General features: G+C 63.7%; 59 protein-coding genes and 1 pseudogene (1 of these 60 only partly in view). 30 read left to right on the top strand and 30 right to left on the bottom strand.

Annotation, left to right across the window (positions count from 1 at the left end; translation table 11 throughout):
* The first annotated feature begins 637 nt into the window (after positions 1 to 637).
* Both AC4PTB_RS19280 and AC4PTB_RS19275 read left to right on the top strand, forming a co-directional pair.
* Positions 638 to 1,840 carry an AAA family ATPase gene (locus AC4PTB_RS19280; protein ID WP_492192828.1) on the top strand — a complete coding sequence of 401 codons (1,203 nt, stop codon included), beginning with the start codon at positions 638 to 640 and terminating at the stop codon, positions 1,838 to 1,840.
* A complete protein-coding gene (locus tag AC4PTB_RS19275) occupies positions 1,837 to 2,832 on the top strand; it encodes a ParB/RepB/Spo0J family partition protein (RefSeq protein WP_492192827.1) in 996 nt (331 codons plus the stop codon). The genes AC4PTB_RS19280 and AC4PTB_RS19275 overlap by 4 nt, the downstream gene beginning before the upstream one ends.
* An 88-nt stretch (positions 2,833 to 2,920) precedes the next feature.
* On the opposite strand, the gene AC4PTB_RS19270 is transcribed toward AC4PTB_RS19275, so the two are convergent.
* From AC4PTB_RS19270 to AC4PTB_RS19260, 3 genes are all read right to left on the bottom strand, one after another.
* Positions 2,921 to 3,754, bottom strand: coding sequence for a hypothetical protein (locus tag AC4PTB_RS19270; protein WP_492192826.1), 834 nt, complete (start codon positions 3,752 to 3,754; stop codon positions 2,921 to 2,923).
* A 217-nt stretch (positions 3,755 to 3,971) separates the two neighbouring features.
* Positions 3,972 to 4,628 (bottom strand): hypothetical protein, encoded by a 657-nt coding sequence (locus AC4PTB_RS19265; protein ID WP_492192825.1) that lies wholly within the window; start codon positions 4,626 to 4,628, stop codon positions 3,972 to 3,974.
* Positions 4,629 to 4,678: 50 nt separating this feature from the next.
* Positions 4,679 to 4,969 (bottom strand): hypothetical protein, encoded by a 291-nt coding sequence (locus AC4PTB_RS19260; protein WP_492192824.1) that lies wholly within the window; start codon positions 4,967 to 4,969, stop codon positions 4,679 to 4,681.
* Between the two features lie 193 nt (positions 4,970 to 5,162).
* On the opposite strand from AC4PTB_RS19260, the gene AC4PTB_RS19255 reads away from it, so the two are divergent.
* From AC4PTB_RS19255 to AC4PTB_RS19190, 14 genes are all read left to right on the top strand, one after another.
* Positions 5,163 to 5,513 carry a hypothetical protein gene (locus AC4PTB_RS19255; protein WP_492192823.1) on the top strand — a complete coding sequence of 117 codons (351 nt, stop codon included), beginning with the start codon at positions 5,163 to 5,165 and terminating at the stop codon, positions 5,511 to 5,513.
* On the top strand, positions 5,455 to 6,165 hold the full coding sequence (locus tag AC4PTB_RS19250; protein ID WP_492192822.1) for a lytic transglycosylase domain-containing protein: 711 nt from the start codon (positions 5,455 to 5,457) through the stop codon (positions 6,163 to 6,165). The genes AC4PTB_RS19255 and AC4PTB_RS19250 overlap by 59 nt, the downstream gene beginning before the upstream one ends.
* A gap of 2 nt (positions 6,166 to 6,167) precedes the next feature.
* Positions 6,168 to 6,482 carry a TrbC/VirB2 family protein gene (locus tag AC4PTB_RS19245; RefSeq protein WP_492192821.1) on the top strand — a complete coding sequence of 105 codons (315 nt, stop codon included), beginning with the start codon at positions 6,168 to 6,170 and terminating at the stop codon, positions 6,480 to 6,482.
* Between the two features lie 86 nt (positions 6,483 to 6,568).
* Positions 6,569 to 6,844: a VirB3 family type IV secretion system protein gene (locus AC4PTB_RS19240; protein WP_492192820.1), complete on the top strand. Its 276-nt coding sequence runs from the start codon at positions 6,569 to 6,571 to the stop codon at positions 6,842 to 6,844.
* Positions 6,834 to 9,221, top strand: coding sequence for a VirB4 family type IV secretion/conjugal transfer ATPase (locus AC4PTB_RS19235; RefSeq protein WP_492192819.1), 2,388 nt, complete (start codon positions 6,834 to 6,836; stop codon positions 9,219 to 9,221). The genes AC4PTB_RS19240 and AC4PTB_RS19235 overlap by 11 nt, the downstream gene beginning before the upstream one ends.
* Entirely contained in the window at positions 9,218 to 9,454 is a 237-nt protein-coding gene (locus AC4PTB_RS19230) for a hypothetical protein (protein ID WP_492192818.1), read from the top strand. Before AC4PTB_RS19235 ends, AC4PTB_RS19230 begins: the two co-directional genes overlap by 4 nt.
* A 101-nt stretch (positions 9,455 to 9,555) precedes the next feature.
* Entirely contained in the window at positions 9,556 to 10,593 is a 1,038-nt protein-coding gene (locus AC4PTB_RS19225) for a lytic transglycosylase domain-containing protein (RefSeq protein ID WP_492192817.1), read from the top strand.
* A 4-nt stretch (positions 10,594 to 10,597) separates the two neighbouring features.
* Positions 10,598 to 11,377, top strand: a complete 780-nt coding sequence (locus AC4PTB_RS19220; protein WP_492192816.1) for a type IV secretion system protein — start codon at positions 10,598 to 10,600, stop codon at positions 11,375 to 11,377.
* Between the two features lie 26 nt (positions 11,378 to 11,403).
* Positions 11,404 to 11,880, top strand: coding sequence for a hypothetical protein (locus AC4PTB_RS19215; RefSeq protein WP_492192815.1), 477 nt, complete (start codon positions 11,404 to 11,406; stop codon positions 11,878 to 11,880).
* A 3-nt stretch (positions 11,881 to 11,883) separates the two neighbouring features.
* Positions 11,884 to 12,903, top strand: a complete 1,020-nt coding sequence (locus AC4PTB_RS19210; RefSeq protein WP_492192814.1) for a TrbL/VirB6 family protein — start codon at positions 11,884 to 11,886, stop codon at positions 12,901 to 12,903.
* Between the two features lie 35 nt (positions 12,904 to 12,938).
* On the top strand, positions 12,939 to 13,610 hold the full coding sequence (locus AC4PTB_RS19205; protein ID WP_492192813.1) for a VirB8 family type IV secretion system protein: 672 nt from the start codon (positions 12,939 to 12,941) through the stop codon (positions 13,608 to 13,610).
* Positions 13,607 to 14,356, top strand: a complete 750-nt coding sequence (locus AC4PTB_RS19200; protein ID WP_492192812.1) for a TrbG/VirB9 family P-type conjugative transfer protein — start codon at positions 13,607 to 13,609, stop codon at positions 14,354 to 14,356. The genes AC4PTB_RS19205 and AC4PTB_RS19200 overlap by 4 nt, the downstream gene beginning before the upstream one ends.
* A gap of 1 nt (position 14,357) precedes the next feature.
* Complete coding sequence (locus AC4PTB_RS19195) at positions 14,358 to 15,695, top strand: TrbI/VirB10 family protein (protein ID WP_492192811.1); 1,338 nt, start codon at positions 14,358 to 14,360, stop codon at positions 15,693 to 15,695.
* A gap of 13 nt (positions 15,696 to 15,708) precedes the next feature.
* Entirely contained in the window at positions 15,709 to 16,698 is a 990-nt protein-coding gene (locus tag AC4PTB_RS19190; RefSeq protein ID WP_492192810.1) for an ATPase, T2SS/T4P/T4SS family, read from the top strand.
* A gap of 21 nt (positions 16,699 to 16,719) precedes the next feature.
* On the opposite strand, the gene AC4PTB_RS19185 is transcribed toward AC4PTB_RS19190, so the two are convergent.
* Positions 16,720 to 17,370, bottom strand: coding sequence for an ArsR/SmtB family transcription factor (locus AC4PTB_RS19185; RefSeq protein WP_492192809.1), 651 nt, complete (start codon positions 17,368 to 17,370; stop codon positions 16,720 to 16,722).
* An 89-nt stretch (positions 17,371 to 17,459) separates the two neighbouring features.
* On the opposite strand from AC4PTB_RS19185, the gene AC4PTB_RS19180 reads away from it, so the two are divergent.
* The 3 genes and pseudogenes from AC4PTB_RS19180 to AC4PTB_RS19170 all read left to right on the top strand — a co-directional run bounded on the left by AC4PTB_RS19180 (position 17,460) and on the right by AC4PTB_RS19170 (position 19,825).
* Positions 17,460 to 18,188 (top strand): MBL fold metallo-hydrolase, encoded by a 729-nt coding sequence (locus AC4PTB_RS19180; protein WP_492192808.1) that lies wholly within the window; start codon positions 17,460 to 17,462, stop codon positions 18,186 to 18,188.
* Entirely contained in the window at positions 18,185 to 19,489 is a 1,305-nt protein-coding gene (locus AC4PTB_RS19175) for an MFS transporter (RefSeq protein WP_492192807.1), read from the top strand. Before AC4PTB_RS19180 ends, AC4PTB_RS19175 begins: the two co-directional genes overlap by 4 nt.
* Positions 19,486 to 19,825: pseudogene (locus AC4PTB_RS19170) on the top strand (DsrE/DsrF/TusD sulfur relay family protein). The gene AC4PTB_RS19175 and the pseudogene AC4PTB_RS19170 overlap by 4 nt, the downstream one beginning before the upstream one ends.
* A gap of 10 nt (positions 19,826 to 19,835) precedes the next feature.
* Here AC4PTB_RS19170 and AC4PTB_RS19165 read toward each other — a convergent pair.
* Positions 19,836 to 20,363: a Crp/Fnr family transcriptional regulator gene (locus AC4PTB_RS19165; protein WP_492192806.1), complete on the bottom strand. Its 528-nt coding sequence runs from the start codon at positions 20,361 to 20,363 to the stop codon at positions 19,836 to 19,838.
* Positions 20,364 to 20,426: 63 nt separating this feature from the next.
* Between AC4PTB_RS19165 and AC4PTB_RS19160 the strand changes: the two genes are divergently transcribed.
* Positions 20,427 to 21,002: a hypothetical protein gene (locus tag AC4PTB_RS19160; protein ID WP_492192805.1), complete on the top strand. Its 576-nt coding sequence runs from the start codon at positions 20,427 to 20,429 to the stop codon at positions 21,000 to 21,002.
* Between the two features lie 335 nt (positions 21,003 to 21,337).
* On the opposite strand, the gene AC4PTB_RS19155 is transcribed toward AC4PTB_RS19160, so the two are convergent.
* The 3 genes from AC4PTB_RS19155 to AC4PTB_RS19145 form a co-directional block, all read right to left on the bottom strand.
* Positions 21,338 to 22,147, bottom strand: coding sequence for a hypothetical protein (locus tag AC4PTB_RS19155; RefSeq protein ID WP_492192804.1), 810 nt, complete (start codon positions 22,145 to 22,147; stop codon positions 21,338 to 21,340).
* A 14-nt stretch (positions 22,148 to 22,161) separates the two neighbouring features.
* Positions 22,162 to 22,851 carry a HupE/UreJ family protein gene (locus tag AC4PTB_RS19150; protein WP_492192873.1) on the bottom strand — a complete coding sequence of 230 codons (690 nt, stop codon included), beginning with the start codon at positions 22,849 to 22,851 and terminating at the stop codon, positions 22,162 to 22,164.
* An 88-nt stretch (positions 22,852 to 22,939) separates the two neighbouring features.
* Positions 22,940 to 23,251, bottom strand: coding sequence for a hypothetical protein (locus AC4PTB_RS19145; RefSeq protein WP_492192803.1), 312 nt, complete (start codon positions 23,249 to 23,251; stop codon positions 22,940 to 22,942).
* A gap of 110 nt (positions 23,252 to 23,361) precedes the next feature.
* On the opposite strand from AC4PTB_RS19145, the gene AC4PTB_RS19140 reads away from it, so the two are divergent.
* Genes AC4PTB_RS19140 through AC4PTB_RS19130 form a run of 3 tightly spaced genes read left to right on the top strand, consistent with a single transcriptional unit; the run spans position 23,362 to position 25,361 of the window.
* On the top strand, positions 23,362 to 23,619 hold the full coding sequence (locus tag AC4PTB_RS19140; protein WP_492192802.1) for a metal-sensing transcriptional repressor: 258 nt from the start codon (positions 23,362 to 23,364) through the stop codon (positions 23,617 to 23,619).
* Between the two features lies 1 nt (position 23,620).
* On the top strand, positions 23,621 to 24,928 hold the full coding sequence (locus AC4PTB_RS19135) for an MFS transporter (RefSeq protein ID WP_492192801.1): 1,308 nt from the start codon (positions 23,621 to 23,623) through the stop codon (positions 24,926 to 24,928).
* A gap of 7 nt (positions 24,929 to 24,935) precedes the next feature.
* Entirely contained in the window at positions 24,936 to 25,361 is a 426-nt protein-coding gene (locus tag AC4PTB_RS19130; protein ID WP_492192800.1) for a YqaA family protein, read from the top strand.
* A 52-nt stretch (positions 25,362 to 25,413) separates the two neighbouring features.
* On the opposite strand, the gene AC4PTB_RS19125 is transcribed toward AC4PTB_RS19130, so the two are convergent.
* The 10 genes from AC4PTB_RS19125 to AC4PTB_RS19080 form a co-directional block, all read right to left on the bottom strand.
* The gene (locus tag AC4PTB_RS19125; protein ID WP_492192799.1) at positions 25,414 to 25,890 is read right to left on the bottom strand and encodes a DUF411 domain-containing protein; all 477 of its coding nucleotides are present in this window, start codon (positions 25,888 to 25,890) and stop codon (positions 25,414 to 25,416) included.
* Entirely contained in the window at positions 25,887 to 27,062 is a 1,176-nt protein-coding gene (locus AC4PTB_RS19120) for a M23 family metallopeptidase (RefSeq protein WP_492192798.1), read from the bottom strand. The genes AC4PTB_RS19125 and AC4PTB_RS19120 overlap by 4 nt, the downstream gene beginning before the upstream one ends.
* A gap of 9 nt (positions 27,063 to 27,071) precedes the next feature.
* Positions 27,072 to 27,662: an SCO family protein gene (locus tag AC4PTB_RS19115; RefSeq protein WP_492192797.1), complete on the bottom strand. Its 591-nt coding sequence runs from the start codon at positions 27,660 to 27,662 to the stop codon at positions 27,072 to 27,074.
* Entirely contained in the window at positions 27,644 to 28,117 is a 474-nt protein-coding gene (locus AC4PTB_RS19110) for a copper chaperone PCu(A)C (protein ID WP_492192796.1), read from the bottom strand. The genes AC4PTB_RS19115 and AC4PTB_RS19110 overlap by 19 nt, the downstream gene beginning before the upstream one ends.
* Positions 28,117 to 28,665, bottom strand: coding sequence for an SCO family protein (locus tag AC4PTB_RS19105; RefSeq protein WP_492192795.1), 549 nt, complete (start codon positions 28,663 to 28,665; stop codon positions 28,117 to 28,119). Before AC4PTB_RS19105 ends, AC4PTB_RS19110 begins: the two co-directional genes overlap by 1 nt.
* A gap of 262 nt (positions 28,666 to 28,927) precedes the next feature.
* Entirely contained in the window at positions 28,928 to 29,599 is a 672-nt protein-coding gene (locus tag AC4PTB_RS19100; RefSeq protein ID WP_492192794.1) for a DsbA family protein, read from the bottom strand.
* Positions 29,596 to 30,027 carry a disulfide bond formation protein B gene (locus AC4PTB_RS19095; RefSeq protein WP_492192793.1) on the bottom strand — a complete coding sequence of 144 codons (432 nt, stop codon included), beginning with the start codon at positions 30,025 to 30,027 and terminating at the stop codon, positions 29,596 to 29,598. The genes AC4PTB_RS19100 and AC4PTB_RS19095 overlap by 4 nt, the downstream gene beginning before the upstream one ends.
* Complete coding sequence (gene lspA / locus AC4PTB_RS19090) at positions 30,020 to 30,496, bottom strand: signal peptidase II (RefSeq protein WP_492192792.1); 477 nt, start codon at positions 30,494 to 30,496, stop codon at positions 30,020 to 30,022. Before lspA ends, AC4PTB_RS19095 begins: the two co-directional genes overlap by 8 nt.
* Positions 30,493 to 31,116 carry a methyltransferase family protein gene (locus AC4PTB_RS19085; protein WP_492192791.1) on the bottom strand — a complete coding sequence of 208 codons (624 nt, stop codon included), beginning with the start codon at positions 31,114 to 31,116 and terminating at the stop codon, positions 30,493 to 30,495. Before AC4PTB_RS19085 ends, lspA begins: the two co-directional genes overlap by 4 nt.
* A gap of 2 nt (positions 31,117 to 31,118) precedes the next feature.
* Positions 31,119 to 33,428: a heavy metal translocating P-type ATPase gene (locus AC4PTB_RS19080; protein ID WP_492192790.1), complete on the bottom strand. Its 2,310-nt coding sequence runs from the start codon at positions 33,426 to 33,428 to the stop codon at positions 31,119 to 31,121.
* Positions 33,429 to 33,524: 96 nt separating this feature from the next.
* Between AC4PTB_RS19080 and AC4PTB_RS19075 the strand changes: the two genes are divergently transcribed.
* The 3 genes from AC4PTB_RS19075 to AC4PTB_RS19065 all read left to right on the top strand — a co-directional run bounded on the left by AC4PTB_RS19075 (position 33,525) and on the right by AC4PTB_RS19065 (position 36,085).
* The gene (locus AC4PTB_RS19075) at positions 33,525 to 33,959 is read left to right on the top strand and encodes a MerR family transcriptional regulator (RefSeq protein WP_492192789.1); all 435 of its coding nucleotides are present in this window, start codon (positions 33,525 to 33,527) and stop codon (positions 33,957 to 33,959) included.
* A 270-nt stretch (positions 33,960 to 34,229) separates the two neighbouring features.
* Entirely contained in the window at positions 34,230 to 34,562 is a 333-nt protein-coding gene (locus tag AC4PTB_RS19070; protein WP_492192788.1) for a hypothetical protein, read from the top strand.
* A gap of 50 nt (positions 34,563 to 34,612) precedes the next feature.
* The gene (locus AC4PTB_RS19065; RefSeq protein ID WP_492192787.1) at positions 34,613 to 36,085 is read left to right on the top strand and encodes a multicopper oxidase family protein; all 1,473 of its coding nucleotides are present in this window, start codon (positions 34,613 to 34,615) and stop codon (positions 36,083 to 36,085) included.
* Positions 36,086 to 36,374: 289 nt separating this feature from the next.
* On the opposite strand, the gene AC4PTB_RS19060 is transcribed toward AC4PTB_RS19065, so the two are convergent.
* The 7 genes from AC4PTB_RS19060 to AC4PTB_RS19030 all read right to left on the bottom strand — a co-directional run bounded on the left by AC4PTB_RS19060 (position 36,375) and on the right by AC4PTB_RS19030 (position 41,961).
* Positions 36,375 to 36,611 (bottom strand): hypothetical protein, encoded by a 237-nt coding sequence (locus tag AC4PTB_RS19060; protein ID WP_492192786.1) that lies wholly within the window; start codon positions 36,609 to 36,611, stop codon positions 36,375 to 36,377.
* 103 nt (positions 36,612 to 36,714) lie between these two features.
* Complete coding sequence (locus tag AC4PTB_RS19055) at positions 36,715 to 37,347, bottom strand: hypothetical protein (RefSeq protein WP_492192785.1); 633 nt, start codon at positions 37,345 to 37,347, stop codon at positions 36,715 to 36,717.
* A gap of 18 nt (positions 37,348 to 37,365) precedes the next feature.
* Entirely contained in the window at positions 37,366 to 38,373 is a 1,008-nt protein-coding gene (locus tag AC4PTB_RS19050) for an ABC transporter permease (RefSeq protein ID WP_492192784.1), read from the bottom strand.
* Positions 38,366 to 39,310 (bottom strand): ABC transporter permease, encoded by a 945-nt coding sequence (locus AC4PTB_RS19045; RefSeq protein WP_492192783.1) that lies wholly within the window; start codon positions 39,308 to 39,310, stop codon positions 38,366 to 38,368. The genes AC4PTB_RS19050 and AC4PTB_RS19045 overlap by 8 nt, the downstream gene beginning before the upstream one ends.
* A complete protein-coding gene (locus AC4PTB_RS19040; protein ID WP_492192782.1) occupies positions 39,310 to 40,047 on the bottom strand; it encodes an ABC transporter ATP-binding protein in 738 nt (245 codons plus the stop codon). The genes AC4PTB_RS19045 and AC4PTB_RS19040 overlap by 1 nt, the downstream gene beginning before the upstream one ends.
* Before the next feature lie 199 nt (positions 40,048 to 40,246).
* Positions 40,247 to 40,651: a hypothetical protein gene (locus tag AC4PTB_RS19035; RefSeq protein ID WP_492192781.1), complete on the bottom strand. Its 405-nt coding sequence runs from the start codon at positions 40,649 to 40,651 to the stop codon at positions 40,247 to 40,249.
* Positions 40,652 to 40,773: 122 nt separating this feature from the next.
* Positions 40,774 to 41,961 carry an MFS transporter gene (locus tag AC4PTB_RS19030; protein ID WP_492192780.1) on the bottom strand — a complete coding sequence of 396 codons (1,188 nt, stop codon included), beginning with the start codon at positions 41,959 to 41,961 and terminating at the stop codon, positions 40,774 to 40,776.
* A gap of 174 nt (positions 41,962 to 42,135) precedes the next feature.
* Here AC4PTB_RS19030 and AC4PTB_RS19025 point away from each other — a divergent pair, with 174 nt between their 5' ends.
* Both AC4PTB_RS19025 and AC4PTB_RS19020 read left to right on the top strand, forming a co-directional pair.
* The gene (locus AC4PTB_RS19025; protein WP_492192779.1) at positions 42,136 to 42,744 is read left to right on the top strand and encodes a cytochrome b/b6 domain-containing protein; all 609 of its coding nucleotides are present in this window, start codon (positions 42,136 to 42,138) and stop codon (positions 42,742 to 42,744) included.
* 9 nt (positions 42,745 to 42,753) lie between these two features.
* Entirely contained in the window at positions 42,754 to 43,374 is a 621-nt protein-coding gene (locus AC4PTB_RS19020) for an undecaprenyl-diphosphatase (protein WP_492192778.1), read from the top strand.
* An 8-nt stretch (positions 43,375 to 43,382) separates the two neighbouring features.
* On the opposite strand, the gene AC4PTB_RS19015 is transcribed toward AC4PTB_RS19020, so the two are convergent.
* Genes AC4PTB_RS19015 through AC4PTB_RS19005 form a run of 3 tightly spaced genes read right to left on the bottom strand, consistent with a single transcriptional unit; the run spans position 43,383 to position 47,393 of the window.
* Positions 43,383 to 45,371 (bottom strand): bifunctional DedA family/phosphatase PAP2 family protein, encoded by a 1,989-nt coding sequence (locus AC4PTB_RS19015; RefSeq protein ID WP_492192777.1) that lies wholly within the window; start codon positions 45,369 to 45,371, stop codon positions 43,383 to 43,385.
* Complete coding sequence (locus AC4PTB_RS19010; RefSeq protein ID WP_492192776.1) at positions 45,368 to 46,729, bottom strand: sensor histidine kinase; 1,362 nt, start codon at positions 46,727 to 46,729, stop codon at positions 45,368 to 45,370. The genes AC4PTB_RS19015 and AC4PTB_RS19010 overlap by 4 nt, the downstream gene beginning before the upstream one ends.
* Complete coding sequence (locus AC4PTB_RS19005) at positions 46,716 to 47,393, bottom strand: winged helix-turn-helix domain-containing protein (protein WP_492192775.1); 678 nt, start codon at positions 47,391 to 47,393, stop codon at positions 46,716 to 46,718. Before AC4PTB_RS19005 ends, AC4PTB_RS19010 begins: the two co-directional genes overlap by 14 nt.
* Before the next feature lie 171 nt (positions 47,394 to 47,564).
* On the opposite strand from AC4PTB_RS19005, the gene AC4PTB_RS19000 reads away from it, so the two are divergent.
* Both AC4PTB_RS19000 and AC4PTB_RS18995 read left to right on the top strand, forming a co-directional pair.
* Complete coding sequence (locus tag AC4PTB_RS19000) at positions 47,565 to 48,269, top strand: hypothetical protein (protein WP_492192774.1); 705 nt, start codon at positions 47,565 to 47,567, stop codon at positions 48,267 to 48,269.
* Positions 48,266 to 49,072 (top strand): COG4705 family protein, encoded by an 807-nt coding sequence (locus tag AC4PTB_RS18995; RefSeq protein WP_492192773.1) that lies wholly within the window; start codon positions 48,266 to 48,268, stop codon positions 49,070 to 49,072. Before AC4PTB_RS19000 ends, AC4PTB_RS18995 begins: the two co-directional genes overlap by 4 nt.
* 205 nt (positions 49,073 to 49,277) lie before the next feature.
* On the opposite strand, the gene AC4PTB_RS18990 is transcribed toward AC4PTB_RS18995, so the two are convergent.
* Together AC4PTB_RS18990 and AC4PTB_RS18985 are read right to left on the bottom strand one after the other, a co-directional pair.
* Positions 49,278 to 51,137: a type IV secretory system conjugative DNA transfer family protein gene (locus tag AC4PTB_RS18990; RefSeq protein WP_492192772.1), complete on the bottom strand. Its 1,860-nt coding sequence runs from the start codon at positions 51,135 to 51,137 to the stop codon at positions 49,278 to 49,280.
* An 11-nt stretch (positions 51,138 to 51,148) separates the two neighbouring features.
* Positions 51,149 to 52,528, bottom strand: the 3' portion of a protein-coding gene (locus AC4PTB_RS18985; RefSeq protein ID WP_492192771.1) for a relaxase/mobilization nuclease domain-containing protein. It continues 498 nt past the right edge of the window; the window shows 1,380 of its 1,878 coding nt (coding positions 499-1,878); its start codon lies off the right edge, out of view — the gene reads right to left on this strand; its stop codon occupies positions 51,149 to 51,151.

Raw genomic sequence — 52,528 nt, 5'->3', positions numbered from 1 at the left:
GGAGCCCGTACTTCCGTTACCTTACTTTTGTAACGCTATGCGCGTAAGCGATCAAGGTCTTTGGGTCGGGCAGATCGCTTTGGTGGGACAAGGCACCCAAATTGTAAGAGTTAGGTGCGGAGCTGATTCGAGACCGATTCGCAGGCGACTGATAACAAAGGGAAAATTTCAGGTGTTCGAAGATCTGCGATAGCTCACCCAAAATGTAAGTCTAAGTCCTGCACCAAAACGTAAGGCTAGCCGCCCCGATTCGTAAGTCCTTACATCCCAAAAGGTAAGCGCTGCCGCCCAAGACGTAAGTCTATCGAGCGCTTTTCCTATATCTTTCCATTACTTAATCAGCATGAACACTAGAACCAAAGAGAATCTGAACCAAGAGGGGTTCCTTGTGGATTATTTTTTTTGGGGGGCGTACCTCGACCGTAGCACCCAGCTTTCGATGACGTACATATTGGGACGGTTCAGTGCGCAAACTCACACCCAACTTCCGGTTCTCAGGCCTCATCGAGGAAAAGAGCGATAGTTGATGGTCCACAGGCACATTTCCGAAGTTTCCAGCACCTAAGCTCCATTTCCGAACTTTACGCCACCGCGAACTTCCCGCATGATTCGTCAGAGAAAACACAGAGAGCAGCTGATGGACGATACCGTGCTTCCCCCGGTCACGCTGAATGAACTTACCCAACTGACGCGCCGAGCGGCCACAGTGATAGAAAGGCTGCGAGAGCGTGTCTTCGCGCCGAATGCGGAGAAGCGCTTGGACATCCGGTTCAATGTTCGCACGGCGGCGGAAATGGTCGGGCGAACCGAAAAGGCTATCCGGGATGCCGAGGCTGACGGGCGGTTGCCAGAACCGGACAAAGATGACGGCACAGGTCGGCGTACTGGATATACTTTGGCCCAAGTCAACAAGATGCGCGAAGTGTTCGGCACGTTGCCGCATCGCGCCCAGGACGATCCGCCTCTTGTGCTCGCCGTCCAGAACTTCAAAGGGGGCGTCGGCAAGTCCACGATTGTCAGCCACTTGGCTCAATACTTTGCTCTGAAGGGCTACCGTGTCTGCGTCATCGACTGCGACAGCCAGGCCTCGACGACGGCGATCTTCGGGATGAACCCCGATGTGGACGTCGATGAGGAAGAGGATACTCTTTATCCCTTCATGCAACACGGCGGCCCGAAATCGCTGCACTATGCCCTGCGCGCGACTTACTGGCCGGGCATCGCGCTGATCCCTGCCAATCTCGGGCTCTACGACGCAGAATATGAGTTTGCTGCCCGCATGGCCCGCGAACCCACGTTCATTCTAGACCGGCTGCGCGACGGCATCGCCAGCATCTCGGATCAGTTTGACGTCATCTTGCTGGACCCGCCGCCGGCGCTTGGGATGATTTCGCTCTCCGTTCTGCGGGCGGCCAGCGCGCTTCTGATCCCTGCACCACCTTCCAACATCGACTTCGCTTCCACCGCCCATTTTCTGAAAATGATGGAAGCCACGTTGACTGAGTTGGCCCGGTTCGGGGGTGAGCGGTCCTATAGCTTCGTGAAGATACTGGCGTCCAAGATGAACGACCAGAAATCGGCACATCTTGCTATCAAGCGCATGATGGACGCCGTTTTCCCTCAGGACATGCTTCAGTCCGTGCTGAAGGACAGCGCTGAAATCGACAACGCGACGGCGAACCTTTCGACAGTCTACGAGTTGACCGGCCCGGCAACGCGGACCGAAACCCACAAGCGCTGCCGGGCCTATCTCGACGCGGTTGGCCGAGAGATCGAAATCCTGGCCCGCAAGACTTGGCCCAGCCACCATCGCGCACTTCGCAAGGAGGGTATCCTGTGAGCAAACGGCATGACGCAATCTTTGAAGACGTCTTGAAGGACCTAGGCAAGGAGGCTGCCCCGTCTGACGAGGATCGCGGTGCAACCCGCTTCCTTCGCAGATCCAATGCCTTGGCTGATGTCGGCGAGCGTGAGGAAAAGGTGCTGCGGTGGGTCGATCCAGCTCAGTGCGCCATGTGGTCACGCCATAACCGTGCATATGAACTCTTGAACGAAGACAACTGCCGGGACTTGATCGACTCTATCCGGTCCCAAGGGCAACAGGAATTTCCGGCGATCGTACGGCGCCTTCATGGGGCAGGGGCCGAGTATGAGGTCATCTGTGGTGCCCGGCGGCACTTCGCAATCTCCTGGCTTCGGGCGAATAACTATCCGCAGTTCCGCTACCTGGTCGAGGTGCGCGATCTGACCGACGAGGAGGCCTTTCGGCTTGCTGACGTCGAAAACCGTGACAGAGAGGACATCTCCGACTTCGAACGAGCCCGTGACTACGCCGCCGCGCTCGAACAGTATTATGGTGGACGCCAGAAGGGGATGGCCGAGCGGCTAGAGGTTTCGGAAGGATGGTTGTCGCGCTATCTCACACTTGCTCGCCTCCCGGAGGCTGTCGTCGCTGCGTATCCCTCGATCCGTGACATCAAAGAGTTGCATGCCCGGATTCTGAAGCCTCTTCTCGCAGACCCGAAGCTTGCGCCGTCAATCCTTTCTGTTGCGGTCGAGCTCGCCGAAAAGCAAGCTGCCGCCCGGAACGGTCGCGGTGCTGCGATTGATGCCACACAGGTTCTTGCGAAGCTGAAGGCAGCGGCTGCAGGCCCCAAGCGGGTGAAGCCAGCAGGGCAGGTATTTAAGGGGCCTGCAGAGACGGCGGGCATTACGCTCAAGAAGCACGGTGCAAAGCTTACTCTGGAGTTTTCAGCGAAGCTCTCTGAGGCGGCCCTTCGTTCGGCATTCGAGGAATTCATGGCTCATCGGAAGGAGGGAACCGCAGGCTGAGTTGCCAATTGGCAATTCCAAGAAAAAAACATATGAAACAGAGTGTTGCAGTAGATCATGCACTTCCATTTCCACTGGAAATGCAGGGTCAGCATCCGGCAATTTCTCTGGCTCTCGCGGCTTCGCCATGTACCGCCAAGGCCGCAGCAAAGCGGTTCACCCCAAGCCTCGACTGCATGGCGCGGACCCGCTCGTCATAGGCTTCCCGCCCTATGATCCGCTGCAGATCCAGCTCGTGGAACCGCCAGTTCTTCACTGGCGCATGCCGGATCAGCGCCGCCACCTCGGCGTTCGCTGCGTCCAGTACGGGCTCAGCTTGAGACGGCTTCACCACGGTTCCGGCCGTCCGCCATTTCCGCATGAAGCCTAGCAGAAATCCGGCTGGGACCTCTTCCTTGCCCTTGGCCCGGTTGAAGGTCCGGAAGGCGTCCCAGATGACCTGGGTGTCGACATTCCAGCAGGGCAGGGCGGTTTTTGCCGCCTTGATCATCGCGGCCCACGGCGTGCGGTGGACGTTGGACATGCCCCCGAGTTCGATCTTCCCGGCGAACATCATTTTGTTCTTAGACTCTCTAGATAGTGATGTGTCATCTATGGCTGACACGACATCTGTCTCCGGGGCGGAGTTATCCACAGCGCCAAAGCGGAAGAGCCAGGGCGCGAAGCGGCCGTTCGGCTTCCAGCGGACGAGGGCCAAGGCCGACGCCGCGAGTTCCCCGAGCAGAAGACTGAGGTGCTGGCGGGACACGCCCATCCTCTCTGCCAGATGCCCCAAAGTGAAGGCTGCCGTCCCGCGATCGAGGCCGTTGTAGCCGTCCTTCCAGGCGATGCCGTCGAGGATCAGGGTGGCAAGCTTGTGGGCCGAGACGGAGAGGGGTGTCTCGGTGATGCGGCGCAGAATGGCGCCGGTGGTGAGTTCCATGAATGGTGTCCTTCGTTCGAGGACGCCATGCCGTAGGCATGCAAAAAATCGTTTCGGCAAAAGCATTTGCCGGTTGAACACGAGTGACGGTCGCGCTAGATTCCCACTACCACGAGGGAATTAGTGCGGCGTCGGGCCTTTGGTCTGGCGTCGTTTCCTTTTCTGGGGTTGCGGTTTTCCGTGAAGGGTAAGGGTCAGGACTGGGGCGGTTGCCGCCTCAGTAGCGAACCTCTTCGAAGCCGTAGGTGCCCTCGTAATCCTGCCAATCCACGAAGACGCTGCGGAACGAGTAAGAGGTGCTACAGCTGCCGGGCGGGGCGAAGGCCGAGGCGTCCGGCATCGTGCTGACCGGCGCCCGGTTCCAGGCGTACTGCCCTTGGGAACCATAGGTCCCCAGCAGGAGGTATTCCGTCCGGTTGCAGTCGCCGTCGGAGTTGCGGTGCTGCGAATAACTGATCTGGTAGACGTGGATCGAGCGGACAAAGTCATAGGCTGGATCGGAGATGTCGATGTCGGCTTGATCCACGACAGGTAGTGGCATGATCGGTAGGGCAGGGGCCTCCGAGATCAGCGGCCCTGTGGCATCCCGGAACGCGATGTCGAGGAGGCGCTCGACCGGGGCTTGTTGCCGGGCCACCGCATGCATCGGACAGTTCCAGATCTGCAACGGCGGTTCGACCGGCCAGGGCGTGATGCGGGCGATGAACACGGCACGGGCCTGGGCGCATTCGACGGAAGCAGGCCAGCCACCGGCAAGGCAAAGCAGGATGGCGCAATCGACCGGATAGGCCGCAGCGGGCGTGGCGATCGACAGGGCTGCAGTCGTAGCTGCGACCGAGGCGGCAAGTGGCAGGCAGGCAAGTGAGAAGCGCAAGGTAGTCTCCTTTCCGGGAAGCGCAGGGGGGCAATTGTGGGGGGGAGGGCTTAGTCTGAAGGGCCGAGCCCCATGGTCTGGTAGTCCGCGATGGCGCGGTTGATCTCTTCGGTCACGGAGGACCGCGCGGCCTCGAGGCAGCGCAGGTAGGCCTGTGCCTCATCGAAGTAGTCCGAATACTCCGCCCCGATCTCCTGCTGGTATTCTTTGCGCAGTGCCGCATCCTGCACCGGAGAGGGTGGCTCCGGCGGCAGACAATCGAGCGCTGTCTCGGCCCGGGCCAGCACGGCCGGGATCAGGAGGACCGGCACGAGGAGGGCGAAGGGCAGGAGGCCGATCATCGAGGGTTTGGGCAGGAGCGAGGACATATCACCGACATGGATTCAAAACATGTTGTGCTTTTACATTTCACCGCTATTGACGCAAATGGATTCTACCGCTAGGTGAGCGCATATGTTGTGCTCGGGCAGGTTTCTCATCGGCGCAACATGCACTATGATCTTCAGGCAATGACGCTTTGGAGGGTGCCAACCCATGAGGAACTTGACCCCGGTGATCTTACAGGCCGGACTGAAGGAGGCCCTGACCGAAGGCGGCATCGTCGAAGCCCACTGCGTGGAAGACGCCAAGAAAGTGCTCAATGTCTGGCAAGGCTCCTGGCGCATCCATCTGCGCATGGGAGAGACGACAGCGGTACTGGTGATCTCGCGCGGGTTAGAGCCCAGAGAGTTCAAGACCGTGACCGGTCTGATCTCTTTTGGGGTCGAGTTGGGCATGTCCACGATCCCCGTTCCTTTGAAGAAGGGCGAGAAGGCGATCTGGATCGATGGCAAGGGCACTGAAGTGGGGACAGAACCCAAAGCAGATCAGGAGGCTGACGCTTAGCGTTGTCCTCTGGGGCCTCGTGCCCCTCGCGGGACAGGCCCAGGTCATCGACCTCGGTGCGGGCTCCAGCGATCTGCGTGTCCAGTCAGGCGTTCTGGATTTTGGAAAAGACATCCCCGCGCGGGACACCCCGCGCAGGGATAGGGCAGGGGGGTCAGAGAGCCCCGCTGCTGAAGCTGATTTGGTGCTGGCGTCCTATGGCACCACGCGGCGCAGCCCGAAGGGCAGTGCGGCGATTGAAGACCTGGTGCTTCAGGTCGGGACGGATTTCTCCAGCGATCCGGGGCTGAAAGCAGCGGACCTGTCCGTGACTGAATGGCTGGCGCTCTTCCGCGCCAACATCGCAGTGGAATCCGGCTTCAACCCCGAGGCTTTGTCCCCCGTCGGCGCCATCGGTCTTGGGCAGCTTATGCCCGACACAGCCGCGACCCTCGGCGTCGATCCTTATGACATGGAGGAGAACCTGCGCGGCTCGGCCCGCTATCTCCTCGACCAACTCGCGGCCTTCGGCTCAGCCGATCTGGCCCTTGCCGCCTACAACGCCGGACCCGAAGCGGTCCGCGAGTACGGTGGCATCCCACCCTATGCCGAGACCGAGGGCCATGTGTCCAAGGTGCTGGCCCTGACCAACTCAACCCTGATTTCGGAGTAAACATGATCCGTGTTCTGTCGGCAGTGAATCTGCCACGGCTATCGTTGCGCCATATCCTGATGGCATTGCCCTTCGCGGTCGTGCTGGCCCAGCCTGCCTTGGCGCAGGATCTCGATCCGCTGCAGAACATGCTGCAGACCGTGGTCGACGCGCTGACCGGGCCAATTGGAAGGCTGATCGCCATCCTCGCCGTGGTGGCTGCGGGCTATATGATGTTCACCGGGCGTCTGAATTGGCCGCTCTTCCTCGCTATCTTCTTCGGCGTCGTGCTGGTCTTCTCGGCCGCCACGATCATCGACGGCTTCGCAACGCCCTAACAGGCCGCGCGTCACCGGACGGGCGGGGCATTCCTCCTTCCCCTGCCTCGCCCTCCGGCCCAATCCCGTCAAACCGGACCTTTCTCATGCATGATGCGCCCTTGTTTCTCGGCCTCACCCGGCCGCCGAAGATCTTCGGCCTGCCGATCGGCTATTTCGTGAGCCTGATGCTCGCCTCGGTCATCCCCTTCGTGGGCGCGAATGACTGGCGGTTCCTGATGATCGGGGTGCTGGGCTATCCGGTCCTCTGGTTCGTTGCCGACCGCAATCCGAACCTCTTCGAAGTGATCTCGGTGGTCTTCTCCCGCACGCCGCGCACCAAAGGCAAAGCAGCCTTTGGCGGAGATCGCCATGTCAGCTGATCTCAAATCGCTGTTCCCAGCCACCCCGGCCCTGAAATCCGTCCTTCGCCCCGAAGATCTTGGCGCCGAATCCCTGGCCCGGCATCTGCCCTGGCTCTCCGCGCCGCGTGACGACCTGATCCTGAGCCGCCAAGGCGATCTGATCGCCTCGGCCCTGGTCGATGGGATGGACAGTTTCACGGTGGACGAGGGCGACCTTGCCCTCGTCCCGGCTTCGCTCGCGCGTCTCATAGGGCAATTGGGGGAGGGCTTTGGCTATCACGTCTCCAAACTGACCCTGCCTGCTGCATTGCAACTCAAGGGTTTCGATGCCGATCTCGACGCCCGGGGCGGCGAGGGCTTTGCCTTTGCCGTAGACCGCCGCTGGCAGGCGCATCTGGCAAACCGCGGCTTGAAGCGCCGGGTGCTGATGATCTCGCTGATCCTGCGTCCGACCGCGCTGAAACGCCTGCCGCTGATGGGCGCGCTCTTTAAGGCAGCCTTTTCCGACGACATGGCCGCACGGGCCGAGCGCCTCAACGAGGCCATGGGGCTCTTGGCGGGTGTGGCTCAAGGCATGGGCTTTCGCCGCCTGACGGTCAGTTCCGGCGAATGGCTGGGCTACCTCGGCGGGCTGATCGGCCAGCCGGTCGTCAAAACCCTTCCCATGACCGGCCAGTTCCTGGCTGACAGCCTGACCACGAGCCAATTCACCTTCCGGGGCAAGCACGTCGAGATCGAAAACGCCGGCGAGCATCGCTACGGTACGATCTTCGGCATCAAAAGCTATCCGGCCCGCACCTGGGCGCGGATGCTCGATGCCCTCGAACTGCCTTTCGACATCACGATCACCAACAGCTTCACCCCGGCGCGGAACAACGAGATCGAGGAGCGCATCAAGCGCACGGCGCGGCAGATGCGGGCCTCGGAAGATGCCGCAGAAACTCTGCGGCAGGAGCTCTACGAGGCGGCCGACAATGTTGCCTCCGGGCGGCAGGTCTTCGGCAAACACCATTTGACGGTGATGGTCACCGCCGAGACCCCGGATGAGCTGGAAGAGGCGGCCTCCGAGGTCTGGCGCGCCGGGCAGGATTGCGGCGCGGTGCTGGTCCGCGAGAGTTTCGCGGCTCGGGCTGCCTGGTTCGCCCAAGCGCCGGGCAACTGGTCCTATCGCCCGCGCACCGCGCTGATCTCCGCCAACAACTTCGCCCATCTCGCGGCGCTGCACCGGGTGGCCGAGGGCCGTCCGAAGGCGCAGTCGCCCTGGGGCGAGACGATCACTGGCCTGCCGACGGTGACCTCGAGCCTTTACCGCTTCAATTTCCACGACAAGGGCACGCGCGGCGAAGAGCCAAGCGCCGGTCACACCCTCGTTCTGGGTCGCACCGGTTCCGGCAAGACCCTCGGCACGGCGTTTCTCATGGCGCAGGCCCGGCGCGTGCATGCCCGCATCCTCGTCATCGACAAGGATCGCGGTCTGGAAATGGCCGTCCGCGCGCTTGGCGGCAGTTATTCCGCAATCCGCATTGGCGAGAAGACCGGGCTCAACCCGTTCCAGACCGAAACCGATGAGCGCGGGGCTGCATGGCTGACCGATTGGCTGGGCGACATCCTGGCCGGGCAGTGGGGGTTCGAGACGGCGCAGACCGTCAGCCTCAATACCGCCGTGCGCCAGATCGTGGGCGCCGATGCGCGCCTGCGGAACTTCGACGGGCTCGCCACCCTGGTCGCTTCGACCGACGACGAGGGCGATCTCGTCGCCCGGGTCCGGGAATGGGGGCAGGGGGGCCGCTACGGCTGGCTCTTCGGGCCGGGCGCGGTGTCCGAGATCAGCCTCGCCGAGGATGTGGTCGGTATCGACATGTCCGAGATCCTCGATCTCGGCACCGAGCGCTCGGCACTCTTGGCCTATCTCTTCCGTCGCATCGAACGGGTGATCGAGGATCGCCGCCCGACCCTCATCGTGATCGATGAGGCCTGGAAGATGCTGGACGATCCGATCTTCGAGAAGCGCCTGCACGACTGGCTCGTCACGATGCGGAAGAAGAACGCCGCCGTGATGATGCTGACCCAGACGCCGACGCATCTGACGCAGTCGAAAGTCGGCCAGATCATCGCGGAAAGCGTGGTGACCCAGCTTCTCTACCCCAACCCGCGCGCCAACCCCGAGGATTACCGCATCCTGCGGCTGAACGAGAAAGAAGCCGAGTTCCTCTGCACGCCGACCGGGGGTCTGAGGCTCGCGCTTCTGCGCTCGGCCGGGGATTCCGTCTTCGTCAACATGGACCTCGCCGCCCTTGGCCCGCTCCTTGCCGTCCTGGGCGGCGGACGATCCGGCGAGGACCGCGCCCCCTTCGGCTGGCGCCAAATGCCCGACTTCTGGAAGGATATGAAATGACCCCCTGCACCAATCTGGGCTGTAAGCTGCGTGGCAGTTTCCGCCCACTGGCACTCGTTCTCGGTCTGGCCGCTCTCTCCGCCTGCGACGGTGTGGAAACCGGCGCCGTCTCGCCCTGCCACGGCCAATTCCGCGCCGAGGGCAAGTATTTTGCCGCCCGCACGCAGTCGGATGGCTCGCGCGTTGTCGTCAGCACGATGAGCGCGCCTGACTCCGTGGCCTGCGGGAACTGACCCCGGACATGCCGCGCCCTACCTCCCTTCTTCCCGGTCTTCTGATCACCGCAGCACTCGCGGACCTCGCAGGTCTCGCCGGCGCCGGCTTCGCACAGGGCGTGCCGATCATTGACGGGTCGCGCCTGTCGAACCTGATCTCGCGGCTCGCGGAACAGGCCGCAGATGCCGTGAAGCAGGGAGAGAAGCTCGACACACACAAGTCGCTGAACGAGATCGAGGCGGAGCAGCTCGCGGCCTATCAAGAGTTTCTGGCCGATACGACGGGCCGAACCGATGTCAGTGGATTCGAGGCGGGCGGGGTGGATTTCCCCTCTGTCGATGAGACCTATCCCGTCACCGAGACTTCGCCGGAAGCGCAGCGCCTCTTCGGCGATGGCGCAACGGTCGAGGCGATGATCATCGCCACCGCCCATCGCTATGACGGCCATCCCGGCATCGCAGCAGCAGGGCTCAACCCCACGACATGGCGCATCCTGTTCCAGTCGCTGGTGAAGCAGGAAAGCGGCTTCAACAATGCGGCCGTCAGCCCGGTCGGGGCACTTGGCTTTACCCAGCTGATGCCGGGGACTGCCGCCGATCTCGGCGTGGACCCTAGCGATCCCGAGCAGAACCTCGACGGTGGCGCGCGCTATCTTGCGACCCAGCTCCAGAGCTTTGGACGGGTCGATCTGGCCCTTGCCGCCTACAATGCCGGGCCGGGCAATGTCCGCAAATACGGTGGCATCCCGCCCTTCGAGGAAACCCAGAATTACGTCCGCCGGATCGCAGGCTTCTACGACGCCTATCTCTCGGTGATCACCGGCGCCGATGTCACCGGCACGCTTTACGGGGTTGAAGGCGCGAGCGCCGAATGGGGCAATATGTCCTCGGCCTTCGTTGGCTATTCGTCGGAAGGCGCGGCCCAGATCGAGGCCGCAATGGCGCGGATCGCGGGGCTTCTCTCCGAGGCCAAGCCCGCGACCTCGAAAGAGGCGGTCGACCAGAACACCTACATGCTGGCCGAGCGCGCCCGGCTCCTGGCGCTGACGCTGCGCCTGCGGGCCGGGGCCGTGAAGGTCGAAGCCGCCAAGGGGCTCTCGGACGCGTCTCAGGCCCTGCAATATTCGGATTTCTGGAGGTATTCTCATGAGAATTGATCGGATGGCTGCTGCCGCCCTGCTGGCGTTTGGCCTCACTGGCACCGCCTTCGGCCAAGGCGTGCCGGTGATAGATGGCACCAACCTCGCCAAGAACATCGAGCAACTGCAGGCCGCCCTGCAGGATGCCGAAAACCAGATCGCCCAGATCGAGGAACTGAAGAAACAGGTCCAGAACGGCCTCGATCAGATCACCAATCTGCAAGGCATCCTGGGTTCGATCTCGGGTCTGAACGAGATTGCGAGCCTCTACAATTCGGCGCAGGACCTGCGGTCGCGGGCGGCGAAGATCACCGACCTCTCCGGCTTCACCAAGGCGCTGGAGATCGGCGACTTCGACAGCCTGATGGACGATCTCCTCGACGGCCAGGTCACCATGGGCGACAAGATGGCCGCCGAGTACATGCAGGACACGCTTGAGAATGCCGGGCTGACCTCGGAAACGCTGGCAGGTCTTTCGTCCTCGACCAATCCCCAGGACAAGGGCATTGCGGCCACGGCTGCGGCGAGCGCCACGGCCATGGGCATGGCGCAACTGTCTTATGAAGAGGCTGCGCAAAGCCTGGAGCGGATCGACGGCCTCGTGGCCGAGATCGGCAAGCAGGAAGAGTTGAAGGACAGTGTCGATCTCAACACCCGCATGGCGGCCGAGACCAATTACATGCTGGGCCAGATGTGGCGGCTGAACGCCGCTTCGGGCCTTGCCGCAGGACAGTCCGGGGTGAACTGGGCTGCAGAACAGGCCAAGGAGAAGAGCTTCTTCGACTATTCGGGGGCCAACTGATGCGCAGCGCTCGACTTCTCGCGGCGATGGCCGTCGTCCTTCTTTCCGTCCCGGGACTTACACGGGCCGAGGATCTGACCAGGGTCAGCGATCTCGATCTTCTGGCGAAGACCCGGGAAGCGGTGGGGGCGCAGGACGCTGATGGCGCACTTGAGCTTCTGACCGAGATGGAGCGGCGCGGAGTCGGGATCTTTGCGGGGCAGGGGGGTGCGAAGTGCGAGGAGGTCATCGAACTGCCAGGCGGAATTACCGACTGGCGGTTCAAGGGTGCAGCACGTCAGGCCTATATCACCGCAGCCAAGGAGCGCCGACTTGCCGAGAAGTCCTGCGCCTGCCTGTTCGACGGCTATGGCTTCGATGTCTTCACCACAGAGCATTTGAGCAAGGCGCCCGCCGATCTGGTCGACGCTGACCGTGCCGCTTTGGAAGCGTTCCTGACGGACCACCAGCGTGACACAGAGACCGCCTATCGCGCCCTCGAACGCTCCTGCCAGGCCAACTGATCCATGGCCATCATTGCCGAAATCCTCACCCAGGTGGACGCCGCCGCCGCATCGGTCGGTGCGACGGCCTTCGGCGCGGTAGCCGCCGAAGTGATCCCGGTCTTCCGTGTCGGCTCGGTCCTTGTGGTGGCGCTCATCGGCATCAACCTCATGGCGCAGGCGGTGCCGATGACCTTGCGCAACGGTCTCGGCCTGATGGTCCGGATTTCGGTCGCCTCGGCCTTCCTTTCGTCCTGGACGAACTTCAACGCGGTCTATGGCGTGATCACCAATGCCCCGAGCGAGATTGGTGCGGTGGTGATGAATGCCTTTGGTGCGGGCGGTGGCAGCCTCTATGACGGGCTCGACAGCCTCTACCTCAAGGCCCTCGATGTGGGTCAGGCGAGCAGCCAGAACGGCAGCTACATCACCGGGGCTCTGGCGGGCCTCCTGATGTTCCTCATCGCGGCGCTGATGGCCACGATCTCCATCATCGTGATCGCCGCCGCCAAGATCATGATCGGCGTCCTGGTGATCTTTGCCCCCGTCGCCATCACCTGCACGCTCTTCAAGGTGACCGCGCCGATCTTCGACCGCTGGGTCAACCTCGCACTCGGCTTTGCGCTCTATCCGATGCTGACCTCGGGCATGGCCGCCTTCACCATCGCCATCGCCCGCGACCTCACGCCCACCTCGCTGACCAATGTCGAGACCATCGGCGATGTCCTGAGCTTCGTCGTCGTCATGATGCTCGGCACCGGTCTCATGGCCATGGTCCCCACCATCGCGCAATCCCTCGCCCAGACCGCGACCGGGCTAGGCGGGGTGGCCAGTTCCACTTTCCGCACTGGCGGTAGCATGGCGGGCTACGGTCGTTCCGGCGCGGCCGGGATGATCGGCGCCGTCCGGGGTGCTGCCGACATGGATGCGGGCGGACGCCGCCCGTCCAATGCCCGTCTCACCGGCCATGCCGCAGGCCAGATCGGCCGCTCCGCAGTGCAAGTCGCGATGCGGCTGGCGAGTCGAACCTCCGACAAGAGCTGAGCCGACAAGAAATGCCCAATTTGAAAGGAACGCCGATGCCCGATCTGATGCATCAGCATGGATTTGATGTCGACCTCGTGCTGGAGCCACGGCTTTCGGCGCGGCGGGCCTGGATGGTGGCCGGTGGGGCAGGGACCCTATCGCTGCTTCTTGCCACCGCTCTCGCACTGGTCCTGCCCCTGAAAGAAACGCAGGTCTTCACGGTACTGGTCGACCGCCAGACAGGCGATGCCGAAAAGCTGGTGAAGGTGACCCCGACCGGCATCGAGGATCAGGAGGCGCTGAAGCAGAGCCTCCTCGTCGCCTATGTTTCCGACCGCGAGGGCTACTTCCTGCCCGGCATTCAGGCGCGGCTTGAGAGCGTGCAGCGCCGCTCGAGCGGCGCTGCCGAGGAAAGCCTGCGGCTTCTCTGGTCGAAGGGCGGAGACAACAAGGCCTATCCGCCGGACGTCTATGGGCCTGGGGCCGAAGTATCGGTGACCGTCCGGCGGATCACGTTCCTCTCCGCCAATGTGGCCCAGGTCCGCTTCCTCAAATCCCTGCGCCAGGCGAAGCAGGAGCCGGTGACCCAGCCCTTTGTCGCCACAGTTGAGTTCGCCTTCGCGCCCAAGACCGAACGCTCCCTCGCCCATGTCTGGGAAAACCCACTCGGTTTCACGGTCACTGCCTACCGCGTCGATGCCGAAACTCTGGAGACCAATCCATGACCCGCTCGCACTTCCTTCCCGGGCTGCTGATTGGCCTTAGCATTACGCTCGGCGCGGCCAGCCCGCTTCTCGCCGAAACCGCTCCTGCCTCGATGGGTGCAGATGCCCGCGTGCGTTCGGTCCTCTACAACCCGGTCGACGTCATCCGCCTCGACACCCAGCTCCGCGTCAACACCGCCATTGAGCTTGGGGCAGGGGAACGGATCGACTCTGTTCTCCTGGGCGACAGTGAGGCCTTCGAGGTCGAGGTCCTGTCGAACCGCACCACGGTCTCGGTGAAGCCGGTCATCGCCGGGGCGGAGACCAACATGACAATCTACACCGGGCGGCGGACGATCACGCTTGCAATCAGCGAGGGTCATTCGCGGAATCCGATCTACCGGCTTGTGCTGCGCTATCCGGAGGCCTCGTCGTCCCGGCCCGCCAAGGTCGCGGCTGGGTCGCGGGATATCGGCTATGCCTGGTCCGGCGATGAAAAGCTGAAGCCGGTGAACATCTGGAACGATGGCACGGCCACCTACTTCGCCTTCGCACCGGGCCTGCGTCCGTCGATCTTCGGTGTCGATGCCACGGGCCGCGAGGTTACGCTGAACTCGGGGACGAATGGCAGCGTCGTCCGCGTTCCGGGCTTGCGGGATGAGTATTCGATCCGGATCGGGACCGAAGTCCTCTGCATCGAGCGGGTGGAGGGCGGTGTGACCACCGATCCCGCGCTGATTGCCAAGCTTCAGGGTTGGGAGTTTTGAGATGAACGAGAAGCAGATTCCCGAGGCAGAAACCAAAGCCACAGCGCCCGAGCCTGAATACAAGATCGAGCGACCGAAGCCGAAGCTGACGAAGCAGCAGCGGATCGGCATGGGCGCCCTGTTGGCTGGTGCCAGCATCGCAGCCCTATGGACCCTCTGGCCCGCACAAAAGGCGATCCCGGCGGTGGAGACCTCGGAAGCGCAGGAGTTCCAGAACCCGGACAAGGGGCCCGCCTTCGGCGCAATTGAGCCCGCCGGCGATGTTAAGGGTAAGGAAGGGGCAGACTTCGCCGATATCGAAGGTCAACTGGCCTCGCAGCGCGAGTCTCTTGAGACAAAGAACGCCGCGCTGACAGGCGAAGTGGACCGGCTTCAGAAGGAGCTCGCTGATCTGGCCGCCAAGGCCGCATCCGAGAAGGATGACAGCGCCAAAGAACTGGCCGAGGCCTTGGCGAAGGCGCAGGAGCAGAACCAGGCGATGATCGAGAGCATCAAGGCTGAGTTTGGTGGCGAGATTGCAGCGCTGAAGGCGACGGCGGCGGCAACGGACAAAGAGACCGCAAAGCAAGAGGCCGAGCTCGCGGCCCGGCGGGCCAAGAAGGAGGAGGAACTGGCGGCGCGCGTGTCTTCGCCCTCGGTTGTCTTCGACAATGGTCAAAGCGGTGGTAACAGCGACACCAAACTGATGCCGCCGGAAGAGGGTCAGAACGGTTCGCGCGATGCCGCAGGCCGCGACTTCGTGCAATCGGGCCGTGAGGCAACGCCCGTCGAGGCTTCTCAGGTCATCGCCAATCCTTCGAATACGGTCCTGCAGGGCACGATGATCGAGGCCACTCTGGAAAACGCGGTCGATTCCTCGCTGCCTGGCCAGCTGACCGCCATCGTCACCCGGCCGGTCTGGTCCTTCGATCAGGCGCAGATCCTTGTCCCGGCGGGCTCGCGCCTCTTTGGCGAATATTCCTCGGAAGTGGCCATCGGTCAGGGCCGCATCCTTGTCGCCTGGACGCGCCTCGTCACCCCGGACGGCCAATCGGTGCAGATGGAAGCCTTCGGCGGCGATGCCCAGGGTCGCTCGGGCATCACAGGCAAGGTCAACAGCCGCTTCGGTCAGCGCTTCGGCTCGGCCGCCCTGATCTCGCTTCTGGGCGCGGCTCCCGCCGTCGCGGCCGCAAACTACGCAGACAAGCTCAGTGCTGATACGGCCGAAAGCGTCGGGCAAGATCTCGGCTCGGCCATGGGCTCCGCCGTCGAGGCCTATACCAGCCTTCCGCCGATCATTTCGGTCGCGCCGGGTGCGGCGATCACCGTCATGGTCGACCGCGATCTGGAATTCTGGTGAGGAGGGGCTGAAAATGGACGGCCAGCCCTCCTTCCTCGCCTCCTATCTCGCGCCGCTGGCCGACCTTCTGGCCCGGCCCGATCTCGTCGAGATCGCCATCAACCCCGATGGGCGGGTCTGGACGGAGCGAAAGGGCGGGGTGCATATGGAGCCGGTTGCTGATACCCGGATCGACCGCTACTTGTCGGTCAATCTCGGCCAGGCAATCGCCTCATCGGTCGGTGTGCAGTTCTCTGACCGCAAGCCCACCGTCTCGGGCAAGATCATGTTCGGCAGCACGGCCATCCGTGCCCAGGTCGTGGCAGCGCCCATCGTCGAAGGTGGCATGGCGATCACGCTCAGGCCCTTCAAGACCGGCGCTGATGTCCTGATCGCGCCGCGGTTGTTGCATGGCACCCTGATCGATCTCGATCATCGCAAGCGCGAACTCAGCAAGGAAGTCCTGGCCCTCGCGGAAGCCGGGGAAATCGAGGCCGCGATGCGGTTGTGCGTGCGGAAACGCCTCAACATCCTGATTTCGGGTGGCACCTCCACGGGCAAGACCACCTTCGCCCGCTGGCTTCTATCGATGGTTGATGCTCAAGAACGCATCCTCACCATTGAGGACGCCTACGAACTCTTCCCGGGGCAGGAGAATGTCGTGGCCTTGAAAGCCGACCGGAATTCGCAAGGGGAGCGGACGCCGGCGCGGCTCTTGGAGGCGTCACTTCGCATGCGGCCGGATCGGATCATTCTGGGTGAGCTTCGGGGGGAGGAGAGCCGGACTTTCCTCGAGGCAATCAATACCGGGCATGGGGGGTCATTCACGACGATACATGCCGATACAGCGCGCAAGGCCATCGACCGGCTCGCGATCATGGTGATGGCGGCCGGGCTGGGTATGGGGTTCGAGGAGGTGAAGCGGTACTGTGAAGGATCGGTGGACCTTGTGGTGCAGCTGGCCAGACACGGGGGGAGCAGGGGAGTGGCAGAGATATGGGTGCCCACTGACGATGCCAAGTGATTGGCGCAAACTGGTCTTCGCTTACTTGACTTGGATCATGCGTCCCTCTTCACGCCATTCCGGCAGGCCGCCGTCCATGCGTCGGGCTTGCAGGCCACGTGCGCGCAGAAGGGTTTCTGCCTGTTGGGAGTCGAGGCAGAAGGGGCCGCGGCAGTAGGCGACGATCTCTCCGTCCAGATGGGCGTCGGCCAGTTCGCTCAGGCGCAGATTGATGGCACCCGGCAGATGTCCGACCGCGAATTCGTCGGCGGGTCGCAGGTCGATCACGGTCACCTCCCCGGCAGAGATACGTTCGGCCAGCTCGGCCCGGCTCACTGGCTCGGGCGGGGTTTCGCCGCCGGACAGACCACGCAGGATGCGCTCAACCTCGGCCAGATTGCGCTCGGCGATCTGACGCAGCCCGGCCATCAGCCCAAACGCGGACGGGTCGGAGAGGCGATAGATTACCGCCTTGCCTGCACGCTGGCTTGCGACAAGACCGGCCCGGCGCAGGACCTTAAGGTGCTGCGAGCAATTTGCGAGTGTCAGCCCGGTGCGGGCCGCGAGACTGTCGACACCGTGTTCCTTCTGGGCCAATTGCTCCAGGATGGCCAGCCGCGCCGGGGCGGAGAGCGCGGTCGCGACCAGGGCATATTCCTCGAGCAGGGCCTGTTTCGGAGAGATTGACACCATCGGCGGTGGACCCTACATCATTCAAGCGATTACTTGAATGTAGCGAGTCGCGGTTCTCGCGGCAAGCCCGCCCAGAACAGGAGATGGCGATGATCCTCAGGCAATTCTTGCATTCCGACCCGGTTGGCGCGTCCTATCTGTTCGGCTGCGGCGGCAAGGCGGCCGGGGCGGTGGTTGATCCGATGGGCGACATCGCGTCCTATCTCGATGCCGCCAAAGCCTTGGGGATGAGGATCCTTTTCGTCATCGACACCCACCTGCACGCCGATCACGTCTCCTCTGGCCGTGCTTTGGCCGAGGCCTCCGGGGCGGACTACGTGTTGTTTGCAGGGGCAGAGACGCGGTTTCCGTTCCGGGGCGTGAAGGATGGCGATGTCCTCGAACTCGGCAACGTGACCATCACCGCGCTGCATACGCCCGGTCACACGCCGGAAAGCCTGTCGCTTCTGGTCACCGACCGCACCCGCTCGGCCGAGCCCTGGTTTGTGCTGACCGGTCATACGCTGATGGTGGGCGACATGGGGCGGACGGAACTGGCCACCCGCGCCGAGGACGGCGCAAGGGCGCTGTTCCGCTCGGCCGAACGGCTGAAGGCGTTGCCTGATCATCTGGAGGTTTTGCCCGGGGCCTTTTCGGGCTCGGTCTGCGGGCGCAAGTTGAGTGGTAAGCCCACCTCGACCATCGGCTTCGAGAAGCGCCACAACACGGCCTTTGCGATGCAGGACGAAGAGGCCTTCGTGCAGGCCATGCTGGCCGACATCCCGCCCCCGCCGCCGGAAGCGGCCCGGCTGCGGGCCATCAACGCGGGTGAGGCATGACGTCTGGCGAGGGCCTGCTGACCCCCTTCGGCATCCGAGAGAACCTGACGCAAGTCAGTCATCAACTCATTCAGGTTCTGCTGGTGGGCTTTGCCATCGGCATGATGCGGACGGTGATCCCGGCGCTGGCCGAAAGCGATTTCGGCGTGGCGCGGGGGTCGTTCCTGCTGCTCTCGGCCTTTGTCGTGGCTTTCGGCGTGGTGAAGGCCGCGATGAACTTCCTGGCCGGGCGGCTGTCGGAACGGATCGGGCGCAAGAAGGTGCTGGTCGCGGGCTGGCTGGTGGCGTTGCCGATCCCGGTGATGATCTGGGCCGCGCCGAACTGGGGCTGGATCGTCGCGGCGACGGTGCTTCTGGGGGTGAACCAGGGGCTGTGCTGGTCGATGACCCAGACCGCCAAGCTAGATCTGACGCGCGCCGATCAGCGCGGGCTGGTCCTGGGGCTCAACGAGTTCTCTGGCTATGTCGGTGTGGCCTTGGCCGGCATCCTGACTGCCTATGCGGCCGAGGCCTTGGGCGCACGGCTGGGCCTACTGGTCTTCGGGCTGGTGGTGATCCTGCTCGCACTGGTGCTCTCAGTCGTCTGGGTGCAAGACAGCTTGCCTTGGGCGCGGTCGGAGGCGGCGGCCCACAAGATCCAGCCGCCCCGCTTTCCACCGCGCTATCCTGTGGGCGTGGCTGAGCATCCGACGACGGGGCAAGTCTTTGCCCTGATGTCATGGAAGGACCGGCGGCTCTTTGCCCTGTCGCAGGCCGGTTTGGTCGAGAAGTTCGTCGATGCGCTGGTCTGGGTGATCTTCCCGGTGCATCTGCGCGCCGCTGGCGCGACCCTGCCGCAGATCGGCTGGATCGTCGGAACCTATGGCTTCGTCTGGGGCCTGTCGCAGCTGTTCACGGGGCGGCTGTCGGACCATGTCGGGCGGTTCTGGCCGAATGTGGCGGGCATGGCGATTTGCGGCGCGGGCATGGGGTTGGTAGCCTTGGGAAGTGGCGCACTGTGGTGGTCAGTCTCGGCCGCGATCGCGGGCTTTGGCATGGCGCTCCTCTATCCCAACCTCTCTGCCGCCGTGGCGGATATCACCCCGCCCTCCTGGCGCGGCTCGGCCATCGGCATCTACCGGTTCTGGCGTGATCTGGGATACGGCACCGGCGCGGCGGCCATCGGGCTGGTGGCGATGATAGGCGGCACGGGCGCGGCTTTCTGGTTCGTTGCCATTACGATGTTGGCCTCTGCCTTCGTGCTGTTCCTTTTCGGCGAGGAAACCCATCCCCGCCTCAATCCCGCGAAGGAGCTGATATGATCCTGTTGATCCTGAACGACCCGCCCTACGGCACGGAACGCAGTTACAACTGCTTGCGGCTAGCCAATGCGCTGGCCAAATCCGGCCAGGAGGTGACCGTGTTCCTGATGGCCGATGCCCTGCGCCAAGTTGGGCCAGAAGACGCCCGAAGGGTTCTACAACTTGGAAAAAATGCTGGGACGGTTGATCGCAGCCCGCAGCAAGGTTCTCTTGTGCGGCACCTGCATGGATGCGCGCGGGCTGGAGGCGACGCAGCTGCTGACCGGGGCCGAACGGTCGACCATGGATGCACTGGCCGAGGCGACGATTGCAGCGGACAAGGTGCTGGTGTTCTGACCCTTCCCGATCAGAGTCGTCTGCGACGTGCAAGCTCGCGATAAAGCGCCTCGCGCGTCACGCCGAGTTCTGCTGCCACATCCTGCCAGCGGCCCTTGTCCGGCAAGGCATTGCCTGCTTCAAGCCAAGCATCTAGCCGGGCGGAAACCCTGGACAGGCTGCGAATTTCCGCCCGAAGCCGCGCCCCTTGGGTGGCCCGCGCCAGCGAGGCGGCCCAAGCGGTTGAAAGCGCGGCATCGGCAGACATAGCATCAAGGAAAACCTGCTTCGGCAGGGCGGCCAGAACGGCGGCCTCCGCCGCCACGGCATCGCAGTGGTAGTGCGGCGAATAGGCCGAGGCTTCGGCCAGAACCGCCCCCCGCCCCGCCCGGTGCAGGATCAGCCGATCGCCCGAGGCGGTATGACGGATCAGATGAACTTCGCCGCTTTCCACAAGGAACATCTCGCGCACCGGGGCGCCCGTCAGGAACATTGTTGTTCCCGAAGGCAGGGACTGGCGGAACGCACCATCAAACAAACGGGAAATCAGGGTCTGCATGATCATGATCATATGCCATTCCGTTCGCCCGTGAAACACAGCGAGGCAATACGGAGGACCGACATGACCGCTTTTCTCAACCGCCTTGCACCGGTTGCCCTGATGACCGCCCTGCTCGCCATCCCTGGCATGACTGCCGCACAGACGATGGACCATTCCAAGATGGACCACTCTGCGATGATGGCGCAGATGTCGGGCGGCGGGCCGACCGAGGCGGGCCAAGGCGCCTTTGCGGCCATTGCCGAGATCGTGGCGATCCTTCAGGCCGATCCCATGACCGATTGGTCCAAGGTGAACATCGAGGCGCTGCGCCAGCACCTGATCGACATGGACAACGTGACCCTGCGCGCGCAGGTCGTCGAGGCCGATGTCGACGGCGGCGCGGTCTTCACGGTGACCTCGCCGGATGCTGCGGTCGCTGCCTCGATCCGCCGGATGACCCTGTCCCATGCGGCCACCATGACGGGTTCGGGAGGCTGGATCATGGCCGCAGAAGAGGCACCCAACGGCGCAGTTCTGACCGTCACCGGCCCGGATGCCGCACAAATCCGGGCACTTGGGTTCATCGGTGTTATGACCGTCGGCATGCATCATCAGGCGCATCATCTGGCCTTGGCACGCGGGCAGATGCCGCACTGACCCATTCCTCCGGCACTGACGCGCCGCGCCGGAGGATGTTCTTCTGCTCTGGCATAAAGCCGGTTCGAGATCAGACCCGCCGGCCTTCGGTCGTGCAGGGTCTTGGCAACGGCTCGTGCGACCCGCTCGATCAGGACGACCATCATGGAGGTCGGGCCGAAGCTCGCAACCGAGGCGGCTGCCCCGAAGCCCTGTCCGTAGAACGCCCGGCATGCGCCCCAAGCCACGGCGTCGTTCTCATGGTTTCTGGTTCGTGACAGAAGCCGCCCTTTCGGCCCGCTTCGCGGCTCCGTCTTGAAGAGGGGGCAGCTTACGCGCTGCCCCCGGTCGTTCCGTCAAGGTGCCTTCATCTCGGCGTAATCGCCACCCGTGCGCAGTGTCAGCGTCACCGGCGCGTCTGTGCGGTTGCGCCAGAACCAGCCGTGATTGCCGGTGAAGGCGGCGGTCAGGGTGCCGCTCGCCTCGGGGACCGCCCGCCCCGCTTCATAGCTGATCTCCTGGCCCGACCCGTCGCCGTGCTGGTCAAAGTTCACGACGCCGCCATTCGCGGACCACTGGAACCGGGCGACCGCGCCTTCCTGCATGACCAGCTTGACCTCGACCCCCTCGCCGGGTGGAAGGGTATAGCTGACTTCGTCGCGCCATTCCGGGGTGGCGGCTTCGACTGGGTCCGCTGGAGCAGGCTCAGGTGCTGCGGCGATCGATGTCTCGACGGGCTCGGCCGGCTCGGGGACAGGTGCCGCGGACGACTCGATGGCAGCGGGGGGCGCGCCGATCACGGCGGCTAGGCCAGCCAGTTGCGCGTCGATGCGGTCAAGACGCTGGAGGATCTCGGCCGGAACGACAGCTGGAGTTGAGTCATTCACGGCCTGGGCGTCGGCCTCGGCCTCGGCGGCAAGCTGCTGCTTGATGTCACCCATGTCGGTAAGCCCGGTCAGGTCCCCGACCCCGGTCGGGTCGACGCCGTATTCGGCGGGCAGCCAGAACAAGACAAGGATCGCCCCCGCCGCCCCGGCGGCAATCAGGGTGGATCGGACCAACCCACCCGGAGTGGCAGGCACGTTTTGCACAGGGGCGGCTGCTGCCAAGTGGCGAGGTTCGGCCCGCAGGGGCGGAGCCTTGGAGATATCGAAACGGTTGTTCACGGGACGCCCTCCTTTCAGGCGACGAAATAGCCGGTGATCTGCAGGCCCATCAGGGCAAAGCCAGCCACCATCATCAGGACATTCGCGGCATAGGCCTGCCGCGCGAAGGCAGGCCGCGCCCGCCAATGGATCATCGCCGTCAGGATCAGCGCCAGCGCCATCAGCTGGCCAAGCTCCACGCCGACGTTGAAGGCAATCAGATTGCCGAGAAGGCCGTCGGGCGAGATGTCATAGCTCTGGATCTTGGTGGCCAGGCCAAAGCCGTGGAGAAGGCCGAAGGCCAGCGTTGCCGCCTTGGTGTTCGGCTGCACCCCGAACCAGAGGCGGAACGCGCCAAGGTTGTCCAGCGCTTTGTAGACCACCGAAAACGCGATGATCGCGTCGATGATGTAGGCGTTGAAGGCGATCTGCCACCAGACGCCGGCCACCATCGTCACCGAATGGCCGATGGCGAAGATGCTGACATAGGTCGCGATGTCCTTCGACCGGTAGAGAAAGAAGATCACCCCGGCGAGGAAGAGAAGGTGGTCATAGCCCGTCACCATGTGCTTGGCGCCGAGGTAGATGAAGGCGATGGGGCGAAAGCCCGTCACCTCTTGCACATAGCCCGCGTCGCCTGCGGTGACGTTATGGGCAAGGGCCGCCCCTGCAAGCAAAAGGGCAGTCAAGAGCGTCGCCACTGCGGCAAGCGCCTGCCATGGCATCCTGGGGCGCCACTGCGCCCGGAAAATCTGTGTCATGTGTTGTTTCCTGACGTGATAGATCGGACCGCCCGGGATGCCGGGCGGCGGCTCAGATCAGCGTCAGTCGGGGTGGCCGTCGCGGGCCGTCACGGATGGTGTCGGAGGCCACAAGGGGGTCCGGGCGTAGGATCCGCTCAGGTGGCGGGGGGATATCCGCCGCGGGGACCACAAGCAGCGCCACACTGACGTGATCGTGGTCGCTGGAATCGTGATGATCCGACCCTGCGATATTGTGCGAATGGCCATGCTCGACATGATAGGCCCGGTGATCGGCCTCGGCGGCCATAGCGCCGGGACCATGCTTCACGGTCTCAAGGGCTGGCGCGACGGCCAGCGACAGGGCAAGACATAAGGTCGCCAAAAGCGCCCCTAACCCCCGCCATGCTGGTTCTGCTGCACGCATCACTGTCCTTCGGGGTTGACCCCGCTTCGCTTCTTGCCTCATCCCCCCGGGGGGGTTACCATCGGTATATGCCAGAAGATCACACCCATGCAAGCCACCCCGCCATCGCCACCCGGCTGAAGCGCGCCGAGGGGCATTTGCGCCGCGTCATCGGCATGATCGAGGAGGGGAGACCCTGCCTTGATCTTGCCACGCAGCTGCAAGCCGTCGAACGCGCCGTCGCCGAGGCGAAGCGGGCGCTGATCCACGACCATATCGACCACTGCCTTGGCGACGGAGATGGGCATGCCCTGACCGAGATCAAGGCCCTGACAAAGCTCCTCTGAAATGTTCTCCACACTGAAGAACCCGACCTTCCGCCATCTTTTCGCCGCGCAGTTCGTCGCGCTGGTCGGCACCGGCCTTGCCACCGTGGCGCTTGGCCTCCTGGCCTGGCACCTTGCGGGTAAAGACGCGGGCGCGGTCCTGGGCACGGCACTGGCGATCAAGATGGTGGCCTATGTCACCCTTGCTCCCATCGCCGCTGCGGTGGCCGAGCGCCTTCCTCGACGGGCCTTCCTTGTCGCGCTGGACCTGATCCGCGCCGGCGTCATCGCCTTTCTGCCCTTCGTGACTGAGGTCTGGCAGGTCTACCTGCTGATCTTCCTGTTGCAGGCAGCCTCGGCCGGGTTCACGCCAGCCTTCCAGGCGGTGATCCCCGACGTGCTGAAGGACGAGGAAGACTATACCAACGCCCTTTCCCTTCTGCGGCTGGCCGAGGATCTGGAGCAGCTCGCCTCTCCCATCCTCGCTGCGGCGCTGCTGACTGTGGTCAGCTTTCCGGTGCTGTTCGCGGGAACCGTAGCGGGGTTCATCGGCTCGGCGCTTCTGGTGGTGACGGCACGCCTTCCGGCGCGGGCCAGGGGAGAGCCCGGCCATTTCTGGGCCGATGTCACAAAGGGCGTCCGAATCTACACCCGAACGCCGCGCCTGCGCGGGCTGATGGTGATGGAGGCCGCAGTCGCTGCCGCTGGCGCTATGGTCTACGTCAACACCGTTGTCCTGGTGCAGGCGCGACTGGGGTTGGGCGAGGAATCCGTGGCGCTGACCTTCGCGGGCTTTGGTGCGGGGTCGATGCTGGCGGCCTTCCTTCTGCCGCGCATCCTCCGGCGGCTGGCGGACCGCCCGGTGATGATCGGCGGCGCCGCCTTGATGGTCGCGGGCGTGGCGCTGGTGCCACTGGTAGGCAGCCTTGCCGCGCTGATCGCCCTTTGGGCGTTGATCGGCTTTGGCTTCTCGCTGACCCAGACCCCCATCGGGCGGATCATCCACCGCTCGGCCCATGAGGCGGACCGGGGCGCGGTCTTTGCCGCGCAATTTGCGCTGAGCCACGCCTGCTGGCTTGTGACCTATCCGCTGGCGGGCTGGATCGGCGCAGGGGCAGGGCTGTCGGTGGCGGCGCTGGTCTTGGCCGCGGTGGGGGCGGCAGGTCTGGTCGCGGTCCTGAACCTCTGGCCTGCCCGTGACGAGGCCATCCTGCCGCATGACCACGCCGACTTGCCTCCTGACCACCCGCATCTGACCGGGCACGGCCCGGCCCACACCCATGCCATCGTCATCGATGACCTGCATCGCCGCTGGCCGCGCGTGGCGTAAGACGTCGATGGTGCTTTCCGGCCTGTTTCTCGCCGCGTTTCTGGCGGCCACGCTGATCCCGGCGCAGTCCGAGCTTGTGCTGGCCGCCATGGTCGCGTCTGGCAGTTATCCAGTCTGGGCGGTGGTGGCCGTCGCGACCACGGGCAATGTACTGGGGTCGGTCGTCAACTGGCTCTTGGGCCGAGGCGCGGCGGAATTGTCCGATCGGCGCTGGTTCCCGGTTTCGCCGATGCGCCTCAAGCAGGTGTCGGACTGGTATCGGCGGTGGGGCTACTGGAGCCTTCTTGCCGCCTGGGTGCCGCTGATCGGCGACCCGCTGACGGTGGCCGCCGGCACCCTGCGTGAGCCCCTCTGGCGGTTCCTGTGTCTGGTGACGATTGCCAAGGGCGGTCGGTATGTCCTGCTGGCGGCGGCGGTGCTGGGGGTCGCCTGACCTCGGCCGTCTTCTTTGGCTGCCGAACACAGCCCGCCCGAAACCGCTGGGCTCATAGCGCTCCATACTGAGCGAAGACACTGGTCGAGCCATCGCGCAGGATCAACAGCACGTCATAGGCCTCGCGGCTGTCTTCCGATCCCATGCCGGGCGACCCATAGGGCATGCCCGGAACGGCGAGCCCGATGGCGTCGGGTCTTTCGGTCAGCAGACGGTCGATCTCGGCGGCGGGAACATGGCCCTCCAGCGCATAGCCGTCCACCACGCCAGTATGGCAAGAGAAGACGGCAGGCGGGATGCCCAAGCCGGTCTTGAAGCCGATCAACAGGGTCCCGAAGCGCTCTTCGTCGGTTACGGCAAAGCCTTGGTCCCGCAGATAGGCGACCCAAGCCTCGCAGCATTCGCAACCAGTTCCCTTGACGACATGAATGGCGGGCCGTTCTTTCGCCCGTGCCGCGCCAGGCGGCACCAGGGCGGCACTTCCGATCAGGATCAGCGCCTTGCGGCGGTTCAGGGTCTCTATGGTCATCCCTTCACTCCTTGTTGACTGGCTTGGTATCCCATGGCCTTTCGCCAGCCGTCCAGCGCGGCAAGGTCTTCCGCAGACACGTTTGTCTGTTCCGGGATCGCGTCGCGGTCCATCGGGTCGACGGGTTTGCCATCCAGACGCACTTCGTAGTGCAAGTTGGGACCGCTGACGAGGCCGGTGGCACCAACGGCCCCCACCAGGTCGCCGGGCTTCACGCGTTGCCCGGGCTGCACGTCCCTTGCGATGGATGACAGATGGGCATAGCGCGTGACGACCCCGCCGCCATGGTCGATGTCCACCGTCAATCCATAACCTCGGATCGTCCCGGCAAATGCCACGCGTCCCGCACCGGTGGCGCTCACCTCGGTTCCCGTGGGGGCCGCAAAGTCGATGCCGGTGTGCATTCGGACCCCGCCCAGCACGGGATGATTGCGCTTGCCAAAGACCGATGACAGCCGCGCCCCCAGGATCGGCGGGGCCGATCTCTGGACGATCTCGCCGTTTTCGAACACCAGAACCGGACCCGCCGCTGAGGTTGCAACCAGCTCCAATGACCGGCCATTCAGCGTCAGACGCGCGTATTGCAGCCGCGGCTCGCCGACGATTGTCCCATTGGGCAGCCGGTCCTCCTGCCAGGCGAGAGCGAAGGTTTCGCCCCCTTGCAGATCGCGTCGGAAATCGACTTGTCCGGCAAGAAGGGCAACGAGATCGACCGCGAACCGTTCCGGCGCATCGCGCGCGACGAGGGCCTCGTACAGCGTCGCATCCAGGGTCAGGGTTTCCTTGCGATCCACCGCTACGATCGTTGGATCCCGGCGCTCCACCGCGACACCGGCCGTGAAGGTCAGGGCGATCTCTACGCCATCATCGACGGAAAGGGTCAGAGAACGCAGGCTTGCCGGTGCCCCGGGCCGTGTCGTCCATGCGATCCGGTGGCCGGGCTTCAGTTCAGAAAGTTCATAGACGCCGGTCAAGGCCAGCACCGCTGCGGCCCGGTCATTGCCGTCGATTCCTGCGGACGAAAGCACAGCATCGAGCGTGTCGCCGCTTTTGATGGTCATGAAGCCCGAAGGCATGATCGTCGCATGGCGCATGGGAGGATCGGCGAAGGCAGAGCCGGAAAACAGCGCAAGTGTGCAAAGCAGGGCGATGGCGATCTGGTGGCGGATCATGCGGGAGCCTCAGGTCAGGATGCGCCGGATCTTCGGCAGGGCGAAGCGGCGGTCCTCGTGGAAATCGATGATGCTGGCGAAGCGCCCGTCCGGGTAGAACAGGAAGACACCAGCGGTGTGGTTCATGGTGTAGTCATCGTCGCGCGCGATTTTCTCGTAGCGCACCCGGAACGCGGCGGCGACACGCGCGGTGTCCGCGGCGCTGCCGGACAGGCCGGTGATGCGGGGATCGAAATTCGCGACGTAATCGGCCAGCACCTCGGGCGTGTCCCGCTCGGGGTCTACCGTGATCAGCGCGACGGTTAGCCGGTCGGCGTCCGGCCCAAGCGCCTCCAGCCAACCCGAAATGTCGATCAGCGTGATCGGGCAGACATCGGGGCAGAAGGTGAAGCCGAAGAACACCAGAGCGGGGCGACCGATCCAGGCCGCTGGCGTCACCTCCTGCCCGCGATGGTCCGTCAGGCGCCAGGACATGGCGGTCAGCGGCAAGGGCAGCTTGTCGTCCGGCACGACCCGACTGCGCCAGGCACCGAGCGCCAGAGTGCCCGTCGCAGCCACCGCGACCCCTGCAAGCGACAGGATCAGTTGGCGTCGTCGCATTCCGGCCCCTCGGCACGCAGCGACAGCACCTCGACATTGACTGTCACCGCGCCGGCCTTGGCGAAGGTCAGAGTGACGGGAAAGCTGTCGCCTTCTTTCAGCGCCGAGGTCAGGCCCATCAGCATCCCGTGATAGCCGCCGGGGGCCAGTTCGGTGGTTTGGCCCGCCAGAACCGGCACGCTCATGGCATGGGGCATCGACGCCACGCCATCCGTGACCACGGTTTCATGCAGCATCGACATGGTGGCAGCTGGTGTCGCAATCGCGGTCAGAGCATCGTCAGCCGCCCCAGCATTGGTAATCTCGACATAGAAGACAGCCGGTCGGCCTGCGCCGATGGTGGCGCGCGACCAGGCATGTCCGATGGACAAATCGCCGAGCGTGACGGTTTCGCAACCCTGCGCCGCGCCGGCAAACAGCGCCAGGGTCAGGCCACCAAGAAGAATGTTTCGCATTAGAGCCTCGATTTCAGATCAGCAAGAATTTCGGTGGCCGGGGTGCCGTAGTCATACTGGCGCAACCAGTCGCCTTCGGGTCCAATCAGGTAAAGCCCCGGATTGTGCGACATCGTATAGCCATCGGGCGCGGCGGCATCCGGCTCACGCTCGAAGAAGATCTTGAAACTGTCGGCGGCGGCCCGTGTGGCGGTATCATCCCCCGCAAGCCCAAGGATCGACGGGTGAAAAGCGGCCGTGAATTCCGTCAGGCCCAATCGCCGGTCACGTTCGGGATCGACCGAAATGAACAGGGGCTGCACCTTTGCGGCCTGCGTTTCCAGACCCTCCATGACCTGAGCGACCTCGGCCAACGTGGTCGGGCAGACATCGGGGCAATTGGTAAAGCCGAAGAACACCAGCAGATAGCGGCCGCGAAACTCGGCATTGGTGCGGATCTTGCCGGCAGCATCGGCCAGCGAGAATTCCGGTCGAAAGGCGGCCTCGACCCGGGGGGCGGGCTGACGCAACTGGAGGATGACCGCGCCGATGGCCGTCAGAACGACCATACCCCACAAGATTTTTCGCAATAGCGGTACTCGTGTCATGTTTGCCGTCTCCTGTCCGGCGCGTCTAGACCCTCTAGCGACTTGAGCTTCAAGTCACGGGATGGTGATGTTGGGGCAGGGCGGCGGAAACCGGCCACGGCGTTTGACTGTCAGCGCCGTGACCATTGGCCGAGGCGCTGACACCGCGAAGTCGATCCAGACGAAAGGACTCAGCCTCAGCGCCAGCAGAAGACGTGGCCGCCTTTGCCGACCGGACCAAAAGTCAGGGCGCAGCTTTCGCTGCGGCGCGGATGTCGGCTTGCAAGCTTTCGAAGCTGACATCCACCAGCTTGCGACCGTCCAGATAGAAGGTAGGGGTCTGCTCGATGCCAAGCGCGGTCAGGTCGGCCATGTCCTGATTGAGGACCGCGGTCGTGCCGGGGAACAGGCCGTCGGTTTTGCCCTTCACCAGATCCATGCCCGTGGCCCCGGCAATGCGCCAGGCCTTTTCCAAATCCGGCCCGTCATGCAGCGCCCAGTCCGGTTGCTTCTCGAACAAGGCATTCAGCACATGTTCAAACTTGTTCTGCATCCGCGCAGCTTCCAGAATGCGGACAGCCTCGTCCGATCCCTTGTGGAACGGCGTATAGCGCAACACGACGCGCAATTCCGTCGGGAATTCCTTGCGTAAGGCCTCGACCACCGGGTGAAAGGCGCGGCAGGCCTCGCAAGAGGGGTCGAAGAATTCAACGAGGGTGACGGGCGCTTCGGCCGGACCAAGGATCGGAGAGTGAGGACGAATCAGCAAGGTTTCTTCGGTTGGCGGCGCGGCGGCGGCCTCAGTGGCAGCGGCTGCGGTTTCGGCTGCGCGCTGGCGGTTGACGTAAAGGGCGCCACCGGCAAAGGCGGCAACCCCAAGGGCCGACGCGCCAATCATCAGGGTCCGGCGGTTCATGTGCGGTTTCCTTTCACTTGGGTCAGACAGGCAAGAATGGCGGCAAAGGCCAGAAGCGAGAGATAGGGCAAGGGAAGGCCCAGCACGGTCTGCGCCGCCGCATCGGTGCAAGAGGGGCCATCCTTGGTGCAGGGCGCGATCGCCTTCGGGATGATCCCGGCATAAAGGCCGGAATGCCAGATCGCCACAGCCAGCCCGACAAGCGCGAGGATCGCGGCAGGCAGTCTTGCGCCCGGATCGTCACGCAGCGCCGCCAGCCCCAGGATTACCACCAGCGGGAACATGGCGATGCGCTGATACCAGCACAAGGTGCAGGGCATCCGGCCCAGCACCTCGCCGATGAAGAGGGCGCCGAGCGTCGCGCCAAGGGCTATCAGGAAGGCCAGCATCAAAGTGGTCTGGGCGCGGGGGGCAAGCGTATCAGACATGGTCGTGAGTCTTTCGGAAAGCAGGCAAAGCGGACACCAGGATCAGGACAGCCCCGATAAAGATCGCCACATCCGCCATGTTGAAGGTTGGCCAGTGCCAAGCCTGCCAGTACAGGTCCAGAAAATCCGTGACAGCCCCCCGCCGCAGTCGGTCCAGGATGTTGCCAAGGCTTCCGCCGACCACCAGCGCGAAACCGGCGGCTTCCCACGGGTTGCGGGCACGCAGCGCCAGCACGACAAGTACAAGCGTGATGGCGCCGGTCAATGCCGCCATGGCCAGAGGCGTATCCTGCGTCACCCCCGACAGCATCCCGAAACTCGCCCCGGTGTTGAAACCCAGCGTCAGGTTGAAACCGGGCAGGACCGGAACCGGCTCTCCTTGCGCAAGCGAGGCGAGTGCGGTCGCCTTTGTGGCCTGATCCACGCCAAGGGCCATCAGCCCGATCAGCGCCAGTTGCCAGCGCTTCATGTCCTGCCCCCGCTTGGAAACCCGATCCAGCGGGGAACCGCGCTGCAAAACGCCTGATACGCGGCGCCGTTGCTGGCGGCCAGCACCTGTTCCTCGGACTGAATCTGCAGGGTGGCGGACCTGAAGAACAGGATTGCTCCGGCAAGGGTGGGCAGGGCCGGGATAGCAAGGGCCACGCCTGACAGAAGGATGAACTGCCCGAGAAAGGTCGGGTTGCGGCTGAACCGAAAGAGCCCCCCCTGAACCAACGCTCCGGTCTCGCCCGGCCGCACACCCACGCGCCAGGATGCGCCCATCGACATCTGCGCCGCAAAGGCAACCATCGCCCCGACCGCCGCAAGGCCCAGCCCCATGAGGCCAATTGCCGTCATCCGTCCTTCAGTCCACAGAGGATCGGATTTGTGAAGGGCGGGCACGATCAACCACAGCAAAGGCCCCGCAAAGGACAGGGCGAAGGTCAGACTGAACCCGAACGCGGCCAAACGGTCGCGCCCGGTGGCGGCACCGAACAGCCAGATGCCACGCCCGGCAGCCCGGGCAGCCAAGGTGCCGCCCCAGAAGAACAGGCAGAGATAGGTGCCAAGAACGATCAGCGCCGCCCAGCCGAAGGCATGCAGCATGGTCAGGCGCCTTTTTCCGGGTTGTAGGCCAGGAGGCGCAAGGCGTTCAGCGTCACCAGCACAGTGGCGCCGGTATCGGCCAGGATCGCCAGCCAAAGCCCGGTCAGACCGAACACAGTCGTCACCAGGAACACCCCTTTCAGCCCAAGCGCGATGGCCACATTCTGGCGAATGTTGGCCATGGTGGCGCGCGCCAGTCGGATCTTGGTCGGGATGTCCGTGACCCGGTCGCGCAGGATCGCGGCATCGGCAGTTTCCAGCGCCACATCTGTGCCCGAGCCCATTGCCACGCCGACCGTGGCTTGCTTCAGCGCAGGAGCATCGTTGATGCCGTCGCCTACCATCATAACCCCGCCTTGCGCGCCCATGTCGCGGATCACGCTCAGTTTGTCCTCAGGCAGCATCTCGGCGCGGAATTCGGTGCCGAGACTTGTCGCAATGGCCGCAGCGGTGCGGGGATTGTCACCTGTCAGGATCGTGGGCGTGATGCCCATGGCGCGAAGCTGGCGGACCGCCTCCGTGGCATCGGTTCGCGGCTCGTCGCGCATGGCGATGAGCCCAAGCGCCGAGGCGCCCTCGAACAACACGGCGACAGTCTTGCCTTCTTCCTCCAGCGCAGTCGCGCGACGGATCCAGTCGCCCTGAAGCGCGCCCCGTTCAGCGGCATAACGCGGACTGGAGACCGTCAGGTCGCGCCCCTCGACTTTGGCTGTGACACCTTTTCCCATAATTGCTTTGGAGTCCGTGGCAGCTGGTAGCGCCATGCCCTCCGCCCGCTTCAAGATTGCAAGCGCCAAAGGATGGCTGGATCCGGCTTCGACCGCTGCCCCAAGTCGCACTACCTCTGCCTCGGGGGTGGGCCCCGTCGGCACCACCTCGGTCACCTGAGGGCGGCCATGCGTCAGCGTGCCGGTCTTGTCGAAGGCCACAGCGGTTACCTTCGCCGCCGCCTCGATAACCGCGCCGCCTTTCATGAGAAGACCACGCTTTGCACCCGCCGACAGCGCCGAAGCGATGGAGGCCGGAACAGAGATCACCAATGCGCAGGGACAACCGATCAAGAGCAGGGTCAGGCCGCGGTAGATCCATGTCTCCCACGGCGCTCCCATCGTCAGCGGCGGCACCACGATCACCAGCGCCGACAGCACCACGATCAGCGGCATGTACCAGCGGCTGAAGCGGTCGATGAAGCGTTCGGTCGGCGCACGGGCCTCTTCTGCCTCTTCGACCAGCCGGATGATGCGGGAAATGGTGTTGTCCTCTGGCCCCTTGGTCACGCGGATGCGCAGGGCGGCCTCGGTGTTGATCGACCCGGCAAAGACCGCTGCCCCCGGCCCCTTGGTGACCGGCACGCTTTCGCCCGTTACGGGGCTGTCATCGACTCCGCTTGTGCCGTCGACAATCTCGCCATCCGCCGGAATCCGGTCTCCGGGCCGGGCCAGCACGATCTGGCCGACCGTCAGGGTTTCGGCTGCAACCTCACGCGTCTTGTCGCCCTCGACCAGCAGGGCCGTCTTGGGCACCAGATTGGCCAGCGCCCGGATGCCGTCGCGCGCCTTGTTGGCGGCGACGCCCTCCAGCACCTCGCCCACGGCAAACAGGAACACGACCAGAGCCGCCTCTTCTGCCGCCCCGATGAACAAGGCGCCGATGGCGGCAATGGTCATCAGGCTTTCGATGGTGAAGATCTGCCCCATCCGTGCGGCGGCAAAGGCGCGGCGGGCAACGGGGGCAACGCCGATCACGCAAGCGGCGACAAAGGCCCAGGAGCCGATCTGACCCGGGAACAGGAATTCCACCGCCCAGGCCGCGCCCAGCAAAACAGCGGTGAAGATCACCAGCTTGCCCTTGCCGGTCTGGAACCAGCGCTTGCCCCGGTCGGCCGGATCGTCGTGGACATGGCCCGGGCTGCCGTGACCGCTATCGTCTCGCCCGGCCTTGGGGTGATGGTCGTGACCGTCGTCGTCAGAGTGATCGTGCCCATGATCGTGGCCATCGTCGTCGGAGTGATCGTGGTCATGCGCCTTTGCCGAGGCTTCGGGCAACACGAAACCCTTCTTCTTCGGCGCAGCGGAACCGCGCGGCGCGATGCCGTAACCCAGCGACTTCACCACCTCTTCGACCCGATCGCGCCCGGTCGTGCCGTCCGCAAGTTTCAGCTTCAGCTTTTCGGACATCAGCGTGACGCTGACATCGCTGACGCCCGGAAGTCGCGCCACTGCATCTTTGATCTTGGTGGCACAGGACCCGCAGTCCATGCCCGAAATCGACCATTCGCAGGTGCTGTCCGTTGCCCGTTCATCCTGTGCCATTCCGGCCCCCTTCTTTGGGCGGGCCCGTGCAGGGCTTGCCACCATCGAATCAGGAACCTAATGTCTCTAGCAACTAGAGGATCAAGAGGGATTTTGATGCTGACGATCGGAAAACTTGGGCTCGCGGCCGGGGTGAAGGTGCCGACGATTCGCTATTACGAACAGATCGGCCTATTGCCCGAACCTGACCGCAGCTCTGGCAACCAGCGGCTATACCCGAATGCAACACTGGACCGGCTGGCCTTTGTTCGCCATGCGCGCGAGTTGGGGTTCCCTCTGGACGCGATCCGCGATCTTCTCAGCTTGTCGGACAACCCCGACCAGTCTTGTGCGGCGGCCGATGCCATCGCCAAGTCGCAACTGGCGGCCACAAAGGCCAGAATCAACCGGCTGCGTGCGCTGGAGGCGGAATTGGAGCGGATGGTGGACCAATGCGCCTGCGGCACGATTTCCGACTGTCGCGTGATCGAAGTGCTGGGCGATCACTCTCAATGCGCGCATGAACACGGGGCGCTGGCCGACCACGGCTAAGCGGCACTCAGCCCCAGAGGCAAAGCGAACCGATCCAAGCCTACGCTGGTCCGTTCCGGGTGCCGGGATTGCGGCTCCTGATATCGCAGCTCGCTCCCTCCGATCTTGGCGTGAGCACCGTTGATCGCATCATTCCGCTACGCCGGAGTTTGCGAGGTTACAGCGGCATGGCATGCTTTCGCTCCGACGCGGCACCGTTGCTGCTTCTAGCGAAGTCGGGGCAACGTATTTGTCATATGACAGTCAGGGCGCAACCTGCTACGCGACCGCATGAGGTTCTGGATCGTCCTTTCGCGCATCCTGCTTGTCGTGGCCGTGCTCTGCGGCTCCACGCCGCAACCTTCCATGGCCGGCGCCCGGACCATGGCACTGCATGCCTCGATGATGTCCATGTCCCCGGCGGAAATGGATAGTGGCAAGGCCAAGGCGGCGGCGGGATATTGCATGCAGCATTGTCTTGCCCTTCTGGCGATCCTGCCTGTTCTGGCCGCGCCTTTGCGGGATATCAGTCCTGCGGTCCGACTGAAACCGGCACTCGGCAGGGTGCCGCTGTCACGTGGCCCGACGCCGACCGGGCCACCTCCGAAAGCCGTCGCAGGTTGAGAACCGGGGCTTTGCCCCTTGTCCTGACATTCGCGACCACGGAGATCCACATGTCGCCTGATTTTACCCGCCGCGGCTTTCTTGCCGCTTCTGCGGCCCTGTCCGCTTCGCTGATGCTGCCCGCCAGGGCCCGGGCTCAATCCTCGCGCCTCGCTTTGCGCGCCACCACCCGCACGATCGAGGTGAACGGAAGGGTTGCGACGGTCTGGGGGCTGTTGGGCCCGAACGACCGGCTCGGCCTGGTTCTGGAGCCCGGTCAGAATTTCGTGGTTGATCTGACCAACCAGCTTGACCAGCCGACGCTGATCCACTGGCACGGGCAAATCCCTCCCAACGCGCAGGACGGTGTGCCGGACGTGCCGATGCCCATGCTGAAGCCCGGCGAGGCCCGTACCTATGACTTCGCGCCGCGTCCCGGGACGCATTGGATGCATGCCCATATCCCCGAACACGAAATGCGTCTGCTGGCCGCACCTTTGATCGTGCGCCGCCCCGAAGACGTTGCCGCCGACCGTCAGGAGGTGACGCTGTTCCTCCATGACTTCTCGTTCCGGGCACCGTCCGAGGTTCTGGCCGAGATCACCGGAGGCAATGCGATGGCCGGCATGGACCACGGCAAGATCGGCGGGACCGCCATGCAGGGCATGGACATGGGCAACATGAACGGCATGGCCCACGGGGACATGTCGGGCATGGGGGGAATGGCGATGGATCTGAACGATTTCGCTTTCGACGCCTATCTGGCCAATGACCGGACACTGGCCGACCCCGAGGTGGTTCAGATCGACAAGGGCGGTCGGGCCCTGTTGCGGGTGATCAACGCCGCCGCCGCGACAGTCTTCTGGATCGACGCCGGAGCGCTGACGGCGCGCCTTGTCGCCGTCGACGGCGAGCCGGTGCAGCCGGTTTCCGGCAGCCGGTTCGGTCTGGCGATGGGGCAGCGTCTGGACATCGAGGTGGACCTGCCTGCCGAAGGCGGTGCCTTCCCGATCCTGGCTCTGCGCGAGGGCGCGCGCGAACGGACGGGGATCATCCTCGCAACAAAGGGCGCGCAGGTCGCAAAGGTTGCCGAGATGTCCGAGGCGGATCATCCGACCTTCAGCTCCGATCTGCGGCAGGAAGCCTCCCTGCGCGCCCTCACGCCGCTTCCCGACCGAAAGCCGGTTTCCTCGCCAATGCTGATGCTTGGCGGGTCGATGATGCCCTATGTCTGGACGATCAACGGCAAGACCTGGGCTGATCACGAGCCGGTCACCGCCAGATCGGGCGACCGGGTCGAGATCACCTTCCACAATATGTCGATGATGGCCCATCCGATGCACCTTCACGGCCACGGTTTTCAGGTCGTGGGGGTCGGCATGGACCGGATTGCCGGTGCCGTCCGCGACACGGTTCATGTGCCTCCGATGAACATGGTCACAGTCGCGGTGGATGCGGGCGAGGCGGCGCGTTGGATGCTGCATTGCCACCACATGGCGCATCTTGCGACTGGCATGATGACCGAGTTCGCCGTTTCGGCCTGATCTGAGGCGGCCTCGTCGCATCAGGCGAGGCCGCAACACATGGTGTCGGGTCAGACTCGGCCGACGGAAGCAGGCGACTGATCCCTTGCAGGTGCGCCGATTGGTGTCGCGTATCCGGCAAGGACTTGGATTGTTCGGGGCATCGGGCAATCAAGCCAATCTGGAGAAATTGAAACGTAGCGTCGGCGCACCCGCGTCGGTTTGACCTGGGTAAAGGATCACCAGAGAGCAGAGCGCGAAAGTTCGCCCGCCTCGTGCCTTGTGACAGTACCGTTGCCGTCCGAAACGGTCAGGCGGCCTCAAAAGGCGCTGACAGCAAGGTCGAATAGCCCGACATCAAGATCCGAGCCGAGAAGTCCCCCGACTGGAGGGGAGCAGGCCTGCCAAACACCGCCATCCCATCTGTGGCTCCGCCCGTCAGGCAATCATGATCAATGCCGCTGCCGTCGACGTTGCTGTTTTCATGGTTCACGGCGCGCATCCCGGCGGCAACCGTGACGACAGGATTGCGAAGATACCTGCTCATTCTCGTCGAATGCCTGCAGGTGTGTGTATGCGCGAGGAATTTCCCCGCGCATACACAGCGTTTTGTCGTGGAGTTCTGTCCCCGTCTAGGGACTACATTGAGTTCAGTCCGCCGCTTCGGCGCCGCCCTTGTCTTTGGCGACATCGACGCTGACGGGGGCAAGCCCATCGGCCTTCAGAACGAAGGTCACCGTCTTCGCCGCCTGGCTGGTGATGTAGATCGAGTTCGGGTTGGCGCGGAAATGCCCGGCTTCCGTGCCCTCATCAAGGTGGATCCGCGCCTCGCCACCAGCGGGGATGCTGAAGCCGTCAAGCTTGCGGAAGGTGCCTTCGACCTTGCCGGTGTCGGCGTCCGTGATGCTGTAGTAGATCGAGAAGCCGGACAAGGCCGCGCTGCCCGAGTTGGTCACCAGGAGTTCAAGGTGGTCCGTCGCGTCCTTCTTGGCGGCATAGTCATAGTTGTTCTCGACCAGCGCCTCCTTGATCGCGAAAGTGGCCGGAGCTCCGGTCATGTCGATCGGGTTCGCCATGAAGGCGGGGTCGGCATCAGCCAGATCGTTCTGCCCGTCGCCATCGGTGTCTGCCACCATCGGATCGGTGCCGAGCAGCACCTCGGAGGCGTCCGGCACGCCGTCACCATCCATATCGCCCGTGGTCTGCGAAAACCCGGGGCTGGCCAGCGTCAGGCCGAGGATGGAGATAAGGGCAAGCGTCGAGATGTTCTTCTTCAGGGTCATTTTCAGTTTCCTTTGAGGTCAGGCTTTTGCAAGCCGGTCGGGGTTGAGAGGAAGGGCCAGCGCCAGCGCGCCAAGCCCGAGGGCGGTCAGAAAAATCCAGATCAGGTTGCCCAGCATTTCGATCAGGATGGGGCCGAGCGGCAGTCCGGCGTAGGTGGCTTTGATGCCCAGCACGGCGAAGGTGAACCGCTCGAAATGTTTGGTGACAGAGGCCTGTTCGATGCCGTCACGAACCGTCTCGAAAGTGGCGAAACCCTTCATGATCTCGACCTGATCGGGCTTGGCGATGTTCAGTTGCTTGAACACGCCGCCAGCCACCTGATTGTCGGGGTCCAGCGTGTCACCGATCTGGGGCGCCACAAGCACCAGCGTCAGCCAGATCGCGAAGGCCACCAGAAGCGCGTGACTGGACTGTTTCATGTGCAGCGCCAGGATGAAGCTGACGAGGAAGAAGCACGCGGTATAGGCCACCGACACGCCCCAGACGATGGCTATGCGCAAGAGGTCATCCGACGTCAGACCAACTCCCGACATCAGGTGCAGGATCAGCGCGAGCCCGCCCAGCACCAGAGCCAGACCGCTCGCCAAAAGGCCGATCCCCGCCAGGGCCTTGCCGGCCACGAATTGCCAGCGGCGCATCGGGCGCGTCAGCATCAGCGAAAGGGTCTGGCGACCCCGCTCGCTGGCAGCGGAGCGGTATCCGATCAGGATCGCGATGGCGGCCCCGATGATCTCGATCTGTTCGATGGCACCGCGCAACAGGCGCAGCGGGTAGAATTCAGGGGCTTTGATCGCGTCGGCAGATTTGCCAAGCGCCAGCAGGGAGGCCTTTGCCGCCTCGTAGGTGGCCACATCGCCGCGCAGGGCGATGGCGCCGGTGACAAGCGCCACCAAGGCCGCGAGCCCCAGAAAGCCCGTGACGATCAGGATGAAACGATCACGCAGGGCATCGCGGATATCCTTGGCTGCAATGGTGCGGACAGGTGTCGGAGGCGAGAGGACGGGGGTCAGGGTAAGGTCAGACATTGTAGCCTCCTTGCGTCATCGACAGCCGGGTCAGGGCGCGCCAGGCCAAGGCCAAGGCAACACCGGCCGCGAGGATCAGGTTGAGGACCGGGGGAATGAAGGACGGCGAGGTGATGCCCTGCGGCAGGTAATCCAGCAGCCCCGCCGAGGCGAACTTGTAGGCATCGGCCAGCGAGAACGGCCCCAGGATGCGTGCCGCCCAGTGAAAGAAGGTGGTGTCCGGCGGCACGGCCAGCGCCGAGACTGGATTGATCGCCGCGGTCGGGTTCAGGTTGGCGGTCAGTTGCGGAAAGATGAAGGTCAGCGTCAGCCACAGAGTGACCGGCAGCAGCAGCCCCACGGTTTCCGACCGCGCTGCGGCCCCGGCGGCCAGTCCGATCAGGCCGAAGAACCCCATGTAAAGCGTGGTGACGCCCATGAACCCGGCCAGTTGCGCCCATTGCATCCCCGTCAGCGTGACGGCCGGCAGGACCAGAAACGTCGCAACTGCCACCAACGAGGCCACGACCGTCAATCCCAGGGTGAGCCCCGCCAGCGCGGCGATCTTGCCGCCCGCATAGGCGCTGCGCCCAAGGGGCCGGATGCCGATCAGCGGCAGCACCCCCGCCTTGCGATCAAGGCCCACAAGGCGATTGCCGATCACGATGGCCGACAGGGCCCCGATCAAGGCCACATAGACCGACATGTTGCGCATCAGTGACAGGGGCGAGATGTCCAGCACCGGGTTGGTTGGCACTGGCTGGCCCGAGGATTTCAGGAACGCAGCCGCATCCAGATAGATGCGGTTCACGGTCGAGGTGGCCGACCAGCCAAGCCAGGCCGAAATCAGCAGCAGAACCACGAACATCAGCGACAACAGCGCCACCGTGCGTTCGCGCAGCACGAAGCGCGCCGATTGGCGGGCGATCAGCCAGCTGGGAGAGGTTGCGCCGCTCATCACGCCACCTCGGCCAGACGGCCGACCGGGGTCAGCGACAGGTAAAGCTCCTCCAGTGCGGCATCGTCACCATAACGGGCGGTCACGGCCTCGATCCGGTCGTGGAAGACCAGCTTGCCATGGCTCAGCACCGCGATGCTGGTGCAGGTCTTGGCGATCTCGGAAATCAGGTGGGTATTCATGAAAATCGTCATCCCGAACTCGGTGTTCAGGCGCAGGATCAGATCGCGAAGCATCTTGATGCCCATGGGATCAAGGCCCGACGTCGGCTCGTCCAGAAACAGGACTTCGGGCTGGTGCAGAATGGCCTGCGCCAAACCCACCCGCTGACGCATCCCTTTGGAAAACCCACCGACTCGCTTGTCTGCCAGGTAGGCGCAGTCCAAGAGGTCGAGCACCTGGTTCACCCTGCGCTCGGGGGCCGCGACACCCGACAAGCTGGCAAAGAAGATCAGGTTCTCGGCGGCCGTCAGGGTATCGTAGAGCCGTACGTTTTCAGGTACATAGCCGATGGCGCGCCGCACCGCCAAAGGGTCGGTGCCGATGTCGTGGCCCGCAATGGTTGCCGTGCCCGAGGCGGGGCGTGCCAGCGTGGTCAGCATCTGGATCGTCGTGGTCTTGCCTGCGCCGTTGTGACCCAGAAAGCCGAAGATCTCGCCCTTGGCGATCTCCAGCGACAGGGCGTCAACAGCGATGACGCCATCAAAGGACTGGGTCAGCCGGTTTGTCCGGATCATGGGGTCTGGCATTCTTGGGGTTCCTTTTGTGGGGCGTACTGCGGCAGGGTGTTGATGAACCCTCATTGCCCGCCCCAAACCGCAGGTGCCTCTCACCCAGCTTACAGTTTTGTAAGTCCGGAATTTTCTGGCAGCCGTGATCCGGAAAAGAGAAAGGCGGCGCCGTGCGGCACCGCCTTTCCTGTCGCGGGATCAGTGATCAGTTGTTGGCGGTTTCGCCGTCCTGCTCACCGTCACCACCGTTTTCGCCGTCCTGTTCATCGCCCTGCTGATCGTTTTCGGCCAACGTGACGTTCATCACCTTGCCATCGGCCGGGTTGATGGCGACGGTCTTCTCGCTGCCATCGGCCAGCACGACATCCGCCATGATCAGATCGGGCGCACCGTCTTCGCCGCTCTGGTATTCGATGGACGACACCTTGCCGCCTGCCGCCGCTTCGGCCGCAGTGATCGCCTGCGACAGGCTGGTCGGCGAGGCGAGGAAGGCCTGCGCCTCGGCCATCGGGTCTTCCTTGCCTTGGGTTTCGGCAAAGACCGAGGTGCCCGAGATCAGGGTCAGCGCCAGAAGCGCGCCGGTGATGGTCAGGGAAGTTTTCGTTTTCATGTGTCTCTCCAGTCAATCATGACCGCGGGGGTGCGGCCTGATGAGGGAAAGATGGGGAGGCCGTCTTACACCGGCCTTTCAGCGCGCTTACATCCTCAAGTGCTGCGAGAGCCGGGCGGATTTCAGCCGCGCCTGTAGAGCATCAAGAAGGCCAAGGCACTGAACAAGGCCCCAGTCAGAAATGTCGCCGAGGCACCCAGAGCGTCCCACACCACGCCCGCCACAAGGCTAGCCACCAACAAGGCAATGCCGCTGACCAGATTGAAAAAGCCGTAGGCAGTGCCGCGCAGATCGGCAGGCGCGGTATCCGCCACCATCACGGCCAGCAGGCCTTGCGTCATGCCCATATGCACGCCCCAGACGGCTACCCCCGCCAGAACGACGGCCCAATGGGTCGAGCTTGCCAGGATGAGGTCGGCCAGGATCAGCACTGCCAGCCCGCCCATCAGCAGCGACCTGTGGCTGACCCGGTCGGACAGTTTGCCGAACGGGTAGGCCGAGAGGGCATAGACCGCGTTCATCGCCACCATGACCAGCGGCACCATGGCCAGGGGGATGCCGCTTTGCTGCGCGCGCAGCACCAGAAACGCCTCGCTGAATCGGGCCAAGGTAAAGACGGCGCTAATGCCCACCACCTGCCAATAGGCGGCGGGCAGGCGGGCCAGATTATCCCGCCGGATCGGGTTTTGCCGGACCGCCCCGGTTTGTCGCGGGGGCTCCTTCACGCCGAAAGCCAGCAGGGCGACGGCCAAGGCGCCAGGGATCACCGCCAGCCAGAACACCGCCTGAAAATTGTTCGCCCACAGCAGCATCAGGCCAACCGCCAACAACGGCCCAGCAAATGCGCCCACCGTGTCCAGCGACTGACGCAACCCAAAGGCGGCACCACGCAACTCGGGCGGGGCGATGTCGGCCACCAGCGCATCGCGCGGCGCGCCGCGAATGCCCTTGCCCACCCGGTCGAGCAACCGCGCCGTCAGCACGACACCAATGCCGGGAGCCAGTGCGAACAACGGCTTGGTAGCCGCCCCCAGCCCGTATCCGATCAGCGCCAGTCCCTTGCGGCGCCCGAACCAATCGCTGAGTACCCCGGAAAACACCTTGACGATCAAAGCTGTCGCCTCGGCCAGCCCCTCGATCAGCCCGATCATCAGCGCGCTGGCTCCGAGCGTCGTGACCATGAACAACGGCAAGAGGCTATGGATCGTCTCGGACGAGATATCCATCAGCAGGCTGACAAAGCCCAAGACCCAGATTCCGGCGGGGATCTTGCTGCGGTTTGCTTTGAACACAGTCACTTCTCCGGTCACTTGGCGCTTTGGAATAGGCCCCGACAATGCGGTGCCTTGCCGTATCTGCGCAATTGCAGCACTGCACCGCCGACTTACAAATTTGTAATCTGGCCGAAAGGCTGCCGCTGTTGCAGCGCCTTAGACGGTGCGTATCGGCCTGATTTCTGGCCTGCACAATTGGAACCACCCACCATGCCCCGCGATCCTGACGTCCTTCCTGAACCCCGGCACAACCGGACGACCCGGCTGCTTCACGCTGGGCTGGCGCTTGCCATCATCAGCCAGCTCATGACCAGTCTTGCCATGCAAGGGCCAGACGATGTGCAGCCGGGCGACATCCTGTTTCAGCTTCACCGCTATTCGGGCCTTGTGGCCACGGTTCTGGCCTTCGGGCTTTGGCTGACGATCCTGCTGCGGTCCCGTGGGACAGAGTTTGGCGCTCTGATCCCGTGGTTTTCGGGGCGACGTCTCGCGGCGCTTTGGCGGGATATCAAGGTTCACGGCGCTGCGGCCCTGCACCTGCGGCTGCCTTCGCATGACGCGCAAGCGGCGCTGCCCTCAGCTATTCACGGTCTGGGACTGCTGCTGATCTCGGCGATGGCCGCCTCAGGAGCGGTCTATTTCGTGCAAGTCGCGCTTGGGATGCACTCGGCCGAACCCGACGGAATGCTCGCCATGACCGTTCACCTTGCTCTTGGCAATCTGGTCTGGGCCTATCTGATCGCGCATGCCGGCCTGGCGGTGCTGCATCATCTTTTGCGGTCGATGAGCCTTGCAATCATGTGGTCTTTTGGAAAGTAGGCCAAAACCTTGACTCCATCTGTCATCGAGCATTGGAACCAATCTGCGTTCCTTGCCGTCAATGCCGGGGCCCAAGCCCCGGCACTTGTCATTGCGCTTGCCAGACTATTGGCCGCCTGGTCGATCTATCTCGCGCCAGCCCTGTTTGTTGTCGCATGGGTGCGCCCTGGCAGAGCCGTGCGGTTCGTGTTGCTTGACGCGACACTCACGGCGCTGATCGGCTTGGGGCTTGCGCAAGTCATCACGGCCATCTGGTATCACCCAAGACCCTTCGAGGTCGGACTGGGCCGCCAACTGCTCGACCATGCAGCCGAGGCGTCTTTTCCCAGCGATCACGCCACACTGATGTTCGGCCTTGCGATCCCGCTTTTGCTGAATTCCCGGACGCGCCGACTGGGCGCTGTCGTTCTGGTCTTCGGTTTCGGCGTGGCCTGGTCGCGGATTTACCTCGGTGTGCATTTCCCCCTGGACATGATCGGAGCTTTTGGCGTTGCCGCTCTAGCGTCTCTGGTGGTGCGGCTGGCAAGCCCTTCCCTGCGTCGCAGCGTCTATCCGAGACTCACTTCCGTCTACGAACTCCTACTTCGCCGACTTGGGTTGCCGCAGGCGGTTTTTCCCCGCAACCGATAGGGCCGCTGTCAGGGCCCAAGCGCGGGCGGCAACTCCAAAACGCCGTCCGCCTTGGTCTGGTGCAGTGCCGCCACGATGGCCGCCTTTTCGGTGGCGATCCTTTCAGCCGCCAATGCGGCTTCTTCCAGTTGCGCATAGTCGAATGCCACGGGGTCCAACCGGTCAGCCGTCAGCGACACCATGAGCAACGGCGCCTTGGACGACCCGTCCTGAATGGCCGTCTGCGTAGCCCAGATCCGCAAGACCAACCGCTGATCCAACGCACCTGCCTTGGTGAGGGTTGCCAATGCCGAACGGCCAAGATGCGTCATCGGCCAAGGAGCGCGCAAGTCGAGCGGCTGGCGTGACGGCAGAACCGCCGAGATGATCTCCCCGGACAAGGTGACATCGGATGGTTGCCATCCGGCGGTTTGCAGGGCAGTGACCAGGTCCGCCAGCGGCATCGACGTTTGCAGCAGCATCGCTTCGCCGGCGTCGCCGTCCAGCAAAATGCGGTGGGTCGGCTCCTTTTGCCAGCCGCCCGCCAACCAGTCGGCCGATGCAAGCGTTGCCACCGGCGGGGCGGCATCATAGCGAGCCGAAGCGGCAGCCCAACCGGTCCAGATGTGCAGCGGCATGATGGCAATCACCGTGATGGTGAGGACCGTAGCCAGCAGCTGACGCGACACCGTGACGACCCGCGCATGCATCATAAGTGCCGCGACGCAGATCAAGGCGCTGCCAAAGAGCATGCCTGCCAGCACATCGCTCGGCCAGTGTGCCTGAAGATAAACCCGCGACACGCCGATTAGCGCAATCAAAGTGGCAGAGCCGCCGTAGACCAAGCCCCGAAACCGCGAGGGTATGGTCCGTGCGACCATAAGTGCCAGCATCCCGAAGATGATCGTGGCGAGCGTGGAGTGACCGCTTGGAAAACTAAAACCATCAGCACCCTGATACATCGGGATCGGACGCGCACGATGCAGCAGCGTCTTGAACACGGGGACAAAGATCACCCCAGCAAGACTGGCCGCCGTTACGGTGCCCGCCATGACCCATTGCCGGGCCAGCAGAAGGGCGGCAATCAGCAGAACCGCGACCGGCAGCAGAACGGCCGTGTCGCCCAGCATGGTGATGCCGACCATGGCCGATGTTGCCCAATCCGTCCGCAGGCCCTGCACGAATTGCGAGATGGCGGCATCTGCGAACACAACTTCGGGATCAAAGACAACAGCCGCCAGCACCAGCCCAAATCCGGCCAGTGCAACACCGGCCAGCCCAATCAGCGCCGCTGCCTCCAGCTTGCGGTCGTCGTTGCGCAACACCCCGGCCAGCGATCTGCTGCCGCCTTCCCGGCGTTCCAGCCACAGCGCGAGCGCCAGCCGACCTCGGTCAGCCACAGGAATGACAAAGCCACGCAAAATGCGCAGCAGACCCCATGACAGGACCGCAGCAACACCTGCCAGCCCGATCAGGATGGCAATGCGCGGATTGGCTGCATGGGCGACCTGAAGGCCGCGACCAAGGGCAACCGCAGGCAGCAGATGCGCTGCGGCCCACACAATCGCTGACCCGACATTGACCAGTGCAAAGCGGGTCGTGGTCATGCCCATCATCCCCGCAATCGTCGGCACCACGGCCTTCACGCCGGGGATGAAGCGGACAATGAAGATGCTCTTGCCACCGTGGCGGGCGATGAACGCCTCGCCCTTGTCCATCAGACTGCCGTAGCGCGAGAATGGCCAAAACGTGCGGATCTGCTGTTTCCAGTGGACCCCAGCCCAGAACGACAGGGCGTCCCCGGCAATCGCACCGGCAACTGTCGCAGCAAATACCGGCAAGAACGCCATCTTTCCCAAGCCGATCAACGTGCCAAGGCCCACCAAGACCACCGTCGAGGGCACGAACAGTCCAAGGATCAGCAAGGCCTCGCCAAAGGCCACGAGGAAGGCAAACAGGATCGCAAGATGCTGATGCTGGCCAAGGAAATCGACAAATTGAGAAAGCAGTTGAGTCACGACACACCGACTATTCTGGGGAACTTCAAATCAACCCGCAGCCCGGGCGATGCATCGCCAAGGGCTACTTCCGCGCCGTGCAGGTCTGCAACCGCCTTGACCAGCGAAAGGCCAAGCCCGGTGCCCGTGGTGGTGCGGCTTTTTTCAAGGCGATAAAGGCGGCGCAGGACAAGGTCGTGCTCAGCCGCCGGGATACCCGGACCCGCGTCTATGACCGAAGCAGTCACTGCGGTGCCGCTGGCATGTACTGCGCAGGAGATCTGAGTACCAGACGGGCAATGGCGGATGGCGTTTTCAATCAAGTTGGCGAAGGCCTGGGTCAACAACTCCCGGTCGCCCATGACCCACGCCGCTTCGGTGATAAAGCTGCGCAGGCTGTGACCGGCATCTTCGGCCACGTCGGCATAGACCTCTGCGACGCTAGCCAGGAGGGCTGCCAGATCGACGGGCTCAAACTTCTCGCGCCGGGCTCCGGCCTCGATCTGGGCGATGCGCAGAAGGGCAGAGAAGGTCTGGTCGATTGCCTCGCTTTGAAGGATGGCGGCGGCAAGGTCGTCATCGACGGGCGCACCGCGTTCGGCATTGCGCGCGGCCTCCTCGATGTGGATGCGAAGCCGGTTCAGCGGCGTACGCAACTCATGCGCAATATCGGCGCTGACCTGGCGCATCGCCTCGACCAAGGCGCCAAGGCGGGCAAGGGTCTGGTTGATCTCGCCCGAAATCACGTCCAGATCGTCACCGCGTTTTGAGACGTGAAGGCGGGTGGACAGATCCCCGCTTGCGACACGGGCCAGCGTTTCGGTCACGTCATTCAGGCGATGTTGCAGACGGTAGGCGATCCAGGACCCGGCAGCAATCGCCGCAACAAGGACGGCCGCGGCGGCCCAGCCAAAGCCGGTCAGAATGATCTCGGCAAGATCATCAAGATCCGCGTTGCTCAAGCCGACGACTAAATAGTCGCCGTGCAGATTGCCCGCGAACATGCGGTAGGGATAATCGGTCGGAACATCCAATGTGGCCGCTTCCACGGTAGACCAGCCCGCGGGTATTGCGATGTCGTTGATGTTCGAGATCAGGACATTGCCGTCGGCATCCCGCAACAGATAGACCGAAGACCTATCGGGGCTGGCCTTTATGCGCGCAGCAATGGCCTCGATCAGGTCTTGTTGGTCCGCCGCATCCGATTGTTGGAATGTCGTGAATATTTCTCGCAGGCGGGCGTCCTGCCGGTCGGCCAATTGCCGATGCAGCATGGTATAGCCGACAGCGCCCGCCAGGATCAGCGCTCCCAGCACAGCCAGGGTGACGCCAAGTGCCAGCCGGAACGAGCTGTGCCGCCAGAGATCAGCGGGGCGCATGAAGCGAATAGCCCATGTTTTTCAAGGTGTGCAGCAGGGCCACGTCATAGGGCTTGTCGATCTTGGCCCGCAGGCGGCTGATATGGGTTTCCACCACTGAGGTTTTCGGATCGAAGTGGAAATCCCAGACACGCTCGAGCAGCATGGTGCGGGTGACGACGCGACCTTCGTTGCGCATCAGCACCTCCAAGAGCGTGAACTCCTTGGGCAACAGGTCTATCGGCTGACCTGCGCGTGACGCCTGCCTGCGCATCAGATCCAGTTCGAGATCCGCGACGCGCAGCACCGTTTTCACCTCTTGCACCGGTGGGCGGCGGGCCAGAGCGTTGACCCGTGCAAGCAACTCGGCAAAGGCAAAAGGCTTGGTCAGGTAATCGTCGCCCCCGGCCTCCAGCCCCTCGACCCGGTCATCAATGCCGCCAAGTGCGGTTAGAAATAGTACCGGCGTCTTGCGCCCGGCCGCCCGCAATGCTCGCACCAGCGAAAGGCCGTCCAGACCGGGGATCATACGGTCCACCACCAAAACGTCATAGGCCTCACGCGTTGCCGAGAAGAGCCCATCGGTGCCGTCCGTCATCACATCGCAGACATGCCCATTCTCGATCAGCCCGCGTGAGACATAGTCGGCGGCAGAAGGGTCATCTTCGATCAGGAGAATACGCATCGGGGTCTTTCACGTTCGGAACAGGTCTGATGCCTGATGGACTAAGCCGGCGGCTTAACACAAAGGTCGCGGCCACCATACAAATCTGTAAGCCGGGCGAAAGCTGGCTGCAGGATTGGGCGCTCAGAACGCCGCAAGCCGGGCAAACTCCGGCCCCAAACGGAGCGCACCATGAAACAACTCTTGCTCGCCACGGCGCTGATCGCGCTGCCTGTGGCCGCATTCTCAGGCTATCAGGTTTTCTTGGCCCCGGCAGCGCCGCAAGTCAGCGCGGGCATCGGCGACACGTCTGCATTCACCGGCATCATCACCGATGTGCAAGCCTTCGCTGCCAAAGGCGACATCGAGGGCGCAAAAACCCGCATCAGGGATTTTGAAATCGCCTGGGATGAAAATGCAAAAGGTCTACGGTCGCTCGACCCGGCAACTTGGGACAACATCGACGGCGCCGCCGACACGGCGTTGAAGGCGGTTCGCGCATCAGCACCCGATGCAGCCACGATCCAGACAGCCCTCGCCGCGTTGCAGACAAGCCTTGGCGCGCCCGTTCAAGCAAACGCGGCCGCGCCCGCAGCCGTTGCCGCAGGGCTTGGCGATACATCGGCCTTTACCGCAATCATCAGCGATGTTCAGGACGATGCCGACAAGGCCGACTTCGCGGCAGCGAAGACGCGCATCACAGATTTTGAAACAGCCTGGGACGAAAAGGCCAGCTCGCTTCGCGCCTTGGACGGGGCGGCCTGGGGCACAGTCGATACTGCTGCTGATGCCGCACTCGACGCGGTTCGTGCGACGACACCGGACGCGAAGGACGTGACCGAAACGCTCGCCGCCCTTCAGGCAGCGCTGCAATCCGCAAAATCGGTGACGCCATGACCAACATTTCCTCCTCACTTGAAGGAACCGCTCCGATGCAAACCTCGGGCTCCGCCATCAACCGCGTGCCAGCGGTCACCACCGAATTCTGGCTGATCAAACTCATGGCCGTCACAATGGGCGAGACGGCGGCCGACTATCTGGCCGTCAATCTCGGGCTGGGCCTGACGGCAACGTCCTTGCTGATGACGGCCGTGCTGATCGGCGCGCTTGTGCTGCAATTCGCAAAGAAGCGCTATGTGCCGTGGTCCTATTGGCTGTCGGTCGTGCTGATCAGCATCGTCGGCACGCTGGTGACCGACAACCTGGTCGACAACTTCGGCGTGTCGCTGATCACAACGACAATCGTATTCACCGTTACGCTTGCAGTCACCTTCGCGGTCTGGTTCGCATCCGAGAAGACCCTGTCGATCCACGAGATCTTCACCACCAAGCGTGAGGCCTACTACTGGCTGGCGATCCTCTTCACCTTCGCCCTGGGCACGGCGTCAGGCGATCTGGTCGCCGAAGCCTTCGGTCTGGGATACCTTGCCAGCGGCGTCCTGTTCGGAATGATCATCGCCTCGCTGACCTTCGGTTACTTCTTCCTTGGCCTTGACGCGATCCTGGGGTTCTGGCTGGCCTATATCTTCACCCGCCCGCTGGGCGCATCGTTTGGTGACTTCCTGTCCCAGCCCACCCAATATGGCGGACTCGGCCTTGGCACCATCGTCACCAGCGCTCTGTTCCTGGGCACGATCATTCTCATCGTTGTCTGGATCAGCGTCACCCGGCGCGGCGAAGACCGGGTTGCCGTGAACTGATCACGTGGCCTGCCGCTGGCCATTCCCCGCACGACAGCCTGCGGTACATGCTTGACAGAAAGAAGGCTGTTGTCCGGCCGCCTCCAAGGCGGATGCCGACAGCCCCTTTCCCTCCAGGCCCCGGGTTGGCCAGCATTCTCCTTCGATGATGTTCCAGAAGCCGCAGTCGGCCGTGAATATCACGATCAGCAGCTTCGGGCCGCGATCAACCTGGGCACTCAACTACTGGAACTCTCTTGGGCATCCTGCGCCCGGTTCCACGGGCGGCGGAGGCAATCCCGGCGAACGCGTCTTTTGCTTCGGCGATCGCCTCCTTGGAGGTTGATTTGGTCAACTGGACCAACGAAGCCCTCAGGTGAACGTCTGTACTCGGTTCACTTGAAGTGATCACTGGCAAATCTTTGCTTTTGCGCGCTGCTTCGATCGCGCCAAAATACCGATCCTCAAAGTACCGCACATGCCGCGCCCGGATCGGATACTGCCCCTCGGCCAGCACCAGAACGTCATCCAACGGAAACCGTAGCAACTCGCCCGCCGAGATCAACGGCCGCTCTTCCGACTTTCGACTGACATTGGCGCTGTCCTTCATGCCCTGGACCCGCGATTGGCTTTCGCTGATGGCGGTGACTGTCACTCTGCCGAGGGCATTCGAAAGCACCTCCGCCGTCCGGTCATCCTGCGGCGTCATGTAGATCTGCACCCCGGCGCCGCCCTGCAGTGACCGCCGACCGGTCTCGCCATAGATGTCGTCCAGGCCGGGAATGGTCTGGGAGATGATGAAGAACCTTCCCCCGAAACTGCGGATCGTCTTGATCGAGGAGAGGACCAAAGGCTGGCGACCGAGTTGGTCGAACTCGTCCATCAGGAACATAACGGCATGGGGTTCGTCAGAGCCCGGCTCCTTGCGCTGCAGGGAGGCGATGGCATCGGCGAAGAGGAGGCGGACGAGTGGGGCGAGCGTCTTCAGGTGTTCGGGCTGGACCACGATGTAAAGGCTCTGCGCCTCCCGACGGAAGGTCGAGAAGTCAAAATCACTCGCCGAAGTCACGCGATCGACGGCGGGGTCGTTCCAGAGGCCGAGGCCTGAGCCTTGGATGATGGAGACATAGGAGCCGAGGGTCTTTTCGTTGACGTCGGACATTTCAAGGAAGGTGCGCGAGACGATCGGGATCTGGGTCGTCTCGGCGATGGTGGTGAAGCTCCTGACCTTGTTGCCGCCTCCGGCCATGATCTCGGCGGCATAGCCGAGCGTCGGGCGCCCTTGCTCGATCGCATAGAGGCAAGAGGCGATGAAGAGCCGCTTGCCGGCGTTGAAGAAGCTCTGCGCGCTCTCGCCTTCGGGGATCAGGAAGAGGTCGGCCATCGTGTTCAGCGCGGTGAACTGGCTTTCGGCCGAGGGCAGGGCGGCGATCCGGGCGAGGGGATTGAAGCGATGCGACCCTTTTTCCTCGTCGAAGGGCGAGAAGTACCAGATCGCGTTCTTCAGCCCGTGCTTGCGATGGATGGAGGTCTTGGCAAAGTTCTCGCCCTTGACGTCCAGGATCAGCGCCGAGCCCGTGAAGTGCAGCAGGTTCGGGATGACGAAGCCCACGCCTTTGCCGCGACCGGTGGGCGCGATCATCATCGCGTGGGGGAAGCGATCCGGCGGCGCCATGACGAACGGCGCGTCCGATTTCGGGGAGCCGAGCTTGGCGAATATGAAGCCGTTGGTCTCGAGACGCCCAATCATCCGGTTGCGCTTCATCTCGCGCTTGGACTGGAAATGGGCGTCGTCATATTGGTTCAGCCGACCGCGATGAACCCCGGCGAGGCCGACCAGCACCAGGGCCAAGGTCACCGAGCCGGTGATGATCAGCGCCGATTGCAGAAGCGCCGGTCGCGCGGCGATCTCGGCCCAGTCGTAGCGGATGAACCAGGGTTGCAGGGGATCGAGCGTGTCGAGGCTCTCCCGGAAGGCCAGCATCACATAGATCGTGGCCAGCATACCGCCGATGTAGAGCCCGACGGCCAGGCCCAGGACAAGCGCCACCGGATACCGCCAGCGGGTTTCGAAGTTCGAGAGCATGGTGAAGGCCTTCAGAGTTCGTGGACGTGATCGTGGGTAGCTTCGCGGTCGCGAAGTCCCAGTTCGGCGGCGCGGGCATGGCTGCGGGCGAGGTCGGCCCAAGGACCGACGGAATGATCCGCAGAGAGATCGCCTTCGTTGCGCAGCTCGTGGGCGACGGCGGCACGCAGGGCCGGATCCCGGACCCGTTCGGTCAGTGGCGAGAGATCACCGGAGAGGACCCGGTCCAACTCTTCATCTGGCAGGGTCTCGTGCATGCGGTCCACGATGGCCTCGAGGGCGGGGACTTCCGAGAGGCCGAGGTGCCGGTCCGCCGAGAGGACCTGCTCCTTTGCCACCGCTTCGATCAGGGCTGGCGGGAGTTCGAGCTCGGCCAGTTCCGCGCGGACCTCCTGGCCGAGAGCGCGCTCCATTTCCATCCAGAACACCTTCTGCATCGTGTTCGGTTGATCCGCGACCCAACTCGCCACCTGGGCTTCGCTGCGTTCGGGCAGAGTGAAGCGGGCGACCATCTCCTCGACCGAGGTGCCCGCGATGCGAAGCTCGTCTTCCCGGATGGTGAAGAGTGCGGCCAGCCGTTCGCCGATTTCGTCGCGGACACGGGACAGAGTAGCCCGCAGACCCTCGTCGAGGGTGAGACCTTCGGGAGGTGCTGCTTCCAGACGCGCCAGCGAGGCCAGGGTCGGGTGGAAATAGCGATCGTCCTCGTGGCTCGCGACGCGCGCGTGTTCCGCGAGGAGCAAATTATCCGGTGCCAGTTGCAAGGATGCGCGGGCTTGTTCCGCAAAGCTGCGCTCCAGGTCCACGCGCTCGGCCGAAGGCTCCATTTCGCGGATGGCCTTCCAGGCTTCTTCGGCGGCATCGATCATCTCGGCCCGGGCCGCCTCGATCCGGGCGGCGGCATCGCCTTCTTCGTGGAGCGTGGCATCGGGCATCAATGGCAATCCTTGTCTGAGGGCGGCGGCCGAGGCGCCGAGCGCCCCCGCCAATCGGGAGAGGAAACTAGAGGCAGCAGCGGGGCCTTCTTCCGGCCCGGCTGCGATGGCTGCGATCCGCGAGAGCTCGTCATAGTCGCGGGCATAGTCCTGCAGGGCGCCCAGCCGCCGGGACTGTTCGGCATCCGACAGCGGCGGCGGGGCAGGGGGAATGGAACCACCGGCGGCATTGGCCCGAGCAACATGCTCCGGCACGGCATTCTCGATCAGCCCGCGCGACAGGCGCGAGGTGGCGACGAGGTTCAGTCCATGCTCCTGCGCGATCTCGGCATGCAGCTCACGCATCAAATCGAAGTTCAGCTCGGAATAACGGCAGATCGACAGGAACCGGCCGTTGTCGATGCCGTGCTTGTCCACCACGAAATGCGCGTGGACATGGTCGGTGTCCTTGTGGAC

The organism is Rhodobacter sp. 4.3.4 (assembly GCF_058724655.1).
Note: the sequence above shows the minus strand (reverse complement) of the source record. Positions and strands in the feature narration are given on the sequence as shown.

Bases quoted from the DNA above. Each gene is read 5' to 3' on its own strand.
- AC4PTB_RS19260 (WP_492192824.1), bottom strand. From the start codon at position 4,969: ATGATCGGCCTCCTGCCCTTCGCCCTCCTCGTGCCGGTCCTCCTGATC.
- AC4PTB_RS19210 (WP_492192814.1), top strand. From the start codon at position 11,884: ATGGCCATCATTGCCGAAATCCTCACCCAGGTGGACGCCGCCGCCGCA.
- AC4PTB_RS19135 (WP_492192801.1), top strand. From the start codon at position 23,621: ATGTTCTCCACACTGAAGAACCCGACCTTCCGCCATCTTTTCGCCGCG.
- AC4PTB_RS19010 (WP_492192776.1), bottom strand. From the start codon at position 46,729: ATGCGCCCCGCTGATCTCTGGCGGCACAGCTCGTTCCGGCTGGCACTT.
- AC4PTB_RS19110 (WP_492192796.1), bottom strand. From the start codon at position 28,117: ATGCGAAACATTCTTCTTGGTGGCCTGACCCTGGCGCTGTTTGCCGGC.
- AC4PTB_RS19095 (WP_492192793.1), bottom strand. From the start codon at position 30,027: ATGTCTGATACGCTTGCCCCCCGCGCCCAGACCACTTTGATGCTGGCC.
- AC4PTB_RS19180 (WP_492192808.1), top strand. From the start codon at position 17,460: ATGATCCTCAGGCAATTCTTGCATTCCGACCCGGTTGGCGCGTCCTAT.
- AC4PTB_RS19060 (WP_492192786.1), bottom strand. From the start codon at position 36,611: ATGAGCAGGTATCTTCGCAATCCTGTCGTCACGGTTGCCGCCGGGATG.
- AC4PTB_RS19245 (WP_492192821.1), top strand. From the start codon at position 6,168: ATGATCCGTGTTCTGTCGGCAGTGAATCTGCCACGGCTATCGTTGCGC.
- AC4PTB_RS19175 (WP_492192807.1), top strand. From the start codon at position 18,185: ATGACGTCTGGCGAGGGCCTGCTGACCCCCTTCGGCATCCGAGAGAAC.
- AC4PTB_RS19255 (WP_492192823.1), top strand. From the start codon at position 5,163: ATGAGGAACTTGACCCCGGTGATCTTACAGGCCGGACTGAAGGAGGCC.
- AC4PTB_RS19070 (WP_492192788.1), top strand. From the start codon at position 34,230: ATGAGGTTCTGGATCGTCCTTTCGCGCATCCTGCTTGTCGTGGCCGTG.
- AC4PTB_RS19230 (WP_492192818.1), top strand. From the start codon at position 9,218: ATGACCCCCTGCACCAATCTGGGCTGTAAGCTGCGTGGCAGTTTCCGC.
- AC4PTB_RS18995 (WP_492192773.1), top strand. From the start codon at position 48,266: ATGACCAACATTTCCTCCTCACTTGAAGGAACCGCTCCGATGCAAACC.
- AC4PTB_RS18990 (WP_492192772.1), bottom strand. From the start codon at position 51,137: ATGCTCTCGAACTTCGAAACCCGCTGGCGGTATCCGGTGGCGCTTGTC.
- AC4PTB_RS19205 (WP_492192813.1), top strand. From the start codon at position 12,939: ATGCCCGATCTGATGCATCAGCATGGATTTGATGTCGACCTCGTGCTG.
- AC4PTB_RS19115 (WP_492192797.1), bottom strand. From the start codon at position 27,662: ATGCGACGACGCCAACTGATCCTGTCGCTTGCAGGGGTCGCGGTGGCT.
- AC4PTB_RS19000 (WP_492192774.1), top strand. From the start codon at position 47,565: ATGAAACAACTCTTGCTCGCCACGGCGCTGATCGCGCTGCCTGTGGCC.
- AC4PTB_RS19065 (WP_492192787.1), top strand. From the start codon at position 34,613: ATGTCGCCTGATTTTACCCGCCGCGGCTTTCTTGCCGCTTCTGCGGCC.
- AC4PTB_RS19140 (WP_492192802.1), top strand. From the start codon at position 23,362: ATGCCAGAAGATCACACCCATGCAAGCCACCCCGCCATCGCCACCCGG.
- AC4PTB_RS19125 (WP_492192799.1), bottom strand. From the start codon at position 25,890: ATGACCATAGAGACCCTGAACCGCCGCAAGGCGCTGATCCTGATCGGA.
- AC4PTB_RS19235 (WP_492192819.1), top strand. From the start codon at position 6,834: ATGTCAGCTGATCTCAAATCGCTGTTCCCAGCCACCCCGGCCCTGAAA.
- AC4PTB_RS19195 (WP_492192811.1), top strand. From the start codon at position 14,358: ATGAACGAGAAGCAGATTCCCGAGGCAGAAACCAAAGCCACAGCGCCC.
- AC4PTB_RS19055 (WP_492192785.1), bottom strand. From the start codon at position 37,347: ATGACCCTGAAGAAGAACATCTCGACGCTTGCCCTTATCTCCATCCTC.
- AC4PTB_RS19035 (WP_492192781.1), bottom strand. From the start codon at position 40,651: ATGAAAACGAAAACTTCCCTGACCATCACCGGCGCGCTTCTGGCGCTG.
- AC4PTB_RS19120 (WP_492192798.1), bottom strand. From the start codon at position 27,062: ATGATCCGCCACCAGATCGCCATCGCCCTGCTTTGCACACTTGCGCTG.
- AC4PTB_RS19200 (WP_492192812.1), top strand. From the start codon at position 13,607: ATGACCCGCTCGCACTTCCTTCCCGGGCTGCTGATTGGCCTTAGCATT.
- AC4PTB_RS19240 (WP_492192820.1), top strand. From the start codon at position 6,569: ATGCATGATGCGCCCTTGTTTCTCGGCCTCACCCGGCCGCCGAAGATC.
- AC4PTB_RS19215 (WP_492192815.1), top strand. From the start codon at position 11,404: ATGGCCGTCGTCCTTCTTTCCGTCCCGGGACTTACACGGGCCGAGGAT.
- AC4PTB_RS19075 (WP_492192789.1), top strand. From the start codon at position 33,525: ATGCTGACGATCGGAAAACTTGGGCTCGCGGCCGGGGTGAAGGTGCCG.
- AC4PTB_RS19040 (WP_492192782.1), bottom strand. From the start codon at position 40,047: ATGATCCGGACAAACCGGCTGACCCAGTCCTTTGATGGCGTCATCGCT.
- AC4PTB_RS19160 (WP_492192805.1), top strand. From the start codon at position 20,427: ATGACCGCTTTTCTCAACCGCCTTGCACCGGTTGCCCTGATGACCGCC.
- lspA (WP_492192792.1), bottom strand. From the start codon at position 30,496: ATGAAGCGCTGGCAACTGGCGCTGATCGGGCTGATGGCCCTTGGCGTG.
- AC4PTB_RS19045 (WP_492192783.1), bottom strand. From the start codon at position 39,310: ATGAGCGGCGCAACCTCTCCCAGCTGGCTGATCGCCCGCCAATCGGCG.
- AC4PTB_RS19250 (WP_492192822.1), top strand. From the start codon at position 5,455: ATGGCAAGGGCACTGAAGTGGGGACAGAACCCAAAGCAGATCAGGAGG.
- AC4PTB_RS19080 (WP_492192790.1), bottom strand. From the start codon at position 33,428: ATGGCACAGGATGAACGGGCAACGGACAGCACCTGCGAATGGTCGATT.
- AC4PTB_RS19105 (WP_492192795.1), bottom strand. From the start codon at position 28,665: ATGGTCGTTCTGACGGCCATCGGCGCGGTCATCCTCCAGTTGCGTCAG.
- AC4PTB_RS19150 (WP_492192873.1), bottom strand. From the start codon at position 22,851: ATGCCATGGCAGGCGCTTGCCGCAGTGGCGACGCTCTTGACTGCCCTT.
- AC4PTB_RS19220 (WP_492192816.1), top strand. From the start codon at position 10,598: ATGGCTGCTGCCGCCCTGCTGGCGTTTGGCCTCACTGGCACCGCCTTC.
- AC4PTB_RS19005 (WP_492192775.1), bottom strand. From the start codon at position 47,393: ATGCGTATTCTCCTGATCGAAGATGACCCTTCTGCCGCCGACTATGTC.
- AC4PTB_RS19280 (WP_492192828.1), top strand. From the start codon at position 638: ATGGACGATACCGTGCTTCCCCCGGTCACGCTGAATGAACTTACCCAA.
- AC4PTB_RS19085 (WP_492192791.1), bottom strand. From the start codon at position 31,116: ATGCTGCATGCCTTCGGCTGGGCGGCGCTGATCGTTCTTGGCACCTAT.
- AC4PTB_RS19130 (WP_492192800.1), top strand. From the start codon at position 24,936: ATGGTGCTTTCCGGCCTGTTTCTCGCCGCGTTTCTGGCGGCCACGCTG.
- AC4PTB_RS19165 (WP_492192806.1), bottom strand. From the start codon at position 20,363: ATGCAGACCCTGATTTCCCGTTTGTTTGATGGTGCGTTCCGCCAGTCC.
- AC4PTB_RS19185 (WP_492192809.1), bottom strand. From the start codon at position 17,370: ATGGTGTCAATCTCTCCGAAACAGGCCCTGCTCGAGGAATATGCCCTG.
- AC4PTB_RS19050 (WP_492192784.1), bottom strand. From the start codon at position 38,373: ATGTCTGACCTTACCCTGACCCCCGTCCTCTCGCCTCCGACACCTGTC.
- AC4PTB_RS19025 (WP_492192779.1), top strand. From the start codon at position 42,136: ATGCCCCGCGATCCTGACGTCCTTCCTGAACCCCGGCACAACCGGACG.
- AC4PTB_RS19270 (WP_492192826.1), bottom strand. From the start codon at position 3,754: ATGGAACTCACCACCGGCGCCATTCTGCGCCGCATCACCGAGACACCC.
- AC4PTB_RS19100 (WP_492192794.1), bottom strand. From the start codon at position 29,599: ATGAACCGCCGGACCCTGATGATTGGCGCGTCGGCCCTTGGGGTTGCC.
- AC4PTB_RS19190 (WP_492192810.1), top strand. From the start codon at position 15,709: ATGGACGGCCAGCCCTCCTTCCTCGCCTCCTATCTCGCGCCGCTGGCC.